Annotated in this window: 53 protein-coding genes, 1 riboswitch and 1 other annotated feature (1 of these 55 running past the window's edge); of the genes, 16 read left to right on the top strand and 37 right to left on the bottom strand. The window is 46.2% G+C overall.

From position 1 onward, the window contains the following. Positions 1 to 184 carry the start of a manganese-dependent inorganic pyrophosphatase gene (locus AKJ31_RS17190; RefSeq protein ID WP_053410307.1) on the bottom strand. 722 nt of this gene lie to the left of the window's left edge, so the window shows 184 of its 906 coding nt (coding positions 1-184); its start codon is at positions 182 to 184; its stop codon lies beyond the left edge, outside the window. 184 nt (positions 185 to 368) lie between these two features. On the opposite strand from AKJ31_RS17190, the gene AKJ31_RS17185 reads away from it, so the two are divergent. Next, entirely contained in the window at positions 369 to 1,571 is a 1,203-nt protein-coding gene (locus AKJ31_RS17185) for a putative manganese transporter (protein ID WP_053410306.1), read from the top strand. Between the two features lie 53 nt (positions 1,572 to 1,624). Here the strand turns inward: AKJ31_RS17185 and AKJ31_RS17180 are convergent, their stop codons facing one another. The 10 genes from AKJ31_RS17180 to tet(35) form a co-directional block, all read right to left on the bottom strand. Continuing rightward, on the bottom strand, positions 1,625 to 2,368 hold the full coding sequence (locus AKJ31_RS17180; protein WP_053410305.1) for a YebC/PmpR family DNA-binding transcriptional regulator: 744 nt from the start codon (positions 2,366 to 2,368) through the stop codon (positions 1,625 to 1,627). An 81-nt stretch (positions 2,369 to 2,449) separates the two neighbouring features. Beyond that, positions 2,450 to 3,085 carry a bifunctional phosphoribosyl-AMP cyclohydrolase/phosphoribosyl-ATP diphosphatase HisIE gene (gene hisIE, locus AKJ31_RS17175; protein ID WP_053410304.1) on the bottom strand — a complete coding sequence of 212 codons (636 nt, stop codon included), beginning with the start codon at positions 3,083 to 3,085 and terminating at the stop codon, positions 2,450 to 2,452. Continuing rightward, positions 3,082 to 3,855 (bottom strand): imidazole glycerol phosphate synthase subunit HisF, encoded by a 774-nt coding sequence (hisF, locus tag AKJ31_RS17170; RefSeq protein WP_053410303.1) that lies wholly within the window; start codon positions 3,853 to 3,855, stop codon positions 3,082 to 3,084. Before hisF ends, hisIE begins: the two co-directional genes overlap by 4 nt. After that, a complete protein-coding gene (gene hisA, locus AKJ31_RS17165; protein WP_053410302.1) occupies positions 3,837 to 4,574 on the bottom strand; it encodes a 1-(5-phosphoribosyl)-5-[(5-phosphoribosylamino)methylideneamino]imidazole-4-carboxamide isomerase in 738 nt (245 codons plus the stop codon). Before hisA ends, hisF begins: the two co-directional genes overlap by 19 nt. Positions 4,575 to 4,586: 12 nt before the next feature. Further along, positions 4,587 to 5,201, bottom strand: a complete 615-nt coding sequence (gene hisH / locus AKJ31_RS17160) for an imidazole glycerol phosphate synthase subunit HisH (protein WP_053410301.1) — start codon at positions 5,199 to 5,201, stop codon at positions 4,587 to 4,589. Between the two features lie 12 nt (positions 5,202 to 5,213). Further along, complete coding sequence (hisB, locus tag AKJ31_RS17155; protein ID WP_053410300.1) at positions 5,214 to 6,287, bottom strand: bifunctional histidinol-phosphatase/imidazoleglycerol-phosphate dehydratase HisB; 1,074 nt, start codon at positions 6,285 to 6,287, stop codon at positions 5,214 to 5,216. A 74-nt stretch (positions 6,288 to 6,361) separates the two neighbouring features. After that, positions 6,362 to 7,402 (bottom strand): histidinol-phosphate transaminase, encoded by a 1,041-nt coding sequence (gene hisC, locus AKJ31_RS17150; RefSeq protein ID WP_053410299.1) that lies wholly within the window; start codon positions 7,400 to 7,402, stop codon positions 6,362 to 6,364. An 11-nt stretch (positions 7,403 to 7,413) separates the two neighbouring features. Continuing rightward, complete coding sequence (gene hisD / locus AKJ31_RS17145) at positions 7,414 to 8,709, bottom strand: histidinol dehydrogenase (RefSeq protein ID WP_053410298.1); 1,296 nt, start codon at positions 8,707 to 8,709, stop codon at positions 7,414 to 7,416. Between the two features lie 6 nt (positions 8,710 to 8,715). Further along, positions 8,716 to 9,612, bottom strand: a complete 897-nt coding sequence (gene hisG, locus AKJ31_RS17140; RefSeq protein WP_053410297.1) for an ATP phosphoribosyltransferase — start codon at positions 9,610 to 9,612, stop codon at positions 8,716 to 8,718. Between the two features lie 53 nt (positions 9,613 to 9,665). After that, positions 9,666 to 9,801 (bottom strand) — a sequence feature (His leader region). A 349-nt stretch (positions 9,802 to 10,150) separates the two neighbouring features. Beyond that, a complete protein-coding gene (gene tet(35) / locus AKJ31_RS17135; RefSeq protein ID WP_053410296.1) occupies positions 10,151 to 11,752 on the bottom strand; it encodes a tetracycline efflux Na+/H+ antiporter family transporter Tet(35) in 1,602 nt (533 codons plus the stop codon). Between the two features lie 115 nt (positions 11,753 to 11,867). Beyond that, positions 11,868 to 12,050, bottom strand: a riboswitch (Lysine riboswitch). A gap of 550 nt (positions 12,051 to 12,600) precedes the next feature. On the opposite strand from tet(35), the gene AKJ31_RS17130 reads away from it, so the two are divergent. Beyond that, positions 12,601 to 13,014: an H-NS family histone-like protein gene (locus AKJ31_RS17130; protein WP_053410295.1), complete on the top strand. Its 414-nt coding sequence runs from the start codon at positions 12,601 to 12,603 to the stop codon at positions 13,012 to 13,014. 97 nt (positions 13,015 to 13,111) lie between these two features. On the opposite strand, the gene AKJ31_RS17125 is transcribed toward AKJ31_RS17130, so the two are convergent. Both AKJ31_RS17125 and AKJ31_RS17120 read right to left on the bottom strand, forming a co-directional pair. Continuing rightward, on the bottom strand, positions 13,112 to 14,416 hold the full coding sequence (locus AKJ31_RS17125) for an inosine/guanosine kinase (RefSeq protein ID WP_053410294.1): 1,305 nt from the start codon (positions 14,414 to 14,416) through the stop codon (positions 13,112 to 13,114). Between the two features lie 140 nt (positions 14,417 to 14,556). Further along, on the bottom strand, positions 14,557 to 14,826 hold the full coding sequence (locus AKJ31_RS17120) for a hypothetical protein (protein ID WP_053410293.1): 270 nt from the start codon (positions 14,824 to 14,826) through the stop codon (positions 14,557 to 14,559). A 194-nt stretch (positions 14,827 to 15,020) separates the two neighbouring features. Here AKJ31_RS17120 and mnmA point away from each other — a divergent pair, with 194 nt between their 5' ends. The 3 genes from mnmA to purB all read left to right on the top strand — a co-directional run bounded on the left by mnmA (position 15,021) and on the right by purB (position 18,309). After that, positions 15,021 to 16,142, top strand: coding sequence for a tRNA 2-thiouridine(34) synthase MnmA (mnmA, locus tag AKJ31_RS17115; RefSeq protein WP_053410292.1), 1,122 nt, complete (start codon positions 15,021 to 15,023; stop codon positions 16,140 to 16,142). A gap of 29 nt (positions 16,143 to 16,171) precedes the next feature. Next, positions 16,172 to 16,789, top strand: coding sequence for a high frequency lysogenization protein HflD (gene hflD / locus AKJ31_RS17110; RefSeq protein WP_053410291.1), 618 nt, complete (start codon positions 16,172 to 16,174; stop codon positions 16,787 to 16,789). 149 nt (positions 16,790 to 16,938) lie between these two features. Beyond that, positions 16,939 to 18,309 carry an adenylosuccinate lyase gene (gene purB, locus AKJ31_RS17105; RefSeq protein WP_053410290.1) on the top strand — a complete coding sequence of 457 codons (1,371 nt, stop codon included), beginning with the start codon at positions 16,939 to 16,941 and terminating at the stop codon, positions 18,307 to 18,309. A gap of 328 nt (positions 18,310 to 18,637) precedes the next feature. Here purB and AKJ31_RS17100 read toward each other — a convergent pair whose 3' ends face one another. The 9 genes from AKJ31_RS17100 to htpX form a co-directional block, all read right to left on the bottom strand. Further along, complete coding sequence (locus AKJ31_RS17100) at positions 18,638 to 19,168, bottom strand: DUF3833 domain-containing protein (RefSeq protein ID WP_053410289.1); 531 nt, start codon at positions 19,166 to 19,168, stop codon at positions 18,638 to 18,640. Next, on the bottom strand, positions 19,165 to 19,716 hold the full coding sequence (locus AKJ31_RS17095; protein ID WP_053410288.1) for a chalcone isomerase family protein: 552 nt from the start codon (positions 19,714 to 19,716) through the stop codon (positions 19,165 to 19,167). Before AKJ31_RS17095 ends, AKJ31_RS17100 begins: the two co-directional genes overlap by 4 nt. Next, positions 19,685 to 20,194 carry a DUF2878 domain-containing protein gene (locus AKJ31_RS17090; RefSeq protein ID WP_053410287.1) on the bottom strand — a complete coding sequence of 170 codons (510 nt, stop codon included), beginning with the start codon at positions 20,192 to 20,194 and terminating at the stop codon, positions 19,685 to 19,687. The genes AKJ31_RS17095 and AKJ31_RS17090 overlap by 32 nt, the downstream gene beginning before the upstream one ends. Before the next feature lie 4 nt (positions 20,195 to 20,198). Next, a complete protein-coding gene (locus AKJ31_RS17085; RefSeq protein ID WP_053410286.1) occupies positions 20,199 to 21,443 on the bottom strand; it encodes an SAM-dependent methyltransferase in 1,245 nt (414 codons plus the stop codon). Next, positions 21,440 to 22,210, bottom strand: a complete 771-nt coding sequence (locus AKJ31_RS17080) for a DUF1365 domain-containing protein (RefSeq protein ID WP_053410285.1) — start codon at positions 22,208 to 22,210, stop codon at positions 21,440 to 21,442. Before AKJ31_RS17080 ends, AKJ31_RS17085 begins: the two co-directional genes overlap by 4 nt. Then, positions 22,210 to 23,487: an NAD(P)/FAD-dependent oxidoreductase gene (locus AKJ31_RS17075; RefSeq protein WP_053410284.1), complete on the bottom strand. Its 1,278-nt coding sequence runs from the start codon at positions 23,485 to 23,487 to the stop codon at positions 22,210 to 22,212. The genes AKJ31_RS17080 and AKJ31_RS17075 overlap by 1 nt, the downstream gene beginning before the upstream one ends. 12 nt (positions 23,488 to 23,499) lie before the next feature. Next, positions 23,500 to 24,225 (bottom strand): SDR family oxidoreductase, encoded by a 726-nt coding sequence (locus AKJ31_RS17070; protein ID WP_053410283.1) that lies wholly within the window; start codon positions 24,223 to 24,225, stop codon positions 23,500 to 23,502. Continuing rightward, entirely contained in the window at positions 24,222 to 24,641 is a 420-nt protein-coding gene (locus AKJ31_RS17065; protein ID WP_053410282.1) for a nuclear transport factor 2 family protein, read from the bottom strand. Before AKJ31_RS17065 ends, AKJ31_RS17070 begins: the two co-directional genes overlap by 4 nt. A gap of 186 nt (positions 24,642 to 24,827) precedes the next feature. After that, positions 24,828 to 25,691 carry a protease HtpX gene (gene htpX / locus AKJ31_RS17060; RefSeq protein ID WP_053410281.1) on the bottom strand — a complete coding sequence of 288 codons (864 nt, stop codon included), beginning with the start codon at positions 25,689 to 25,691 and terminating at the stop codon, positions 24,828 to 24,830. Between the two features lie 327 nt (positions 25,692 to 26,018). Here htpX and AKJ31_RS23265 point away from each other — a divergent pair, with 327 nt between their 5' ends. Beyond that, positions 26,019 to 26,186 (top strand): hypothetical protein, encoded by a 168-nt coding sequence (locus tag AKJ31_RS23265; RefSeq protein WP_167421037.1) that lies wholly within the window; start codon positions 26,019 to 26,021, stop codon positions 26,184 to 26,186. Between the two features lie 68 nt (positions 26,187 to 26,254). Here AKJ31_RS23265 and bioD read toward each other — a convergent pair whose 3' ends face one another. The 4 genes from bioD to bioB are packed head-to-tail and all read right to left on the bottom strand — an operon-like array spanning position 26,255 to position 29,922. Beyond that, positions 26,255 to 26,938, bottom strand: a complete 684-nt coding sequence (gene bioD / locus AKJ31_RS17055) for a dethiobiotin synthase (protein ID WP_053410280.1) — start codon at positions 26,936 to 26,938, stop codon at positions 26,255 to 26,257. After that, positions 26,935 to 27,738: a malonyl-ACP O-methyltransferase BioC gene (gene bioC / locus AKJ31_RS17050; RefSeq protein WP_053410279.1), complete on the bottom strand. Its 804-nt coding sequence runs from the start codon at positions 27,736 to 27,738 to the stop codon at positions 26,935 to 26,937. The genes bioD and bioC overlap by 4 nt, the downstream gene beginning before the upstream one ends. Next, positions 27,738 to 28,883 carry an 8-amino-7-oxononanoate synthase gene (gene bioF / locus AKJ31_RS17045; protein WP_053410278.1) on the bottom strand — a complete coding sequence of 382 codons (1,146 nt, stop codon included), beginning with the start codon at positions 28,881 to 28,883 and terminating at the stop codon, positions 27,738 to 27,740. The genes bioC and bioF overlap by 1 nt, the downstream gene beginning before the upstream one ends. After that, positions 28,870 to 29,922 carry a biotin synthase BioB gene (gene bioB, locus AKJ31_RS17040; RefSeq protein WP_053410277.1) on the bottom strand — a complete coding sequence of 351 codons (1,053 nt, stop codon included), beginning with the start codon at positions 29,920 to 29,922 and terminating at the stop codon, positions 28,870 to 28,872. The genes bioF and bioB overlap by 14 nt, the downstream gene beginning before the upstream one ends. 136 nt (positions 29,923 to 30,058) lie before the next feature. Here bioB and bioA point away from each other — a divergent pair, with 136 nt between their 5' ends. Further along, positions 30,059 to 31,336, top strand: coding sequence for an adenosylmethionine--8-amino-7-oxononanoate transaminase (gene bioA, locus AKJ31_RS17035; protein WP_053410276.1), 1,278 nt, complete (start codon positions 30,059 to 30,061; stop codon positions 31,334 to 31,336). A 44-nt stretch (positions 31,337 to 31,380) separates the two neighbouring features. Here bioA and AKJ31_RS17030 read toward each other — a convergent pair whose 3' ends face one another. After that, positions 31,381 to 32,103: a YccT family protein gene (locus tag AKJ31_RS17030; RefSeq protein WP_245639064.1), complete on the bottom strand. Its 723-nt coding sequence runs from the start codon at positions 32,101 to 32,103 to the stop codon at positions 31,381 to 31,383. A 46-nt stretch (positions 32,104 to 32,149) separates the two neighbouring features. Then, complete coding sequence (locus AKJ31_RS17025; RefSeq protein WP_053410274.1) at positions 32,150 to 33,079, bottom strand: porin; 930 nt, start codon at positions 33,077 to 33,079, stop codon at positions 32,150 to 32,152. 515 nt (positions 33,080 to 33,594) lie between these two features. Between AKJ31_RS17025 and dinG the strand changes: the two genes are divergently transcribed. The 4 genes from dinG to AKJ31_RS17005 all read left to right on the top strand — a co-directional run bounded on the left by dinG (position 33,595) and on the right by AKJ31_RS17005 (position 37,584). Further along, positions 33,595 to 35,670 (top strand): ATP-dependent DNA helicase DinG, encoded by a 2,076-nt coding sequence (dinG, locus tag AKJ31_RS17020; protein ID WP_053410273.1) that lies wholly within the window; start codon positions 33,595 to 33,597, stop codon positions 35,668 to 35,670. A gap of 70 nt (positions 35,671 to 35,740) precedes the next feature. Continuing rightward, positions 35,741 to 36,289: a primosomal replication protein gene (locus AKJ31_RS17015; RefSeq protein ID WP_053410272.1), complete on the top strand. Its 549-nt coding sequence runs from the start codon at positions 35,741 to 35,743 to the stop codon at positions 36,287 to 36,289. Further along, a complete protein-coding gene (gene rsmS / locus AKJ31_RS17010) occupies positions 36,290 to 36,451 on the top strand; it encodes a pleiotropic regulatory protein RsmS (RefSeq protein ID WP_053410271.1) in 162 nt (53 codons plus the stop codon). Positions 36,452 to 36,453: 2 nt separating this feature from the next. Beyond that, the gene (locus tag AKJ31_RS17005; RefSeq protein WP_053410270.1) at positions 36,454 to 37,584 is read left to right on the top strand and encodes a ribosomal protein uL16 3-hydroxylase; all 1,131 of its coding nucleotides are present in this window, start codon (positions 36,454 to 36,456) and stop codon (positions 37,582 to 37,584) included. Positions 37,585 to 37,637: 53 nt separating this feature from the next. Here AKJ31_RS17005 and AKJ31_RS17000 read toward each other — a convergent pair whose 3' ends face one another. Next, complete coding sequence (locus AKJ31_RS17000) at positions 37,638 to 39,755, bottom strand: methyl-accepting chemotaxis protein (RefSeq protein WP_053410269.1); 2,118 nt, start codon at positions 39,753 to 39,755, stop codon at positions 37,638 to 37,640. A 203-nt stretch (positions 39,756 to 39,958) separates the two neighbouring features. On the opposite strand from AKJ31_RS17000, the gene xthA reads away from it, so the two are divergent. Then, positions 39,959 to 40,765, top strand: a complete 807-nt coding sequence (gene xthA, locus AKJ31_RS16995; RefSeq protein ID WP_053410268.1) for an exodeoxyribonuclease III — start codon at positions 39,959 to 39,961, stop codon at positions 40,763 to 40,765. A gap of 81 nt (positions 40,766 to 40,846) precedes the next feature. Here the strand turns inward: xthA and fabV are convergent, their stop codons facing one another. The 3 genes from fabV to psrA all read right to left on the bottom strand — a co-directional run bounded on the left by fabV (position 40,847) and on the right by psrA (position 45,218). Continuing rightward, positions 40,847 to 42,049, bottom strand: coding sequence for an enoyl-ACP reductase FabV (fabV, locus tag AKJ31_RS16990; RefSeq protein ID WP_053410267.1), 1,203 nt, complete (start codon positions 42,047 to 42,049; stop codon positions 40,847 to 40,849). Positions 42,050 to 42,240: 191 nt separating this feature from the next. Beyond that, positions 42,241 to 44,526 (bottom strand): acyl-CoA dehydrogenase, encoded by a 2,286-nt coding sequence (locus AKJ31_RS16985; protein ID WP_053410266.1) that lies wholly within the window; start codon positions 44,524 to 44,526, stop codon positions 42,241 to 42,243. Positions 44,527 to 44,591: 65 nt separating this feature from the next. Beyond that, positions 44,592 to 45,218 (bottom strand): TetR family transcriptional repressor PsrA, encoded by a 627-nt coding sequence (gene psrA / locus AKJ31_RS16980; RefSeq protein WP_053410265.1) that lies wholly within the window; start codon positions 45,216 to 45,218, stop codon positions 44,592 to 44,594. A gap of 418 nt (positions 45,219 to 45,636) precedes the next feature. On the opposite strand from psrA, the gene AKJ31_RS16975 reads away from it, so the two are divergent. Beyond that, positions 45,637 to 46,539, top strand: coding sequence for a 1-aminocyclopropane-1-carboxylate deaminase/D-cysteine desulfhydrase (locus AKJ31_RS16975; RefSeq protein ID WP_053410264.1), 903 nt, complete (start codon positions 45,637 to 45,639; stop codon positions 46,537 to 46,539). A gap of 9 nt (positions 46,540 to 46,548) precedes the next feature. Next, the gene (locus AKJ31_RS16970) at positions 46,549 to 46,860 is read left to right on the top strand and encodes a DUF1496 domain-containing protein (RefSeq protein WP_053410263.1); all 312 of its coding nucleotides are present in this window, start codon (positions 46,549 to 46,551) and stop codon (positions 46,858 to 46,860) included. 38 nt (positions 46,861 to 46,898) lie between these two features. Here the strand turns inward: AKJ31_RS16970 and lhgO are convergent, their stop codons facing one another. The 4 genes from lhgO to AKJ31_RS16950 form a co-directional block, all read right to left on the bottom strand. Beyond that, positions 46,899 to 48,113 (bottom strand): L-2-hydroxyglutarate oxidase, encoded by a 1,215-nt coding sequence (lhgO, locus tag AKJ31_RS16965; protein WP_053410262.1) that lies wholly within the window; start codon positions 48,111 to 48,113, stop codon positions 46,899 to 46,901. Between the two features lie 25 nt (positions 48,114 to 48,138). Then, on the bottom strand, positions 48,139 to 50,268 hold the full coding sequence (locus tag AKJ31_RS16960) for a TRAP transporter permease (protein ID WP_053410261.1): 2,130 nt from the start codon (positions 50,266 to 50,268) through the stop codon (positions 48,139 to 48,141). A gap of 102 nt (positions 50,269 to 50,370) precedes the next feature. Further along, complete coding sequence (locus AKJ31_RS16955; RefSeq protein WP_053410260.1) at positions 50,371 to 51,381, bottom strand: TAXI family TRAP transporter solute-binding subunit; 1,011 nt, start codon at positions 51,379 to 51,381, stop codon at positions 50,371 to 50,373. 314 nt (positions 51,382 to 51,695) lie between these two features. Next, a complete protein-coding gene (locus tag AKJ31_RS16950; RefSeq protein WP_053410259.1) occupies positions 51,696 to 53,051 on the bottom strand; it encodes a sigma-54-dependent transcriptional regulator in 1,356 nt (451 codons plus the stop codon). A gap of 189 nt (positions 53,052 to 53,240) precedes the next feature. Between AKJ31_RS16950 and AKJ31_RS16945 the strand changes: the two genes are divergently transcribed. Both AKJ31_RS16945 and AKJ31_RS16940 read left to right on the top strand, forming a co-directional pair. After that, a complete protein-coding gene (locus AKJ31_RS16945) occupies positions 53,241 to 55,304 on the top strand; it encodes a sensor histidine kinase (RefSeq protein WP_053410258.1) in 2,064 nt (687 codons plus the stop codon). Between the two features lie 192 nt (positions 55,305 to 55,496). Next, positions 55,497 to 55,781 (top strand): hypothetical protein, encoded by a 285-nt coding sequence (locus AKJ31_RS16940; RefSeq protein ID WP_053410257.1) that lies wholly within the window; start codon positions 55,497 to 55,499, stop codon positions 55,779 to 55,781. 134 nt (positions 55,782 to 55,915) lie between these two features. Here AKJ31_RS16940 and AKJ31_RS16935 read toward each other — a convergent pair whose 3' ends face one another. Continuing rightward, positions 55,916 to 57,355 carry a 6-phospho-beta-glucosidase gene (locus AKJ31_RS16935; protein ID WP_053410256.1) on the bottom strand — a complete coding sequence of 480 codons (1,440 nt, stop codon included), beginning with the start codon at positions 57,353 to 57,355 and terminating at the stop codon, positions 55,916 to 55,918. Positions 57,356 to 57,671: the final 316 nt, after the last annotated feature.

The following is a 57,671-nucleotide window of genomic DNA, read 5'->3' as shown; positions in this document are numbered from 1 at the left end:
CAGATGTGCGAAGTTCAGGAACTTCTGCACCAGCAACTTCGAGAATGTGCTGAGTTTCGCGGTTGATTTCACCTTGGCGAATCGGCATTGCTTGCTCGCCACGAGCTTTTAGTAGCTCAGTTGCAACTAGAGCACTACAGATACTATCACTATCAGGGTTCTTGTGACCTACAACTAGAATCATCTTATTTCCTATTCGACTAAAACAGGCCCAGCTTGGGCATTTACTCACGAAGCCCGTTACTTTACCTGATTTTTGAGATTTGTCATGGGTTAGCAAAAAGAAAAGCGCTTCTTTCTAATTATTGTTGCAAATAATTCTCATTAACATATATTGAGAATTATTCGTATTATCATTTGGGGACTTTATGCATTCAATGAGGCTTTCATCGTCACTGCCACAGTGGCTTTCTCTCGGCCAATTCCGTCCCGCATACAAGCGTCTTATTCTGCCAGTGATGCTACTCGCACTACTCACGAGTGAAACCACTCGCGAGCTCGCGGTGAACACGTTATCCGACGCGTTTTGGGCTGTATCCGCTTATGTCGCGTTTACATTGGCAATCTATCACTATGTCTCTCTATACGTCAGTAAAGAGAACAAACTCGTCAACTTGTTTCACCGCTCGCGACATTATCAAGTGATATTCGCTGCCCTGTTGGGCGCACTGCCTGGTTGCGGTGGCGCTATCATTGTCACTTCACAGTTTGTTAGTGGTCGTGTTGGCTTCGGCGCTATTGTCGCGGTGTTAACTTCGACCATGGGCGACGCCGCGTTTTTACTGCTCGCAAGCAAGCCAGAGATTGGCTTTATGGTTGTGGCTTTGGGTGTGGTTGTTGGGTGCGTCTCTGGCTGGGTAGTCAACCTACTCCATAATGATGATTTCTTGCGACCGGATGGGAATTCTACGAGCAATAGCAACGGTCCGACATCTGAATCCAGCAACATTGAACAAACCGCCATCAACCTACAAGGGGCATTTTGGAAATGGTGTTTGATTCCCGCAATCATGGTCGCATTGCTAGGGTCGTTTCAGGTTGATGTGAATGCTTTACTCTCATTACCGACGTTGGGCATTGAATGGCTTGGGGCAGGACTCATGGTCATTAGCATGTTGCTATGGTCGCTAACCAAAGAAATAAAGGACTACGAGTCAACAGTTGCCGAAGATAACAAAAGCCTTTCTTCTCACCCACTACAAAAGGCAGCGCAAGATACCAATTTTATTACTGCTTGGGTTGTGGTCGCTTTTCTCACGTTTGAACTGGCCAGCACATTTGCCGATGTTAACTTCGCCATCCTCTTCTCTCACTGGGGAATCTGGATGCCTTTGGCGGGGCTAGCGATTGGTTTACTGCCTGGATGTGGACCGCAAATACTGGTGACCAGCTTATACCTTAGCGGCGCTGCACCGCTATCAGCGCAAATTTCAAATGCGATTTCAAATGATGGCGACGCGCTATTTCCAATGATTGCCCTCGCTCCAAAGGCGGCGTTTATCGCAACTCTCTATTCAGCCATTCCCGCGTTTGTCATCGGCTACAGCTTCTACTTTCTGTTTGAAATCTAGCTCACTGCCAACGACTTCGGCTAGAGAAACGCCCTCAAACGAGGGCGTTACATTTATAGGCTCGCAGCAACTTCATCGGATATATCACCGTTGTGATACACCTCTTGTACGTCGTCGAGATCTTCTAAGGCATCGATAAGACGCAGTAGTTTCGGCGCGGTATCCGCGTCTAACTCCGCTTTCGTTGATGGCACTAGAGAAACTTCTGCGTTATCGGCTTCAAACCCAGCGGCATCCAGCGCATCTTTAACCACACCAAAATCGCTCGGCGCAGTAAACACATCAATTGCACCATCGTCTGCGGTTTCAATGTCATCCGCACCGCTTTCTAGCGCCACTTCCATGACATCGTCTTCATCTAATCCCGGCGCATAGGAGATCACCCCTTTCTTATCAAACAGATAATTCACGCTACCATCGGTACCTAGATTACCACCTGCTTTTGAAAACGCGTGGCGAACGCCTGATACGGTTCGGTTGCGATTGTCGGTCAAACACTCGACCATCACCGCGGTTCCACCTGGTCCATAACCTTCATAGATCACGGTCTCCATACCTTCGTCGCCTTCACCGCCCGCACCACGGGCAATCGCTCGGTTAACGGTATCACGCGTCATGTTGTTGGAAAGGGCTTTATCGATCGCCGCACGCAAACGTGGGTTGTTTTCCGGCTCACCGCCGCCCTCTTTTGCCGCAACGACAATCTCACGGATCAATTTAGTGAAAATTTTGCCACGCTTTGCATCTTGGGCTGCTTTGCGGTGGCGAATATTAGCCCATTTACTATGACCAGCCATTTGAGTCTCCCTTTAAAACAACAAAGCCGTAAGGGGTGCTTACGGCTTTAAATTTGAGGGCGATTCTATCACAAATCGAGGTTATTTATGACGCTCTTTGAGTTTGTTAATCACGTCGTTCATAGAAAGGCCTTGGTCTTGCAGTAAAACCAGCAAGTGATAGATCAAATCGGCAGACTCACACACTAACTCCGCCTTATCGCCCGACGTCGCCGCAAGCGCGACTTCAACGCCTTCTTCGCCCACCTTTTGCGAAATACGCTTGGTGCCACGAGCATAAAGGCTAGCGGTGTAAGACGAATCTGGGTCGGCACTCTTGCGGGCAGCCAGTAGCTGCTCAAGTTGATGAAGCCACACCATCTGCGACTCTTCTTGCGAATCGCCGTCCCAGCAAGTGGTTGTGCCAGTGTGGCAAGTTGGACCAATCGGGTCGACTTTCACAAGCAATGTGTCGTTATCACAATCTAAAGCGATGTTCTTAAGTTGCAGTACGTTACCCGAGGTTTCACCCTTGGTCCATAAGCGTTCTTTGGTGCGCGAGAAAAAAGTCACTTGACCCGTTTCACCGGTTTTTGCCAACGCATCTTTGTTCATGTAGCCCATCATCAATACTTGGCTCGACTGAAAATCTTGCACAATCGCTGGGACCAATCCATCCACTTTGTCCCAATCAATACGCTGCGCGAGGTTATTCACTTCTTCGGTGGCAAAACTCATAGACGCACCTCTATATCTTGTTGTTTTAAATACTGTTTTAACTCACCAATATTGATGACTTGCTTGTGAAATACAGACGCCGCCAACGCACCATCTACATTCGCTTTTTGGTAGGCTTCTGCGAAGTGCTCCATCGCACCCGCACCACCTGATGCTATCAACGGTACATTACACACCTCACGCACCATATTCAGTTGTTCAATGTCGTAGCCGTTACGCACGCCGTCTTGGTTCATCATGTTTAACACGATTTCGCCAGCGCCACGTTTTTGAACTTCTTGCACCCAATCACGCGTTTCCCATTGGGTTGCTTTAGTGCGAGCTTCGTCACCCGTAAACTGGTAAACCTGATACTTACCCGTGTCTTTGTCATAGTACGAGTCGATACCGACGACAATACACTGAACGCCAAAACGGTCTGCGAGATCTGTAATTAACTCTGGGTTTGCCAGTGCTGGTGAGTTGATTGACACTTTATCTGCACCAAACTCTAAGATGCGCGCCGCGTCTTCTGCTGATTTGATTCCGCCTGCGACACAAAAAGGAATATCAATCACTTCTGCCACACGTGAAACCCAGCTTTTATCGACCACACGACCATCACTGGAAGCGGTGATATCATAAAACACCAATTCATCGGCGCCTTCTTGCGCGTAACGCTGCGCCAGAGGAACGATATCACCAATGATTTCGTGGTTACGGAACTGAACGCCTTTTACAACTTGCCCGTCACGCACGTCGAGACAAGGGATTATTCGCTTTGCCAACATGCAAACGCCTCCTCTGCGGTAAATTTGCCATCCAATAACGCACGGCCAACGATCACGCCAGAAACACCAGTGCCTTTTAATGCTTCGATATCCGCCAGAGAGCCAATGCCACCTGATGACTGGAACTGAACTTGTGGGTATTGCTTGCACAGGTCAATGTATAGCTCCACGTTCGAACCCGCTAGCGTGCCGTCACGTGAAATGTCGGTACACAGCACGTGTTTAAGACCGACTGTTAGGTAATCGTCGATCAGCGCTTCAATCGTCACGCCGGAATCTTCCTGCCAGCCAGAAATCGCGACTTTGCGCGTGCCGTCTTGGTCGATATTGATATCGAGTGCAAGAACAATCTTCTCAGCGCCATATTTTTCCATCCAACCTTTAACCAGTTCGGGTTGTTTGACCGCGGTCGAACCGACGACAACGCGCTGTGCGCCCGCTTCAAGCAAATCGACAACATCTTGCTCGCTGCGCACACCACCACCGATTTGGATATTCGCTGGTGTACTCGCTAGCAACTTAGCGATTAAATCAAGCTGACGTGCTGAGGTATCTTTTGCGCCCGTCAGATCCACTAAGTGCAGCCAGTTGGCGCCTGCTTGGTGGTATAGGTTGAACTGCTCTGCCGGGTCGACTTTATATTCTGTTACTTGGCCATAATCACCTTGGTATAGGCGCACTACCTGACCTTCAATTAAATCTAATGCTGGAATAATCACGTAGTTATATCCTTATAATTCCAAGAAGTTTTGAATCAGTTTCGAGCCCGCTTTTGAAGAACGCTCTGGGTGGAACTGTACGCCGTAGTAGTTGCCCGTTTGAACCGCGGCACTAAACGGATTGCCGTAATCACATTGTGCAATCGTATAGTCACCAACAGGCATCGCAAAGCTATGTACGAAGTAAAAGTATTCACCTTCTTCGATGTCTTTAAACAACGGATGTCCCGGGTTTGCACTAACGGTGTTCCAGCCCATGTGCGGTAACGGTAGGTCACCCGTTTGCAGCAAACGGACTTCGCCGTCGCATAAGCCAAGGCATTCCACTATCTCATCGGCTTTTTGACCTTTCTCTTGTGATAATTTGCCGAGCAGTTGCATGCCTAAGCAGATACCCAACAGAGGTTTTTCGACCTTTTTGACCAGTTCGATAAGGTCGCGCTCTTCTAGGTTCTTCATCGCTTCACTGGCTGTTCCCACCCCTGGCAAAAACAATTTATCTGCGCCGAGCACTACCGCTGGATCTTTAGAGATAGTGACGTCGTACCCTAAACGCTCAATAGCAAACTTGACCGAAGAAACGTTGGCACAACCAGTATCGATAATAACGACTTTTTGTTCTGTCATGGTTTACCTTCCTTACAGCACGCCTTTGCTACTTGGCAGCTCGTTACCTTCGACCTTGATCGCCTGACGAAGCGTGCGACCGAACGACTTAAACAAACTTTCGATGATGTGGTGGTCGTTGTCGCCTGACGAAGATAAGTGCAGCGTACAAGCGAGCGTATCGGTCAATGAGCGGAAGAAGTGCACGACCATTTCGGTTGAAAGATCGCCAACCTGATCACGGCCAAATTTCGCATCAAACTTAAGGTATGGACGACCAGATAAATCCAACGCACATTGCGCCAGACATTCGTCCATTGGCAAGCTAAAACCAAAGCGGCCAATGCCTCGTTTATCGCCCAACGCTTCTTTTAGCGCTTGACCTAGCGCCAGCGCGGTATCTTCAACAGTGTGGTGATCATCGATGTGCAGATCGCCTTCCACCTGACAAATCATTTGGAAACCACCGTGTGTCGCGATTTGATCCAGCATGTGGTCGAAAAAGCCCAGACCCGTTGAGATTTGGTTGCCGCCTTGCTCGTCTAAGTTAACCTTCACTTTGATGTCGGTTTCTTTGGTCGTACGCACAACTTCAGCGATACGCGCTTTCACCGTCAGGTCTTTCAGGATCTGTTTCCAACCCATGGTTTCTGGGTGATATTGAATGCCGCGAATTGCCATGTTTTCTGCCAGTTGCAGGTCAGTTGCACGGTCACCAATCACAACCGAGTTCTTGAAGTCGACCTTGCCACCTTGAAGGTAGTCTTTGACCATGCCTAGCTTAGGCTTACGGCATGAGCAGTTATCTTCTTCAAAGTGCGGACAAATCAGGACGTCATCAAACTTAACGCCTTGAGATTCAAAAATCTCCATCATCATATCGTGCGGCGCATCGAAGTCTGCTTGTGGATAGCTGTCTGTACCTAGGCCATCTTGGTTAGTTACCATAACCAATCGGTAGCCCGCATCCTGTAACGACAACAGGCTTGGGATAACAAACGGTTCTAACTTTAGCTTGTCTAAGCGGTCGACTTGAAAATCAATCGGTGGCTCGACGATCAAAGTACCGTCGCGGTCAATAAAAAGGATTTTTTGTTGTGTGCTCACTTGAACTTCCTTATTTCTATTTTTTGCTGAGCTCCCGCAGTGGCCGAAGCTCATAAACTTTTTAATACGGCAATCTACGCGTAGTAGTTGCGAATAAAGCCAAGCGTTTTTTCACACTCATCTCGGCTGCCGACGCTAATACGCACACAGTCATCAATTGGCGAGTTACGCAAAATGATGCCGGTATCCCAAGCGGCTTTAAACAGTGCATCGCCATCAGGGAATTTAACTAGCAGGTAGTTGCCCCAACCTTCAAACACTTCCAATCCTGGGATCATCGATAACCCCACTTGCAGGTAAGCGCGGTTTGCATTCAAATCCAATACTTGAAATTTAGCACGAGCTAAACCCGCTTCAGACAACGCCTGAGTTGCAATCTCCGCGACTGGAATAGGCACTGGGTAGGGTGCGATCACCTTAAGCAGGACGTTGATCAGTTCTTCGTTTGCCAGAGTAAAGCCACAACGTAATCCCGCCAGCGCAAAAGCTTTTGACAGCGTGCGAAGAATGGCTAGGTTTGGATATTGCGCCAGTAGATCAACCGTCGACGCTTCCAGACAAAAGTCAATGTAGGCTTCATCCATTACTACGATCGCGCGGTCTTTGGTCATCTCAAGCAAAGAGACAATATCTTCGCGCTTAACGAGGTTACCGGTTGGGTTATTTGGGCTACAAACAAACACCAGTTTGACGTTATCAAGGTTCTGTTCAATACCTTTAAGGTCAAGCTGCCAGTCTGAGGTTAAAGGTACTGTCTTACGCTCAACGCCAATCGTTTCAGCGCTGATTGCGTACATGCCATAAGTTGGCGGACAGTAGAGAATCGCGTCTTCACCCGGCTCACAAAATGCACGGATTAATAGTTCGATACCTTCGTCGGCGCCGCGAGACGTCAGTGTTTGTTCAGGCTTCACCCCAGCGTAACTCGCGTACGCTTCGATCAGCTCTTTAGGCTGACATTCGCTGTAACGGTTAAGGCGAGCAAAGTCTGTTTTATACTCGTTGTTAAACGGAGATTCGTTGGCGTTGAGCCACACGTCGCCTGTACCGCCAATGCGGCGTGCCGACAGATAAGGCGTAAGTTTTTGTACTTGTTTTCTTGCTAGCTTTTCCATCTCAATCGCCCTTACGCTTTTGCTGCCAATTTTTCTACACGAATCGTCACTGCACGTTTGTGTGCATCTAAGCCTTCTGCTTCCGCCATCGTAACTACCGTTGGCGCTAAGTTTTGCAAGCCTTGTTCAGACAATTGCTGCACGGTCATGCGTTTAGAGAAATCCGCCAAACCCAAACTTGAGTAAGTGCGGGTGTATCCGTAAGTCGGCAACACGTGGTTAGTACCAGACGCGTAATCCCCTGCCGATTCTGGCGACCAATCACCTAAGAAAATCGAACCCGCGTTATCAAGCAAAGGAAGTAACTCACGAGGATTCTTCGTCTGCACGATTAAGTGTTCAGGACCGTAGTAGTTAGAAATCGAGATTGCTTGGGTAATCGATTCAGAGATAATGATCAGGCTTGATGCCAGTGCTTTCTCTGCAATTTCCGCACGTGATAGTTCTTTAAGTTGACGTTGGACCGCATCCGTTACTTGGTCGGCGATCACTGGTGATGGCGTAACCAGTACCACTTGAGAATCAGGTCCGTGCTCGGCTTGGCTCAGCAAGTCAGCGGCAATAAAGTCTGGGTCTGCGGTTTCATCGGCAATGACTAACACTTCAGATGGACCCGCTGGCATATCAATCGCCGCGCCACGAAAATCATTGCTGACCTGGCGCTTCGCTTCTGTCACATAGGCATTACCTGGGCCAAAGATCTTGTCCACTTTGCTAACGGTTTCGGTGCCATACGCCATGGCAGCTACCGCTTGACCGCCGCCAACGTTGTACACTTCGTCGATATCACACAACTTAGCAACGTAAAGAATTTCGTCCGCGATTGGTGGTGGTGAACACAGCACCACTTTGCGACAACCCGCAATTTTCGCTGGTACACCAAGCATCAATACAGTTGAAGGAAGTGGCGCGCTACCACCGGGAATATACAAACCCACTTTTTGGATTGCGCGAATCACTTGCTCACACACCACTCCCGGTTGAGTTTCAACTTTGATTGGCTGTGGCTTTTGCGCTTTGTGAAACTTCGCGATATTGCTGTAAGCCTGCTCTAGCGCTTGCTTCATTTCTGCCGATAAACGCGCTGAAGCAGCATCAATTTCTTGGCTAGAAACACGAATAGAATCTGGTCGAACTCGGTCAAATTTCTCTGTCAATTCCAGTAACGCAGCATCACCGTCGTTACGAACTTTTGCGATAACCTCTGAAACCGCCGCTGTGATGTTCGCGCCTTCTGCAATGGCTGGGCGCTCTAAAATTGAATCTTGCTGAGATTCACTCAATGATTGCCAAACTACCGTTCTCATCGCCCGTTACTCCATCATCTTTTCAATCGGTAGAACCAAAATCGAACTCGCACCCAACTCTTTCAAGCCTTCCATGGTTTCCCAGAATAGGTTTTCAGTGCTCACTAGGTGCACGGCAACTTTTTGCTTGTCAGCAGAAAGAGGCAGAACGGTTGGGTCTTCCGCGCCAGGTAACAGGTCTTTCACTTGCTCTAGTTTTTCAACTGGCGCGTGTAACATGATGTACTTTGATTCTTTTGCTTGTTGCACGCCTTGCATGCGAGTCAGCAGCTTTTCAATCAAAGCTTGTTTATCTTCAGCAAACTCACCAGCACGCTGAATCAAGGTCGCTTTCGATTGGAAGATAACTTCCGCTTCTTTTAGACCGTTTGCTTCCAAAGTAGCGCCAGTTGAAACTAAGTCAGCAATCGCGTCCGCCAAACCTGCACGTGGCGCAACTTCAACTGAGCCAGTCAGCATACAGGTTGAGAATGGAACACCTTGCTCGTCCATGTACGCTTTCAGTAGTTGAGGGTACGTAGTTGCAATACGCTTACCGGCGAGGTCTTGCGGACCGTTGTATTGCTCGTCTTTATCAATCGCGATAGATAAACGACAACCACCAAAGTCTAAGCGACGGAGTTGTACAAAGTCGTATGGTTCGCCTAATGCTTTACGGTCAAGGCGGACTTCTTCAAGTTCGTTTTCACCGATGAAACCTAAATCAACCACACCATCCATAATCAAACCTGGGATGTCGTCATCGCGAACTAGTAGTAGGTCAATAGGCATATTTAGTGAGTGAACAACTAAACGCTCACCCATAATGTTGAATTTCACGCCGCACTTTTTAAGTAGCTCTTGACACTCTTTACTCAGGCGACCTTTCTTTTGAATTGCGATTCTTAGGCGTTGTGTTTGCATTGCATTATCCCTGCATAAATTTCTGATATTTATAAAATTTTTAAAACGCTAAAACTGAAAAACCCTCGGGAGATGTTGGTCTCCCGAGGGTTTTAAATCTGAATTTAGCGATTTCACCTCCGGGAGCTTCCTGCCTCCCGGGTATGCGCACATCTCCCGAAAGACTAGATTGGGTGATGGTGATGATGAATGTTCATTACAAAATTGCGCATAACTATTTAAGCTCTAGGTGTTTCTAACTGTTGATAACCACACTAACTAAGGATTGTTTTTTTTTCAACACCTATTTTCACTTTCTAGTAAATTAATTGTTAACTGACTGATATTTGGTGTTTTTAGTTGATGCATCTTCGCCGATGTCGCGCACGACCCTTTACCAACGCATCAATAAGTACAACCTCGACATATAGAGCCGCCGACCTTTGTGGATTTACGTGATTGCATTGAGTTCCACGACCTCACGTTTCCTTCCCTAGTACAACAGGTATAAAAAAGCTCCGCTATTTAACGGAGCTTTTCTTTTATTCAATCGCTTGAATTAAGCGCTCTGGCAAGACGCAATCTTTGACTTAGACAACCAAGAAAGACCCACACAAACCAAGATGAACGCTACCATCGCCGCGATGAAAGAAAACGCGATAGACGCGGTCATGCCAAGCGCAATGAAGCCGATACAAGATACCAACGCAACAGACAGCGCGTATGGCAGCTGCGTTGACACGTGGTCGATATGGTTACAACGTGCACCTGTTGAAGACAAAATCGTGGTATCAGAGATCGGTGAACAGTGGTCACCAAACACAGAACCCGCTAACACCGCACTCAACATTGGCAGCATAAGAGCGATATCTGTCGCGCCTGCCATGTCACCAGCGATTGGCAACATGATACCGAACGTACCCCAAGAAGTACCCGTTGAGAATGCCATCAAACCAGACAGTAGGAACAGAATTACAGGTAACCAGTGCGGAGCAATATTGCCTTGCGCAAGCGTCGATAGGTACGAACCCGTCTTCATGTCACCGATCACTGAACCGATTGACCAAGCAAAGACTAGGATTAGAATCGCGCCAAACATAGATTTCGCGCCAATCCACAGTGTGCGGGCGATTTCTAGCATTGGCAGGCCTTGCTTTAACACTGTCACTAACGCCACAGCCAAACCAACTAGACCACCATAAATCAGCGATGTGCCCACATCGGTATTCTCGAATGCACCAAGTAGAGCAAACTGTTTACCATCCGCAGCCAGTGCCTGAGCGCCTGTAAACAGCATAGACGCAATTGTCGCTACTACTAACATCACGATCGGCAATACCAAGTCGGCAACTTTACCTTTCTCGCTCTCGCGAATATCTAGCTCTTCGTTAAGATCGTGTGCTTCTTGGGTATCGGTATCTTGGTCGTTATCAAAACCACGGCCTTGAGAAGCCGAAATTTCATGCTCACGCATCTTACCGATATCTAAACCAAACCACGCAACCGCAAACACCATTAACAAAGCGAATACCGCGTAGTAGTTCATCGGGATAAGACGAACATACGCACCTAGCGCTGAGTACTCTTCAACACCGTGCGACATCAAAATACCACCGATAATGGTAATAATGTACGCACCCCAGCTTGATGCTGGCATTAGCACACACATAGGTGCTGCGGTTGAGTCAAGAATGTACGCAAGCTTTGCACGTGATACGTAGAAACGGTCAGTCACAGGACGCGAGATTGCGCCAACTGCCAGACTGTTAAAGTAGTCGTCGACAAAAATGAATACGCCTAAAAAAGCCGCCAAAAGTTTTGAGCCGCGCTTACTCTTCACACGTGACTGCGCCCACTCTGCAAATGCGCGTGTGCCACCTGACAACGTCAATAGCGCTGTCATCATACCGAGTAGCAATAGGAAGCCGACAATACTCATGTTCCAAGTATTAAGACCGCCATCTTCGACGAAAACGCTTGAAACAGTCGAGCTAACGTAGCTCAGAGTATTACCAACAGAATAGTCATTGAGTAGGATGGCACCGAGAACAATACCAACACCTAAAGAAACAAGGACACGACGTGTAATGATCGCCAGACTTAAAGCCACCAGGGGAGGCAAAAGTGACAAAGGAGATGATGCAAAATCAATTAAATTCATGATCTTCAAAAACCAGTAATAAATGGTTAGAGATCTACTGCAGACTCATTGGTGGAAAATCTATTCCACACAATTGTGTTGAACTAAGCGAAAGGGAAGCGAACACTTCACCCAACCCTACAGTAGCGCTCCATAGTTTTACAAATTATAGACTATGGCAGTGTTAGCCCTATTCGAGCGTAACCCCAGCAAGCGCTTTTGATATAGACACTCACTTCGGCGAAATAACCTTTCTTACTTGCTCATTGGCATCACCCCAACAAGTAGTACTTATTTATTCCGCTCCTCTACCGCGATTGTTGAAATTTTAAACCATTCAAACACTAAATTAACAATGATTTAACCAACGTCTCGCATTAGGTGACGTTCATTGTACTTATCCCTATAGGCATTTCAATATTTCATCCTAAAATATTGTTAAAAAATGGAGCGTTTTTTAGCCGAGTAAGTTTTCACCTCTCTCGCATACTCATCCAGTATCCTATACCCAAATATTGAAGAGTAACTGAAAAAGATTATTTGTCGTCATCTGAAAATTTTATAAGTGTCGTAAGTGTTCAATATGATTAACATTGAATAAATCAAACGTAAGATAAATTGAACGAATCATTCCAAGATATGAAACACAGCACTCAGTAACAACACTTAATTTATGGACTTGCCTTATATTTTTTGTGTCATTAATATCTTTTTGCCACTAATTTTATTGAAGAAATATCTAGTTTTTAGACATTAATGAATTATGTAGAACGGAATTTACCTAATTTTACTTAGAATGGATTGTAATATATAAAATTCAGGATTATTATCTTATCTATTAGCTACTCCTTATTTAGTGAGATCAAAATATGTCGGAACTAACTAAAACACTATTAAATATTCGTAGCCTACGCGCTTTCGCCCGTGAGCTAACTCTGGAACAATTAGAAGAAGCACTAGATAAATTAAACACGGTAGTTGCTGAGCGCAAAGAAGCGGAAGAAGAAGAGCGCGCTGCTCGTGCTGAGCAAGAAGCTAAGCTTGCTGCTATTGCTGATCAAATTGCTAAAGATGGCATCGATGTTGATGCGCTTATTTCTGCTCTTGCTGGCGACGGTAAGGCGAAAACAAAATCTAAATCTAAACGTGCTCCTCGCCCTGCGAAATACAAATATGTAGACGCAAACGGCGACGAGAAAACTTGGACTGGTCAAGGTCGTACGCCTTCAGCAATCCAAGAGCAATTAGATGCGGGTAAATCTCTAGACGATTTCCTAATCTAAGCGAAATAATATAAAAAAGCGCCCAACTGGGCGCTTTTTTATAGCACGAAAGTAGTAGTTATAAAAAGGCCCCGCTAATGCAGGGCCTTTTTATTTATTATCGTTCCCAGTACGCCTCTTCTAAGCTATCTTCACGTTCTGGCAAGCCGCGTGACAAGCGTGGAGAGTGTTGAACAAGAACTTCGTAACTTGCTCGGTTTGAATATTTACATACTTGAGAGAACGAAGAATACGTTAAGAATGAATGCGCGTGTTTACTTGAATTAGGCACGTTTTCTTTATGGTATTTATTCGCAGCCATATCATGTAATAACGCCGATAACGCGGCATCACCGGCACCATTAGTATTCTTAATTTTCTCTGGACCACCCATATATGGCGAGATGTGAGAATAAACTTTAATTGGTTGCTCACAACCCGCTTTAAATGCCGGGCGGCTAAATTCGTAACGGTTAAACTCAGCAATACTACCTGGAAGCAGTGGTAAAGAAGTTTCGCGTTTTGCTGCGTCTTCTGTATATCCAGCCATAAATAGTCCTACAGGACCAGCGGTACATAATACAAGATCAACCCAGTCTAATGCTTTATCTGAAGCCGCCAAAGGATCGGTTTCACCCGTTAATGCTTCGGCTTCGTCTTCATTCATTGCGACAACTGTAACATGCTCGCGTAAGAATTCTTGCCAATATTCAGGATCGTCTTGAATAACGAATTTAGTCCCAAGCGTCAATACCACTGGTACATCGTACTTCTTAGCATATTCAATTGCTCGCATTGTTGCTTCAGGCATTGGATCGCCTTCTTTACAACGTACTAAATAAGCAGTGAGAACCAGCGCAGAGGCATTTTTAAAAATCTTCTCAGGAATACTTTCTGGAAGCAGTTGGTTCATCTGGCCTTCACTAATAGCAAACGTTCGTTCACCGTCTTCTGTAATAAGCGCAAAACAACGACCAATTGCGCCTTTCACACCTTGCAGGTAGTTCAGATCCATTCGGCTAGAGGTATTACATAAATAACGGTAGCCATAACTACCAATTTTAATGTCTTGGCTCATTACACCTAATAGTGTTGAACGGTCATCGGCTAGTACAGAATAGTTGTGAAGCGTATTACCGATCGTGCCACCAGCGTATTCATTGGTAATGAGGTCAAACTGTTTAAGCTCGGTATAAAGCGCTTCTGCCGTGTCATCATCAATAACCAGCGAGTGTCCCTTACTCAGTTTGTATTTCTCGATTAATTCCGAACTAACTTTCGCTTCAATATCCACCAACGTCTGGTCAATACCAATAATATGCGTGCGAGACATTCTCTTGCTTTCTTGTGACTGGCTGACTAGCGGGTCACGGGCATGCACTGGAAAGTAGTGCTTCGATTTACGTTGACCAGGAAATTTCATAACAATGATTCTGAATAAGGGCTGAAAGGATGCCGGATTCTACATCGCACTTCACAGTGCGGCAACATCTCGGATTATAGCAAACGTTTGCCATCAGTAAGAAAGTCCTTAGCTGATGGCATACGTAGAAATAAGAGGGCTTATTCGCCTTCCATAAAGCTCAAATCTGGTAGTTGGTCTAGGTTCTCTGAATAGCGTTTGAGGTTAAACTCGCCTTCATTTTTCATCACGTCAAAGATCTCAATTGCAACCGCGCACGCCATCATTGCAACCGCGTCTTCGCGACTGGTCCCTGTCATCATAAGACGCATTAATGTCTCTTTGACTTTAATCGGATTACCATCTTCTAGTTGGTTTTCCACCACCTCGATAAGCTGTGCTTCCTCAAAGATTTGGTTCTCTTCACTCATATATTGTTTCCGCTTTGACTTGAATTTTGTCGACTATGCCACATATAAACATTCGATAGTGATAAAAGCTAATATAGAGTGAGCAAGTGGGCAAAAGTTCAGCGTTTTCGAAGTGTGAGTCCGATCTCGGATCTGTCCCCTCGCTGGGCTTTCTGTTAGAATCTGCGTCCAGTTAATTTAAGTGGTGTTGAGTAATGTCTGATAACTGTACTGACAACAGTAAAAAGAAAGTAATCGTCGGCATGTCTGGCGGTGTTGATTCATCTGTTTCTGCATATCTTCTAAAACAGCAGGGCTACCAAGTGGAAGGCCTGTTCATGAAGAACTGGGAAGAAGATGACAACGAAGAATACTGTACAGCAGCGGAAGATCTAGCTGATGCGCAGGCAGTCTGTGACAAACTTGGCATCCATCTACATACCATCAACTTTGCTGCGGAATATTGGGACAACGTGTTTGAGTACTTCCTTGCGGAATACAAAGCAGGCCGTACGCCGAACCCAGATATTCTTTGCAACAAAGAAATCAAGTTTAAAGCCTTCTTGGAATTCGCGGATGAAGTGCTAGATGCAGACTACATCGCGATGGGTCACTACGTGCGCCGTACCTTCCCTGAAAATGGTGAAAAGCCACAAATGCTACGTGGCCTAGACGGTAACAAAGACCAAAGTTACTTCTTGTACACACTCAGCAGCGACCAAGTTGCGCGCAGCCTATTCCCTGTGGGCGAACTTGAGAAACCTGAGGTTCGTCGTATCGCTGAAGAACAAGATTTGATCACAGCGAAGAAGAAAGACTCAACCGGTATCTGCTTTATCGGTGAGCGTAAGTTTACGGACTTCTTGTCACGCTACTTGCCTGCTCAGCCGGGTAAAATTGAAACCCCAGAAGGAAAAGTGATTGGTGAACACCAAGGCTTGATGTACCACACTCTAGGTCAACGTAAAGGTCTACACATTGGTGGCCAGAAAGGCGGCGGCGGTAACGAAGACCCGTGGTACGTTGCAGACAAAGACCTTAAGCGTAATGTACTAATTGCGGTACAAGGCGCAGATCACCCGCTCCTTAAGTCGCAAGGCTTAATTGCATCTCAGTTGCACTGGGTTGACCGTACACCGATTAAAGAACCTGTGCAGTGCACGGTGAAAACACGTTACCGTCAAACCGATATTCCATGTACTATCATCCCTATCGATGATGAAAACATTAAAGTTATCTTTGACGAACCTCAAGTTGCTGTCACTCCAGGTCAATCGGCAGTATTCTACAGTGGTGACGTTTGCCTAGGTGGCGGCATCATCGAACAACGTATTTAGTTAATCGTCTGACTTAGGAGTATTACTACGTGGCTAACACACTCTACGACCGCACTATCGCTTTTGCAGGTATTTGCCAAGCTGTGGCATTGGTTCAACAAGTGGCGAAAAACGGTTACTGTGATTCTGACGCGTTCGAAACTTCTCTCAAGGCGATTTTGAATACCAACCCAAGCAATACCGTCAGTGTGTACGGTCGTGAATCCGACCTAAAACTCGGACTGGAGTGTTTGGTCAAAGGTATCGACAGCACGCCAACAGGTAGTGAAATCACTCGTTACATCATCAGCTTAATGGCGCTGGAGCGTAAATTAAGCTCACGTAATGATGCGATGTCACAACTTGGCGACCGCATCCAAATGTTAGAACGCCAATTGGAGCACTTCGAGCTCCTTGACGAGCAGATGATCAGCAATCTGGCGAGTGTTTACCTCGACGTCATCAGCCCTATCGGCCCAAGAATTCAAGTTACAGGTACTCCAGCAGTGCTTCAGCAAACCGGCAACCAGCACAAAGTTCGCGCCCTGTTGCTATCCGGTATCCGCAGTGCAGTACTGTGGCGCCAAGTTGGCGGTAAGCGTCGCCATTTGATTTTTGGACGTAAAAAGATGGTTGAGCAGGCGCAAATCCTCCTCGCCAGAATGTAGACATTTATTCCGTAGCTCGCGCCTTGTCGCGAGCTCATTTTTTTGATTCATATAACTTTGGCGCAAACGTTTGCGCAATATTCGTGACAATTGCCATTGTTATTGGTATAAAGCTCACGAAATTTAGAAACTCAATTCAGGAGAACACCATGGAACTGTCAGCATTGACTGCTGTTTCACCAGTAGACGGCCGTTACGGAAGTAAAACAATTGCATTACGCAGCATCTTTAGCGAGTTTGGCCTACTAAAGTACCGCTCTATCGTTGAAATCCGCTGGCTACAAAAATTAGCCGCAACAGACGCGATCAAGGAAGTACCAGCATTCAGTGCAGAAGCAAATCAGTTCCTAGACGATCTAGCAGCAAACTTCAGTGAAGAAGACGCGCTTCGCATCAAAGAGATCGAGCGCACGACTAACCACGACGTAAAAGCGGTTGAATACTTCCTGAAAGAGAAAGTTGCAGGCGTACCTGAGCTACACGCGGTTAACGAGTTCATCCACTTTGCGTGTACTTCTGAAGACATCAACAACACTTCTCACGCGCTAATGCTTAAAGAAGCACGTGAAACGGTAATCCTGCCTGAGATCCGCAACCTAATCGACGCGATCAAAGCATTGGCAGTTGAATACCGTGACATTCCACTTCTGTCTCGTACACACGGTCAGCCAGCATCTCCATCAACAATGGGTAAAGAGATGGCGAACGTGGCGTACCGCATGGAACGTCAATACAAGCAAATCGAAAACGTTGAAATCCTAGCAAAAATCAACGGCGCAGTAGGTAACTACAACGCTCACCTATCTGCTTACCCTGAGCTAGATTGGCACCAGTTCTCTGAAGAGTTCATCTCCGAATCTCTAGGCGTAACTTGGAACCCATACACCACGCAAATCGAGCCTCACGACTACATCGCTGAGCTGTTTGACGCGGTTGCACGTTTCAACACGATCCTAATCGACTTCGATCGTGACGTTTGGGGCTACATCGCTCTAGGTCACTTCAAGCAAAAAACCATTGCTGGCGAAATCGGCTCTTCAACAATGCCGCACAAAGTGAACCCAATCGACTTCGAAAACTCGGAAGGTAACCTTGGTCTAGCAAACGCAGTATTCGGCCACCTAGCGCAAAAACTGCCTATTTCTCGCTGGCAACGTGACCTGACTGACTCAACGGTTCTACGTAACCTAGGTGTTGGTGTTGGTTACGCGATCATCGCTTACACTTCAACGCTAAAAGGCATCAGCAAGCTAGAAGTAAACCGCGAAGCGCTACTGAAAGAACTAGACCAGAACTGGGAAGTACTTGCAGAGCCAGTACAAACGGTTATGCGTCGTTACGGTATCGAGAAACCTTACGAGAAGCTAAAAGAGCTAACACGTGGTAAGCGTGTAGACGGCGAAGCAATGCGTAACTTCATTGACGGTCTTGAGCTTCCTGAGCATGAGAAAGCACGCCTGAAAGAGATGACGCCTGCTAACTACATCGGTCAAGCAATCGAGCTGACTGACAAGCTGTAACAGCGACTCTCTAAATTGCAAAAGGCTGATGTGAACCATCAGCCTTTTTTAGGGCGTGTTGACCTTTCGTGGTTAAATTTTGTTCGAGATAAAAGCGTTTTAATCGCGGTGAGAGGTTTGCCGCCTAGTCATTCTAAGCAAATACCTCTCAACAATGAGTAAAACGCTTTTAGCCGAACCCGTTGGGCAGCGTTTGTGGATCCTTTCTACTGCGTTATCGGCTTATCAGGTAGAGTGACTACATTTCAAAGCCTCTGCCTTGTATAAAGAACCCACAAACTGCTGCAAAAATCATCTCGAAAGGTCAACACGCCCTAATTCTTTTGCCCTATTTCTTCTGAAAAAATAGAGTTATCTTACCGACTTCAACGCCAAACTTGTTAATACTGGTGACGTTGAATACATGCTTGTCATCTTGACGATAGAGCCAATCATCAAAACTCACCACCACCGAAGAGTCTTCCAACTGCAGCTCAAAGTCATACTGCCACTGCAGCGCATTGCCAACTTCTCTACCCTTAGCGACACCGATAATGTCATCGGCTACGCCTTGATATTCGCTATCACTTAGACGAGTGATTTTCCATATTCGCTGGTCTGTTTCTCCATCATCGAAGACGAAATCTTCGGTCAGAGTCAGCGTATCCCCTTCAACAGTGCCGACGATCGAGACTTCAAATCGGCGGGTTTGTTTGTCCGTATAGTCTTGCACCATCCCCCAAGCGGTCAACTCACCGTCAAAGTACTCAAACACATTAAAAGCCGGCATACTCGATTGGTAATCCTTAATATCACTCGAACAACCGCCAAGCAGCAGCGCGATACAAATGCCGCACATTTGTAAAAACCTATTCATCATTTAACTCCAATTAATTGCTTACGTAACTTTGGATATTGAGTGTTGGGAGATAACCAAATCGCGAGAAACGCATCATTGAGCGTTTCATCACTGATGGTACCGATGGCGTCAACCTGCCCTTTATGTTGGTAATAGAATTGACCAGTCTGACCATCTGTCACATAAGCGAGTTGTTGTCCTTTTTTGATATCAGGAAAAATAGATTTTAGCTGCACAAGCCACTGTTTTCGCATCGGGGTTTGATAACCCAGTTTTTCCCATTGCTCATCCGTAGCTTCAAGCAACTGTCGGCTAGAAATGTCTCGTTGATAGTCGATGGCAAGAGCCAAAGGATGCGGAGAAATATCATCGCTTGATTGATAAACACCGTTTGGCGTGAGTAACCTAGATTGGTAGACATCGAAAAACAGCACGCTCAACTGCGCTTGTCCCACCATCGACCAGTTTTTCCACTCTAGACTGGCTTGCGCTGCAGACGCATAACTTGTCTGCGTGTACAGCATAAGTAGCAGTGAACTAAGCGCGTTGATTATGGTTTTCACTCTCATAGCCATATACCTTTTGAATCAACCAGAACATTGCGAGCCATTCACTAAAAAGAATTGCCATTGTTACTTCAATACCAAATCCGAACTCTACAGCGCCAAGCTTTTCACCAGCGATATAACTCAGTGCACCGCCAATGCCGCCCAGCAGCGATATGCTCCAAACAGAGAAGCGATTTAGTTTCTGCAACAGAAAGTACGCATACCAAACAAACAGCAGCCATAAAGATACTAACCACACAGGCAGAAAAGTTGTCTCGAAGATCAAAAGACCTAGCTGTGCGTTACCAAAATCAAGACCAATACCCGCGACGACAAGTAACGCGACACGCTGCAACTTAATCTCATGTTGTAAATAGCTGCCTAACAGGGTGCAAGCCGCCAACAACGCACTCAGCCATTGCCACTGTTGATTGCCTAGTACGGCGAGAAACCAAAAGCTTTGAAACCACACCGAATAGGCTACAAAACGCCAGTCCATCGCGCTACGGCCTTTGGAACGTCATGTGCACGGTGCTGATGCTTTTTGCTCTAAAGCCGCCTTCGCAATAGCAGAAATAATAATTCCACATGCGGATAAAGCGCGTATCAAAGCCTAGTGCGCGCACACGTGACTCCGCTAAGTTAAAGCGAGTTTTCCAATCGCTGAGCGTCTTGGCGTAATCCTCTCCAATATCAAACAAATCCCTCAACACCAGATCACTGTACTGCGTTGTCGCTTGAGTAAGCGCGGTAACCGAAGGCAAGAAGCCACCAGGGAAGATATACTTTTGGATAAAATCAACGTTGTTGCTGTAGTAATCGTATCTTTGGTCGGCGATGGTAATCGCCTGAATTGCCATCAAACCTTTTGGTTTCAGCAACGACTGGCACTTTTTAATGTACGATTTTAGATACTCTTTACCGACCGCTTCGATCATCTCGATAGAAACAAGCTTGTCGTACTGCCCACTCAGATTACGGTAATCCTCTTTAAGCAGGGTAATCTGATCTTGTAAGCCTAACTTTTCGATCAGATGTTGGGCGTACTGGTACTGTTGCTCAGAAATCGTCGTCGTCGTCACTCGGCAACCGTAATGCTGTGCCATGTAAATCGCCATTGCCCCCCAACCAGTGCCAATCTCGATCACGTGATCGCGCTCGCTAAGGTTAAGTTGCTGACACAAACGCTCCATTTTGTTTTCTTGCGCCTGCTCTAGAGAATCCGTTTCATTGCAATATAGAGCGGAAGAGTAAAGCATTCGTTTATCGAGAAATGTCTGATATAAATCGTTGCTCAAGTCGTAATGTGCTTCGATATTTTTCGCTGAGTTCTCCACCGTATTGCGGTTAAACCAATGGCCAACCCGATAAGCAAGTTTCGAAAGTAAACTGACCCGGCTCTCAATAGAATCCAATGTGGAGATGTTCGCCGCCATCAACTCCATCACTAATGTCAGGTCAGGGCTGTCCCACCAACCATCCATATATGCTTCAGCGGCAGCAATGCTCCCACCGGATAATACGCGTGAATAAAACGCAGGGTTCTTCACCTCAATCATCGCTTGCGGCGTGCCATTTTTTGGACAACCGAATAACGTTCGCTGTTTCGCATGCTCTTCATCGAAAGATTCGAGAATGGTCAACGAACCAACTTCCAACTTTTGAAGCAGTGTAAATACAAGATTTCTCGCGGTTTTCTGACCACTGGAAAGCTGTCTTGGGTAAGGAATCACTTGCGAGTTGATCATGTTCTATGCTCCTTAGCTTTATTTTTCTGATGAGCGTCTTTTTCCTGATGGTATTTAGGATGGGAATAAAATGGTGCGCCTTTGCACCACAATTTCAAGGCATGCCAATAAATACCGCTTACTACTTTTACTGCCATTATTGGCGTCGAGATCAGTCGCTTGAGTAAAGATACCGAACTTAATGGCTGTTTTTGCATGCTGAGCGTTGCATCAAAGGCTTTGCCGTCTCGATGACACTCAAGATGTACAGATAAGCGCTTGTCCAGCGGTTTAATCCGCCAAACATACTTTTGATCGATAGGATTAAACGGTGAAACGTGAAACGCTTTGTCATGCGTCCATGCCGCTTGAGACGTCGCTGAAATGGCATAGTAGTGACGTTCATTCCATGGTGTATTGCTCACTTCTGCCAAAAGGTAACGCCAACTTCCAGCTTGGTCGTAGACATAATAGAAATTGACGGGGCTGAAATAGATCCCCAAATAACGCAAGTGCACTACCGCCTCAACACGCCCTTCAACGCGCTCACCAGTCAATTCAAGCACCTTATCAAACACCGCTTGTTTCAAGTCCCCGCAGCCAAGATAGTCTTCACGTCTAAACCTTGCCCAATGCCACCAACGCGTACCGAAAGCCCATACCTTATCCTGCAACATCTCTATCTCATCAAGGTCGATACAGGGCATAAACAAAGGATAGTTGATCTGGTGTTTGATGGGAGTAAAACGTCGATGCCTGACGTTACCAACCAAAAGCGCGCTTTGCATTACGCCGCACCTTTTTGCTGGGTATGCTGCGCAACTCTTTGCACTCCAGAAACCACATCTAGCGCACTTCTCACGCCGTCTTCATGGAATCCGTTGTACCAATACGCTCCACAGAACCAAGTCTGATTGACACCATTGATTTCTCCGCGACGTTGTTGCGATTCCATCGACTGTTTGGTGAATACTGGATGATGGTAAGTAAAGCTACGCAAAATCTTGTCACGCTGAATGTGTTCTGAGCTATTCAAAGACACACAAAACGTTACCGGTGCTTCGATGTGTTGCAAAATGTTCATGTTGTAGGTCAGCATCGGTGGCTGGCCGTCAATATCGCCTTTCCCTAATCGGTAGTTCCACGATGCCCAAGCTGCTTTGCGCGTTGGTAACAAAGACTCGTCAGTGTGCAGTACCACTTCATTAGCTTGATATTCCAGTCCAGACAAGACGTCTTTTTCAACCGTATCGGCGTCTTTCAACAACGCTAACGCTTGGTCGCTGTGGCAAGCGAAAATCACTTGGTCAAAGCGTTCAATTGCACCGTTTACTTTGATTTTGACACCCGCAAAATCGCGCGCAACCTCTTCCACTGGCGTCGATAAACGAATTCGGTCTGCGAAACCGTGGATCAACGGCTCGATATATGCCCTAGAACCACCTTCAATCACATACCACTGCGGGCGATTGGTCACATCAAGTAGTCCGTGGTTTAAAAAGAATCGAGCAAAAAAGTCGAGTGGAAACGAACGCATATCAGCCAACGTGGAGGACCAAATTGCAGCTCCCATTGGCAGTACGTAATTTCGGCAGAAATAATCACTAAAACGCTCTTGCGCGAGAAAAGAACCGAGAGTTTGTGACTGCCCCTCTCCATCTTCAACTAGCTGTTTAACACGCTTATTGAAGCGCAGGATTTCGAAAATGAATCGATAGAAGCGTGGATTCCACCAGTTGCGGCGCTGAGCAAATAAGGTCGTGAGCGTATGGCCGTTATACTCCAGCCCATTTGCTTCGTTGTGGACGCTAAAGCTCATTTGTGTCGGACGGCCTTCCACGCCTATCTCATCCATCATCTGCATAAAACGTGGATACGTGCGGTCGTTATAGACAATAAATCCGGTGTCGACAGAATAAGGCTTACCTTCGACATGAACGTCTACAGTCGCGGTATGTCCGCCAATGTAATCGTTGGCCTCAAACACCGTAATATCGTGTGATGGGTGCAAGTGATACGCGCACGTCAGCCCAGAGATACCACTACCAATAATTGCGACTCTCATTGAAAACTCCTTTTAATTCGAAATCAATTTCGACGTGACTGCGTTTTGCCACCGATACGGCAGCAACCCGATAAGTCGTAAAATGGTTGTAAAGCGTTTGGGAAAGTAGATGTGCTCTTTCCCTTTGGCCAAGCCTTGACGGATGGCATGTGATGCTTGCTCTGTGTCAATCAACATCGGCATCGGGAAGGTGTTTTTGTCAGTCAGTGGCGTTTTCACAAACCCTGGATAGATGACTGAAACTTTGACCCCTTTCGCTTTTAAGTCGAGCTGTAGCGCTCTGGCAAAATAGCTCACAGCGGCTTTCGAAGCGCCATACGCTTCTGCCCTAGGTAGCGCAACCTCACTCGCGATAGACCCGACGAGAGCAACGTGGTGACCAGGCTTAAAGTGCTGCTGACAGGCTTCAAAGGCGTTAGCCAAACCAATCACATTGACTGAGAAGACGCGTTCAATCAGTTTTGAGTCGATAACACCATCATCGATGTACTCGCAGTCTCCAGCATTTAACAACCAGAGCTCAGGAATTGTTTCTAGTGAACTAAGCGCTGAGTGAGTTTGAACGCGGTCAGTCAAGTCAAACGCTAATCCGGTAATCAAAGTAGAGTGAGCTTGCAGGTGCTCCAATGCCTGTTGATTACGACCGCAAGCTATCACTCTCCAGCCCTGCGCGGCGTAGTCTTTCGCCAGTTGGTGCCCAATGCCAGAAGTTGCCCCAGTGATCAGTACACTTTTCATGAGCCTAACCTCTGCTTGATCGCTTTAATCACCGAACCCAATAAAGGCAGGTTTTCATACAGCATCTCACCAAGATCAAAATAATCACGGTGGTAAATCACTTGACCGTCTCTGAACTTGAGGTGGCTAACACCATTCACACAGATGGTTTTGCCTTTCTGCAACTTGGGATGCTCTAGCGTCATGGTCCAAGTCAAAAAGCCATTGTCGTTCACCTGCTGCTGCTCTTTGATATCGAAATCACAGCGGTTTACGTTGGAGTACAGTGAGTCAAAGTAACGCTGTAACTCCGTCCAACCTTCTAAGCGATGGGCGGCATCTTCAAACACCACTTCTTTGTGATAAACCGGCTCTAAGGTGTGAAGGTTTGATTTTGATAGCTGTTGATAAATTTCACCGACTGAGGCGATGTCCATTCCACTCTCCAAATATTGTACAGATTAAATTTATGTACAATAAAACTAAGATAGAACATCATAGAAACTTGTACAACTTTTAAGTTTGTAAAACTTTGTGAACTTTTATACGTAGGTTGAGATAAAGGGATCAAAAAAAGGCTTGGTATTTCTACCAAGCCTTTCGAGCATTTAAACTGTTGTAACTTATGAGTTACGCAGCGCTGCAATACGTTTGTCTAGCGGTGGATGGCTCATCAGTAGCTCTGTCATTGAACGCTTTCCATTGATACCAAATGCCATCATTGAGCCTTCTAGCTGAGATTCATGGCTGACTTTTAAACGCTCTAGTGCAGCGATCATTTTATGTTTACCCACAAGTTGCGCTGCGCCTGCATCTGCGTGGAACTCTCGGTGACGGCTGTACCACATAGTGATGAAGCTTGCTAAGAAGCCAAACACCAACTCAAGTACGATAGAGACACCGAAGTACACCATCATGTTGCTGCCACCTTCCTCTTCATCGCTATTTGAAGAGACCAAGTTAGCGATAAAGCGTGATAGGAAGATCACGAAGGTGTTCACAACGCCTTGCATTAACGTCATGGTGACCATATCGCCATTGGCAATATGGCTCACTTCATGCGCAAGTACCGCTTCAGCTTCATCACGCGTCATGTTGTGTAGCAAGCCAGTCGATACTGCGACCAATGAATCATCGCGCTTAGCACCCGTAGCAAACGCGTTGATATCCGCCGAGTCATAGATCGCAACCGTTGGCATACCGATGCCAACTTGCTCAGACTGACGGCGCACGGTTTCCAAAAGCCAATGTTCTGTTTCGTTACGCGGGCTCTCGATAACCATACCGCCAACTGAACGTAGCGCCATGCCTTTCGACATTAATAGTGAGATAAACGCGCCACCAAAACCAAACACCGCAGCCATGATTAACAACCCAGACAGGCTGCCAGGCTGCATCCCCGTTACAGCGTAAACAATATTGAGCACAACGCTCAAAACCAGCACGACGGCTAGGTTGGTTGCCAAAAACAACATTACTCGCTTCATTTAATTTTCTCCAAAAACGGAAGCTTATTATTATTCGCCCGTAGCCTGACGACCAAGCTACGTGCTAAGGGGCTTACACCCTTTTTATTTATTACCTAGATATAGTCTATCTCTTTTATTTACAAGGTTAAGTCGCAAATTGAAACATTTGATTTCGTAAATTTCATACTTTAGGTTGTGTAAATGAAGGCAAATAAATTCAAACATAATTTCAATCAGTTATAAAACAGCATACCGAGACTTAGACTTTGGTCTTATTGTGTAGCCGTTGAATCATGCTAGATTTATCGCAGACAACCACTTCCATGTGAATAAAGGAAAAGCATCATGGTCGAAACTAGCAACTATCAAATGGCTATTGATTTACTATGCTGTCATCTAGGTCTTTCAGAGGAAGAAGCAATGAAGCAGCTAGGCATCTCTTGTGACGAAAGTGTACAAAAGCACATCGTCGAAACCCAACAAGCTTTTGTTGGACTCGCTTCAGAGATGTAAGCCGTTACTTACGCACATTAAAAAGGGCAGCCAACTAGCTGCCCTTTTGCATTTTCAGAGGAACATATCTAAGCCGATAATAAAGGCTCAACGTTGATGTACTTACCCAATTCTTTGCGTTTAACGCTTGGTACGTAAGGGATCTCACCCAGCTTAGGCGCATCAATTTTCTGCTCTAGCATATCGATGATTTCCGCGTAATGCTCTGTACCTGGATTCACTCGATTCGCTACCCAACCCACGACTTGAAGACCGTCTGCTTTAATCGCGTCAAACGTTAGCATCGCGTGGCTCAAACAGCCTAATTTGATTCCTACCACCAAAACGACAGGTAGCTTTTCTTGCTGCACCCAACTTGATAAGCAATCTGAATCAGAAACAGGAACACGCCAACCGCCTGCGCCTTCAACCAAGACGATATCGGCATTTCGCTTATGTTGAGCAAGTTTCTCGCTAAGCACTGAGTATTCAATCTCTACCTGCTCATTTTTAGCCGCGATGTGCGGAGAAGCTGGCAGCTCTAAGGCGTATGGATTGACGTCTTGATACACGACATCCACCGTTGCAACATTTTGTAGATGAAGCGCGTCAGAATTTCGAAACCCTTCCGCTGTTTTTTCGCTTCCTGCGGCAACTGGTTTATAACCAATTGTAGATAATCCTTTGTTTGCTAGCGCGTTTAAAATCGCTTTCGACGCAACTGTTTTTCCAACATCGGTATCCGTACCAGCAATAAAAAAAGCATCAATCATAGATGAATAACCCCTAAACAAACCTGATATGTGGCAGGAAGAAGACCCTGATGGTTTTTAAATTTCTGGTACGATTGCTCAACTTGCAGCAATGACTTGCGGCTTGTTAAGCCTTGAGAGCGCCCGCTAACATGGTTAGCGCCGATGCCTTTCAAGTCTTTCATCAAGGAAAATGCACTTTCGTACCAGAGTGTAATGGTGGGCAAGTCTAGACGATGGTTCACGCAACCAGATTGCGCTAACGCAACTTTTACCTGATTGGTGGCGATAAAGTCATTGACGTGTTGATATCCATCAATTTCTAGCCACGCTTGTTTAAGCTCACACAGAGAGCCATCTAGCAGCGTAGAAAAACAAATCTTTCCACTAGGCTTCACTACCCGACGCATTTCTCGCAAAGGTACCGATAAGTCTTCACACCACTGTAGGGCTAAGCTGGAAAACACGAAATCCACCGAATCTGATTCAAATGGCAGACATTCGGCGTCTCCTTGTTGGTAAGTGACATTGTGCTCACCACAGCGCGTTTTTGCCGCGGCCAACATTTGTTCGGACAGGTCAAAGCAAATAACCTCGGCTCCTCTTTGGCGTAACTGCTGAGAGAAGTACCCCGTACCACAGCCTACGTCCAATACTGTTTTACCACTCAAATCTTCCGGTAAGAACCCCAACAATCGATGTCCAACGTCTCTTTGAAACTGGGCATGCGCATCATAAGTGCTCGCCGCTTTACCAAATGCTTCTGCGATCGCAGCTTTATCCAATGCTGCATCTGAGTTCAATGCGAATGCATGTTCCATCAACTCAACTTCTCCATCGCTTGGTTTAAACTCTCTGCCAGCGCTCTCACTTGCTTTGTCGTGTGATTCGCTGTCAATGTGATGCGTATCCGAGCAGTATTTTTAGGCACGGTTGGTGGTCGGATCGCCGTCAACCAATGACCTTGCTGTTTGACGTGTTCAGCGAGTGAGAGTGCTATCTCAGACTCCCCTACCAATAGCGGTTTGATTGGGGTAATTGTTTCGGTATAACCGGGGAAATGAGAAAACTGCTCGGCATAGCACTGCTGGAGTTCGGATAGTTTTTCTCGGCGCCATTCTTGGCGCTGAATCATACCGACAGCATGCATTAGCGCATACGCTTGAGACGGAGGCATAGCTGTTGAGTAGACGTGGTGGCGAGCAAATTGAGTCAAATAATTACCGACTTCTTCACTGCACAATATCGCGGCACCAGACAAACCAAACGCTTTACCAAAAGTGACTACCAACAAGTCAGGTCTAACCTTAGCGTGCGAGCAGCTGCCGCGACCTTGCTCACCTAAAACGCCGATTCCATGCGCATCATCAACGGCTAGCCAAGCTTGGCCCTCGCACAAAGCATGCAAATCAGCCAATGGAGCTAAATCTCCATCCATGCTAAACACGCCTTCAGTGACGACTAACGCCTCTTCCGTCAGCAACTTGCTTAGCGACTGAGGGTCATTGTGCAAAAAACGCTTCATTGTCGCTGGCGATAATGCCCCAGCTTCCATTAAAGAGGCGTGATTAAGTTTGTCTTGTAACAGCAGATCACCCTTTTCTAGCAAACTGAACAGCATGGCTTGGTTAGCTGAAAAGCCAGAATTAAATAGCACCGCACGTGGATACCCCAACCAATCGCATAGCGCTGATTCCAAATTCTGATGAGCCGGACTAAAACCTGTTACTAGCGGCGACGCACCACTGCCATTTCCGTATAACTCGATACCTCTCTGCCAAGCAAGAGACAGTTCCTTATCGCTGGCTAAACCGAGATAGTCGTTGCTCGAAAAGTTGGTAAACAGCGAATCATTGAAGAGAAGTTGCGCCTGGTTACCACCGTCAATTGAACGCAAGCACCTTGATAGCCCTTGCTGCTTACGCGTTGCAAGGGCTTTAGCGATACGCTGATTAAACGCTGGCATCGTAGAACAAGTCGTCCTTTGTTGGTCGCGCGGCAACACGTTCCACAACGCGGTCTAGCAAGTCGTTTTCTTCAATTTCGTCTGGCTTTTGCGAAACTTGTTGGCTATTGATACCCAGTTTATCGAACAACTGCATATCTTTGTCTTCTGAAGGATTTGGCGTGGTGAGAAGCTTACATCCGTAGAATACAGAGTTTGCGCCTGCCATAAAGCACAGTGCCTGCATCTGTTCGTTCATGTTCTCACGCCCTGCAGACAAGCGTACTGCTGATTGTGGCATCATAATACGAGCGATCGCGATCAAACGGATGAAATCAAATGGGTCGACGTCATCAACTTCTTCCAACGGTGTGCCTTTCACTTTGACCAACATGTTAATTGGTACGCTTTCCGGATGGGTTGGTAGGTTAGCTAACTCAACAAACAAACCCGCTCGGTCGTTTGCGCTTTCACCCATACCAATAATGCCGCCAGAACAAATTTTCATCCCCGCGTCACGCACGTGAGAAAGCGTATCTAAACGGTCTTGATAAGTACGGGTTGTAATAATGTTGCCGTAGAACTCAGGCGATGTATCTAGGTTGTGGTTGTAGTAATCCAAACCTGCATGAGCTAACTCTTGCGCTTGCTCGGGCGTCAACATGCCCAGCGTCATACAAGTTTCTAGCCCCATATCTTTCACGCCTTTGATCATCTGAGTTAGATGCGGCATATCGCGCTCTTTAGGGTTTTTCCACGCCGCTCCCATGCAGAAACGTGTCGAACCGGCATTCTTTGCTTTCTGCGCGGCATCAAGAACGCGCTCAACTTCCATTAAACGCTCTTTCTCTACATCGGTTTGATAACGTGCGCTTTGAGGGCAATATTTACAATCTTCAGGACAGGCGCCCGTTTTAATAGAAAGTAATGTGCTGACTTGCACATGGTTATGCTGCTGGTATTGGCGGTGGATCGTTTGTGCTTCAAAAAGAAGATCCATAAACGGCTTGTCCATAAGCTCACGAACTTGTGCAACAGTCCAGTTGTGACGTACTTCCACGTGCTTTCCTTTTACTAGTCATTATTAGATTGATTTATGGCTAGTCTACTGACAACATAAACACTGTCAACAAGATAAAAACACAAAAGTTTACATTTGATTATTTTTTAATCACCACTATTTGAGCACTTAAAACATGGATCTTACCTTTGACCGCGACCATATCTGGCATCCGTACACTTCCACTCTCGCACCTCTGACCTGTTATCCAGTGACATCTGCAAACGGCGTATACCTTGAGCTAAAAGACGGAACTCAACTTATCGACGGTATGTCTTCTTGGTGGTCAGCGATTCATGGATACAACCACCCTCATCTAAACAACGCCGCACATAGCCAAATTGATAAAATGTCGCATGTGATGTTTGGTGGTATTACACATGATCCTGCGATTAACCTGTGTAAAAAACTGCTCAACTTCGCTCCAGACAACTTAGAACACGTGTTTCTCGCAGACTCTGGTTCAGTCGCAGTAGAAGTCAGCCTTAAGATGGCACTGCAATATTGGCATGCTAGAGGTGAAACAAGGCCGAAGTTTTTAACCTTGCGCGACGGCTACCACGGCGATACATTCGCGGCAATGTCGGTGACGGACCCGAATAACTCTATGCACTCGTTGTACAAAGGGTTTCTACCGGAGCATATCTTTGCGCCGTCTCCTAACATAGGTTTCTGGCAAGAGTGGCATGAGAGTGATTTAGATGATTTTAAACGCACTATTGACGCTCACCATCACGAGGTCGCCGCTGTGATTTTAGAGCCGATCGTACAAGGCGCAGGTGGGATGCGTATTTATCACCCAAACTTTCTAAAAGGAGTGCGTGAGCTTTGCGACCAGTATGGCGTGCTATTGATTCTCGATGAAATCGCAACCGGTTTCGGACGCACAGGTAAAATGTTTGCCTGCGAGCACGCAGATGTACAGCCCGATATTTTGTGTGTCGGTAAAGCGCTTACTGGCGGTTACATGACTTTGTCAGCTACATTAGCGTCTAAACACGTAGCAGATACTGTGTGCGGCGGTGAAGCAGGTTGCTTTATGCATGGACCAACCTTTATGGGAAATCCATTAGCATGCTCGGTCGCAACGGCAAGTATGGAGCTATTAGAAACAGGTGATTGGAAACATCAAACAGAGCAGATTGAGCAAATATTTGCCAAGTTATTACCAGCACTGAAACAACATGAGTTAGTAGCGGATGTTCGTTGGCTTGGCGCCATTGGAGTGGTAGAAACCACCAAACCCGTCAACATGGAGGCGATTCAGGCTCATTTTGTCGAGCAAGGCGTATGGATCAGGCCATTTGGCAAACTTATCTATATGATGCCGCCGTTTATTAGTAATCAAGAAAATATCGAACAACTTATAGCGGCAATCCAAAACGCACTTCAATCATCAGATTGCTTTTCCTAACGACAGAAGGCTTCTTACTAGAAGCCTCTTGACAACCAATACCATTAATCTTGCTCGATTATCCAACGTCGAAATGTTTTGCGTTCTTCTGCAGAGGACTTTAAGTACCATGCTTTAAGCTGTTCCACATTATTGATCGGTGCGGACTTTGACGTAGAATCTGTCTTTCCAGCAGTAGCAGCAATTGCAATTTCAGGTTTATCGACTAAGTCACCGTTCTCGAAATAAATTCCACGTTTTTTGTTGTGCTCCGTAACCAGCTCTTCCATGTTCAAAAACGGAAATAAACCAGACTTTCCTTCTAGCACTTCTTGTTCATAAGGCAATGCGCTGCCATCTTGGGTGACTTTCCATTTAGGGTCATCCCCTTTAAAAGCACGTTCTGCCTCTTGAAGACTTCTCGCACTAGGATGCTCTATTAAAATCTCACTACCTGATACTTGTAAATCTATGACAAAAGGTTTTGAGGTAAATACTTCTTCACTTCCTCCACGACCAATTGTTTTATCCATACGGATGACAACTTGATTAAAGCCTTCGCCAATTTCATTCACACCCAATTTAGACTCAGCCTGCTGACCATTAATGTACAGTACGGATATACCATTCTCAGCATTTAACTCTGCCGCATGTATTGACAAGGAAGTTAAGGCTGCAAGTGTAGCTAAAACTCTTTTCACGTATTTTCTCTCTCTGTGTAAACCCCAAATCTCTTTGGAGTGACTAGGTCTTTTTGCAATACTAACATTAGAAATAAAAGAAGCCACCCGAGGGTGGCTTCTTTGATAAATCGTTATCAGTTGATATCACTGATTAGAAAGATGCTTTAACACCAAAGCCGTATGCAACGTCAGTGTCGTCTTCATCACTGCCGCCTACTTCAGCATATAGAGTAGTGTTTGGCGCGATACCGTAACCAGCGTTAACAAACCAGTTTGTAACTTCATCACCTTCGTCAGGGTCAACGAAGTCTACACCTGCAGCATAAGTCCATGCTTCCATTGTGTAGTCAGCAGCAATAGCAAATGTATCCGCTTCAACAGTACCAAAATCAGTGTAGTAGTAAGCAGCTTCAAGGTTTACATTCTCGATACCTGCAAAACGCGCTTCAAGAGCAACTAGGCTTAGATCATCATCAGAGTTGTCAACGTGAGCTGAGCCGTAGAATACTGTGAAGTCGAAATCTGCAACGCGTGCACCAACTTTAGCATCAACGTAGCTATCACGGTTGTAAATGTGGTTTTCGTAAGCGTCTTGGTTGTAACCTACAGAGAAGTAGTAAGAACCGCTGTCGTAGTCGTAACGGATTGCTTCTTCACCACCGAAGTCTAGATCATCACCGAAGAAAGAAGATAGACCAAACATGTAGTCGCTACCGATACCTGCGTCATCTAGTACAGTATCTAGTTTACCAACGATTAGGCTACCGTAAGTTTGAGAGTAGAAACCTACGTAAGTGTTACCGTTTGCAACATTACCTTGAGCACGGTCACTTGAGTCACCAGAGTACTCAATGTAACCACCGATTTGGAAGTCATCGTTTACTGCGTAACGAGTGTCAAAACCGATGTCAGCATCGTCGATCTCTTGTTTTAAGTTGTCGTCTTCAGAAGTTGTCTTCTTGTAACGAACTTCGATGTCACCTTTAAGATTAACTGTTACGCCATCTTGGTTGTATAGTTCGATGCTAGCTTGTGATGAAGCTGCAAGTAAAACTGAAAGAGCTACTAGAGTCTTTTTCATAATAATCCACTGCCTTTTCTTAAGATGGGAATTCCTTGTCCGGTTCCCTTTATGTTTTTTGATGATGACTCTTACCTCTTATTGGGCGGGATGTCATCGCCAGTAAATGCGAGTCTTAGATTGCAAAAGATTATCCTACCTGTCAAATGATCAAAAAAAATTTAATAAAAAAACCTAAAACAAATAAAAATCAGATAGTTACATATAAAACAGCTCATTTTGCGAGCAAAACCTACAACCTTACAAACCGTACGTTCAACCATGCCAACTTTTAATGATTAGATTAATTATCTTTATGGGCGCATTAATAAAACAAATTACAGGATAATATTTCATTGGAGCACCTCATTTAGAGTTATATATTTTTTACATTTAGAAATTAATCTAAGTTCCTGATGGTTCAGTTTTTTTTTGTGAAGGAGATCCACATTTGGCGATCAAGAATTCTATTTCGTGAACTAAGTAGCCTTTAGCAAACTGTGCTATCATCGCCTCCCCGTAATCGAGATCACAGAATGACAGCCAGTAAAATACAAAATGCCGTTCGCACTAGTTATCAAAATTTGCAATCTCAGCTAGATAACTTTGTCCCTCGCCGAGCGCAGAACTACCTCGTTGCAGAAATTGTTAAAACGCTGTGTGGCGAGTATCACAAATCGACACGAATGATTGTTGCGGAAGCAGGAACTGGCATCGGCAAATCTCTCTCTTATTTAATGGCAGCGATCCCTGTGGCGCTGTTTAGCAATCGCAAAGTTGTTATCTCAACAGCAACGGTTGCGCTGCAAGAACAGCTCGTAAACAAAGATTTGCCTCTATATAGACGCATCACCGATCGAGAATTCTCTTTTATCTTGGCGAAAGGTCGACAACGTTACTGCTGTGCAGAGAAGCTTGCCTCCGCTTCGGGTGTGGATGGCGGCCAACTGGCCATGTTTGAACAAAAACCAAAAAAGAAAGACATCGAACAATTAGAGCTGATGTATAAAAAGCTGGCCCAGAACAAGTGGGACGGCGACCGCGATTCCTGGCCAAAGCCGATTAAAGATGAGATTTGGCAACTGATCGTCAGTGATAAACACAGCTGTAACAGCAGTATGCCTGCCCACCGAGACTGCCCATTTCAGAAAGCGCGCTCAGAACTTGATAAAGCAGACGTGGTTATCGCTAACCATAGCTTAGTAATGGCAGACGCTGATTTGGGGGGCGGAGTTATTCTTCCTGAACCGGAAAATACCATCTATGTCTTTGATGAAGCTCATCACCTACCTCATGTTGCGCGCGATCACTCCTCAGCTGCAGCGAGCTTAAAAGGTGCGGCCAGTTGGCTTGAAAGACTCAATCAATCTGTCACTAAGTTTGCGGGCATGGCAGACGAAAAGCGCGTGAGCCGTTTTCGCAATGAGCTTCAAGATTCGGTTCAGCAGTTGATCCCTTCCCTATCCCAGTTAGCCACCCGCTTTGACCCAGCTCATTTTGAAGAAAACATTTACCGCTTCGAAAACGGGGAGTTGCCTAGCTGGTTAGAAGAAGAAGCAAAAGAACTCAAGAAGCTATCGCAAAAAGGCGCACAAGCCGTCGCGAAAATTGCAGACCTAATATCAGAGCGAGTCAAAGACGGTGAGCTGTCAAATCGACTGGCCGAACCTGCATTAGCCGAGTTGGGCTTTTATATCCAACGTATGGATAACCTCGCCCAAGTTTGGCATCTCATGGCAGAGCCAACCCGCGAAAAAGGCGCTCCGCTGGCGAGATGGCTCGAAGTAAGCAAAGAGCGCGAAGGAGACTTCGTAGTCAACGTCTCTCCGCTTGAAGTCGGTTGGCAATTAGACCAACAATTGTGGAGCCGCTGTGTAGGCGCAGTACTAGTGTCCGCCACGATGCGAGCGCTGAACTCATTTAGCTTCTTCTGTCGACAAGCAGGTATCAGCGAAAAAGCCGAAGACGGTGTGCGCTACCTTGCGCTCGCATCGCCTTTTGACTACCAGAATCAAGCCGAGCTTTTTGTCCCTAAAATGAAGTACGAACCTCAGGCTCCGCAGTACACCGATTATCTAATCGATATCCTGCCAAACCTGATTGAAGAGAACAAAGCCAACCTTGTGCTGTTTTCTTCTTACTGGCAAATGAATCAAGTATCGGAAGCTTTATCAACATATTTCCTTAAAAGAGGCTGGGCATTGCAAGTTCAAGGACAAGAGTCGCGCTCAGAAATACTAAAAAAACATAAAACCCTCGTCCAATGCCAGAAAACAAGCGTCTTGTTTGGTACGGGTAGTTTCTCTGAGGGACTCGACTTGCCGGGTGAACTTTTAGAGAACCTAATCATCACCAAAATACCGTTTGCGGTACCAACTTCGCCAGTTGAGCAAGCTCATGCTGAATACATCGAGAACCGAGGCGGCAATCCGTTTATGCAAATTACCGTGCCCGAAGCGAGTAAAAAGATGATTCAGTCTGTTGGGCGTCTGCTGCGAAAAGAGCGGGATTCTGGTAGAGTTATGATACTTGACCGACGTATTGTGACTAAGCGATACGGCAAAGCACTTCTTGACTCGCTACCTCCATTCAAACGAGTTATCGAGTACTAAACTTTCAATGAGTGCGATAGGTTTTAAAGCAACCGAACAATCTGGCGCATAAAATGAGTCGTATAAAGTAATGAGTCGTATTAAAGAGTTAGCCAACACATTAGAGCAACTAGCAAATCAAGCGGCCGCTCTCGATAGACAGCGTGGTGAACATCACTTGCCGCTTTTTGATGAGCGCCTGTTCAGATGCAAAGCAAAGTTGCTTGTTCCTTGTGTGACTGAAACTCAAAGCACGCTCAACAGCTTAGTAAAAGAAGAGGAAGCGGGTAAATTAACGGCGCTTCGAGCTGAGTACCTCACCGAGCGATTGTATTCGCAGATCAGTGCCATTCAACGTGAATTAGCGACAACCACTATTCGCAAACAAGAGCCCAAGCATAAAAGCTACTACCAAAAGCCGATCAACGAGCTCTATCAAAACCTCGCCCAACACCAAGAATGGGAAAGACGGTTAATGGAGATGGTGCGCGAGAAAGAGCTTGCAATGCAGTACGCACCACCATTCCAGCAACAGGCAGCTCAGCAAGCTTTACTCGCTACCGAGCAGCGACTTAAACGCTGTCAGGAATCCAAGCTCAAAATTGAAAACCAAATTACCTACCGAGAGAGAAATCAGTAAATGTCATCAGCTCAATCAGAACTGGAACAAGCACCAGATGAAGTGAAACTCGCGGTTGATCTTATCTATCTACTAGAAAGCAATGAAGTCGACCCTCTTGTAGCGCTCAAAGCACTCAATATTGTTAAGACCGATTTAGAACGTAAGCTGGAGAGCAATTAAGCATGTATCAGCTTAACTTTGATATGGCACAATTTCTTGCAGAGTATTGGCACAAGAAACCAACGGTCATCAAACAAGGATTTGTCGACTTTGTTGACCCAATCACCCCCGATGAACTTGCTGGGTTGGCAATGGAAGAAGAGATCGACTCTCGATTTGTCTCCAACAAAGGAGGCCAATGGAAAGCGAAGCACGGTCCTCTCCCAGAATCACTGTTTGAAACGCTGGATGAAAGCCACTGGCAGCTTATCGTTCAGGCGTGTAATCACTGGCACCTCGGTGCAGCGGAACTAGTTGAACCTTTTAAGCAACTTCCCCAGTGGTTGTTTGATGATCTCATGGTGTGTTTCTCTGCTCCGGAAGGCGGAGTTGGACCTCACATTGACCAATATGACGTCTTCATCATCCAAGGTAGTGGTAAGCGCCGTTGGCGTGTCGGTGATATGGATAAAGGCCAATACAAAGAATCGATACAAGGTGGCGCGTTAAGACAAATCGAGGGTTTTGATGCGATTATCGATGAAGTGCTGCAACCTGGTGACATACTTTACATTCCGCCAGGTTTTCCTCACGAAGGAAATACGCTTGAACCGAGTATGAGCTACTCGATGGGCTTCCGCTCACCGAAAGAACAAGAGCTACTGAGCAATTTTGCTGACTACGTCTTAGCCTACGATAAAGGCGATATTCATCTGCACAACCCAGATCTACAGGCTCAAACCAATAATGGTGAAATCCAAAGCCAAGACTTAGCCAAGTTAACCGATATGTTGATGTCTGCTCTTCGCTCAGAAGAGGACATCGCGGATTTTATGGGTAGCATGCTAAGTCAGTCTCGTCACCAGCTGGATATTGTCGAGCCTGAAGAGCCATATACAAGTGAAGAACTGCTCGAACATTTGCACCAAGGTGGCGCTTTGAGAAAAGTCTCGGGTGTTCGAGCGCTTTACCATCAGCAAAAACCAACCAGTGCCTACATCAACGGTGAGCGTTTCACCGCGTCAAAAGAGCTCTGCCACCTGCTGTGTGATCATGAGACGATTACCGCGACTAATTTGCCGCAGTTACACAAAGATGGAAACACAGATCTACTTTGTACATTGCTCAATAAAGGCTATTGGTACTTGGATTAAGCTCCAAGCTAAACCGAAAACACACAAAAAAGGCGACTCTAGGTCGCCTTTTCTTATACTTTGAACTGATTAACCAATTGTTGCTGCTTCTGCGAAAGTTCGCCAATTTGGCTGCTAACCGATTCTGACTCTTCTGCTTGGGTGAGTATCTGCGCACTAAGGTCACGAATGTTGGCCACGCTTTGGTTGACTTCCGCACTCACCGATTGTTGTTCTTCGGCCGCTTTTACTATCTGCGAGTTCATATCACTGATCGACTCAACCGCAGTGAAAATGCGTCGGATCTCTTCAACCGCTTTTTCCACCTGCTGCGCTGAATCATTCGCAAGATCATTCCCATCTTGGATCGCCGCCACCACATCCTGAGTGCCTTTTTGGACACTTTCGATCACTTGGCGAATCTCACCAACCGAGTCTTGAGTGCCACTTGCCAAGCTACGAACTTCATCGGCAACCACCGCAAAGCCTCTACCCTGTTCACCCGCGCGAGCAGCCTCAATCGCAGCGTTCAACGCGAGCAAGTTGGTTTGCTCAGAAATACCCTCGATAACCGAGAGAATCTCAGTAATATTGGCATTGTTCTTCGCCAGCTCTTCTACCACTGGAACGGCAGCGGTCATACGCTCAACTAAGTGCTGCATTTCCTGTTGTGATTGTTCAATTACTTGTTGACCAGAAAGCGCCGCATCATTCGCCTTTTGCGCTTCTTGCACTGCCGTTTCCGCATTTTGCACCACCAAGCTTGCGGTCTGTGTCATTTCCTCGGAAGCGGTCGCAACTAGATCAACTTCTTTAAACTGCGAGTCACTGCTATTCCGTGTCTGCTGCGCGGCAACAGTGGATTGCTGGGTGGTAGTACCGATTTGGAACGTCGTATCCACTACATCAGTGATGATTGACTGTAACTTATCGAGGAACTGGTTAAAGCCACCAGCCAGTTGACCGATTTCATCTTGTGATTTGACGTCTAGACGCTGAGTTAGGTCACCTTCTCCCGACGCGATGTCATCTAATCTTGCCACGACTTCACGAATTGGTTTCACCAAACGAGACGCCATTAATGCGATGGTTGCAAGACCAAGTAGTACCAAAGCTGACCCCGCAATCAGCTCGGTTGTGACACTTTCTTCCACTTGTTGACTGATGATCGCGTCCAGCTTGTTGGCGTCAGTCAATACGCTTGCACGAGGCATATCAAACAGTACACCCCAGGTTTGGTTTGCGACAATAATTGGCGCAAATACACTTAGCCACTGACTATTTTCAGTCCACTGAGTTTTAACGCCCTGGCCAAATAACAGGTCGGTAATCTGATTGTTTGACAAGGTATCGCTGACATAAGGCTGGCCCAGTGGGCGAGTCGCATCATCACTAGCAATCAACGAGCCATCTAAACTGATGATGTTGATGTTGCCACTGCCAGAAAACAGCTGTTTGTCCGAATCAATCACAACATCTTTCAATACGTCCAAACGTAAATCGATACCAAAGAAACCTACCGCGACACCTTGAGAAAATACTGGCACGGAAATCGAAGTAGCAAGGAACTGAGTGTCACCTTGTTTAAGCATGCGAGGCGTTGTCACACAAGATGTGCCTGACGCGATTGGACAGAAAAAGCGCTCACTGTTTGCTTCCGCACTAATGTCTTTTTCCGACAGTACATTAGCAACCACATTTTCGCCGTTTTCAGCGATAATCCAGTAAGGCGCAAAACGACCGATATCATTAGAGCCTACGTATCGAGCGCCAACATAGTTACTGTCTTCCCCGTCGAGTAAATCTGGCTCAAACACCAGATACGCGCCCTGAATCGAATCAAAGTTCAGTACTGCTTTACGCACCATTTCATCCAATGCTGTGCGCAGCTCTTCGCTGTCACCGAAGTTTTCTTCCGTGTTGCTCTTTTGAAACTCGGCACTCGAAGCAAGCATTTCAGCACGATAAAGTGCTTCATTTAAATACTCTGCGACCTCTGTTGCGTTGAGCAATGCTCGTGTTTCTAGCAGTTGTTCGGATTTGGTGATGACCGATTCACTGCTTTGCGCTTTGATCTGTTTTTGATTGGTCACCGCGTTGTAGACCGAAAAACCAATGAGCGAGATAGAAGTGATAAGCAGGCAGCAACCAGCTAAGAGTGTGATTTTCCACTGAACTGAAAGGGTTCGCATATTACATCCTTTTAAGCAAACTCGATAAGGCCTATGGCGCTATATTAGCCTTTTATTACAACACAACACGGCCATTTATCAATCGAAAGTTTAAGGGAATGTTAACAAATATAGTTAATGATGTTTGCTTTAGTGTGTTGTGGCAGAAGATGATAAGATCGGCGACTATGCCAATTAGAATGATGAATAATTAAGGATTTAGGATGAAAGTCATCTCGTTCAACATCAACGGTCTGCGCGCTCGTTTGCACCAGTTACAAGCGGTGATTGATAAACATCAACCAGATGTCATCGGCCTTCAAGAGATCAAAGTTCACGATGAAGCTTTTCCAATCGAAGACGTTGAAGCGATGGGCTACAAAGTGTACTTCCACGGACAAAAAGCACACTACGGTGTTGCCATGCTGTGCAAGAAAGAGCCAATCTCTATCCAGAAAGGTTTCCCTACCGACAACGAAGAACATCAAAAACGCATGATCATGGCGACGTTTGAAGATGACAACGGCGAAAAAGTCACAGTACTCAATGGCTACTTCCCGCAGGGTGATAACATCAGTCACGAAACTAAATTCCCATACAAACGCCAGTTCTACAAAGACCTAATGGGCTACTTGACCGAGAACCACACCAATGATGAACAGTTGATCGTGATGGGTGACATCAACATCAGTCCGATCGATTCAGACATCGGTATCGGAGAGCCAAACCGTAAACGTTGGTTGAAGACAGGTAAATGTTCATTCCAGCCAGAAGAGCGTGAATGGTTAAAAACGTTAATGGATTGGGGCTTTGTCGATACTTTCCGCCAGATTCATCCAGAAGTCAGCGACCGTTTCTCGTGGTTTGATTACCGCTCACGCGGCTTTGATGACAACCGTGGCCTGCGTATCGACGTGATCCTTGCGACACCAAAACTCGCGGCAAAATGTATTGAGTCAGACATCGACTACGAATTACGTGGTATTGAAAAACCGTCTGACCACGCACCTATTTGGTCAACGTTTCAGTAAGCTAAGCTAGCCAGCTAGATTCTAGATACAAAAAATCCGGTGCATGCGCACCGGATTTTTTATCATTGGAGTCAAAGCAAGTTAGATAGCGATGAAATCTGCTTCTACCGCTGGGTTCACGTCAGCTTCGTAATCCACACCGTCAACACCGAAGCCAAATAGCTTCAAGAACTCTTCTTTGTACTCAACGTAGTCAGTCAGCTCTTTTAGGTTTTCAGTTGTGATTTGTGGCCATAGGTCACGACAGTGTTGCTGGATATCTTCGCGTAGTTCCCAGTCATCCAGACGTAGACGGTTTTTCTCGTCCACTTCTGCTGCGCTGCCGTCTTCTTTGTATAGACGTTGGCTGAACATGCGGTAGATTTGTTCCATACAACCTTCGTGTACGCCTTCTTCACGCATCTTCTTGAATACCATCGCGATGTACAGTGGCATTACTGGAATCGCAGAGCTCGCCTGAGTCACTACCGACTTAAGAACCGCTACGTTTGCGCTGCCGCCAGTCGCTGCAAGTTTCTCGTTAAGTGCCGTTGCTGCACGGTCTAGGTCCATTTTCGCTTTACCTAGCGCGCCGTCCCAGTAGATTGGCCAAGTCAGCTCAGTACCGATGTAGCTGTACGCTACTGTCTTACAACCTTCTGCAAGAACGCCAGCTTCAGACAATGCGTTGATCCAAAGTTCCCAATCTTCACCGCCCATTACGGTTACTGTGTCTTTGATCTCTTCTTCTGTTGCTGGTTCAACACTTGCTTCGATGATCACGTCTTTATTGGTATCAACCGCTGTTGACGTGTAAGTTTCACCGATTGGTTTTAGCGCTGAACGAACCAATTCACCTGTCTCCGGCATTTTACGTACTGGAGAAGCCAGTGAGTAAACCACCATATCAACCTGACCTAAGTCTTCTTTGATCAGCTCGATTGTTTTCTGTTTCGCTTCGTTTGAGAAAGCGTCGCCATTTAGGCTCTTAGCGTATAGACCTTCTTCACGGGCTAGCTTTTCAAATGCCGCAGCGTTGTAGAAACCTGCCGTACCTGGTTTCTTTTCAGTGCCTTCTTTTTCGAAGAACACACCGATAGTTGAAGCACCGCCACCAAATGCCGCAGCGATACGAGAAGATAGACCGTAGCCACTTGATGCACCAACAACAAGAACGCGCTTAGGAGCGTTTTTGATAGGGCCTTGTGCTTTTGTGTAAGCAATTTGTTCTTTTACGTTAGCTTCACAACCCACTGGGTGCGTTGTAGTACAGATAAATCCACGAATTCTAGGTTTGATGATCATATTCAACTTCCTTTACAAAACCCCGCTAGGATAAAAGGTTCACCGCCAGTTCGCATCTAATTTCTGTAAAAATGTCACTAAAATGCAAGTGGTTGGATGACTTTGGTTCAATTATTCAAGCAAAACAAAGAAAGGCATCATAATCGATGCCTTTCTGTTGTTTAAGATAGCAAAGCTTATCAATTAAGCGACTAAGCCACGCTATCAAGCTTGTGCTTTACTTCTTGGTCATGCGTCCTTACTTCGCTGAAATCATGGCTAAAGTGGTCAACTTGAATTGCTTTGTAGCGCAGTTCATCGGCTGCCAGCACTTTATCTACTTCTTCCTGCGTCAATACATTTGCTTCCAACGCCTGAGCAAGTCGGTCTTTTAGCAGCCCTTTACGCGCCACTTTACCTTCTTTCGCTGCATTCATCAGTTTGCGTTCAATACTCTTCACGCCATACATTGCGAGGAAAGCATTTTCCATCAGCCCTACGTTGTCGTTTTCTTCTTTACCGATGTAACAAAGGTGAGTTAGACGGTCACGGTGTGCACCCGGGGTCATCAAACTTTCAGCAATCTTCACCGTTAGGTTATCGCTCGGTTTTTGGTAATGGTTACCAAGCGGGAAGATCAGCACTTTAAGCAAGCGGCCGACTGATTTTTGCGGGTAGTTGCTAAACGCTTCTTGCAGTGACTTCGCCGCGCTATACAAACAGTGCTGCACTGCGTAGTGAACGTAATCTAGGTCTTGCTGTTGACGGCCTTCGTCTTCGTATTTCTTCAACGCCGCCGACGCCATGTAAAGATACGCAAGCACATCACCCAATCTTGCCGAGATCATCTCTTTACGCTTTAGATCACCGCCCAGTGTTGCCATTGCGATATCCGCACTGACTGCCAGCGCGCGACTTAGACGCGTCATTTCTTTGTAGTAAGGCTGCGTTGGACCACTCATGTCTGCTTTGATAAAGCGAGAGCCCGTCAGCGCCGCACCAAATGCACCAAAGGTGTTCTTCGTTGCGTGACCAATGTGTTTGAACAACAGCTTATCAAACTCTTTCGCGCCTTGTTTCTCATCTGGATTTGCCGCCGCTTCCATCTCTTTCAAAACGTAAGGGTGACAACGTGTCGCGCCTTGTCCGAAGATCATCAGGTTACGCGTTAGGATGTTGGCACCTTCTACAGTGATAGCAACCGGAATACCAAGATAAGGCGACGCTAAATAGTTCATCGGCCCATCTTGAATCGCGCGGCCAGAGTGGATGTCCATCGAATCATTGAGAATAGTACGCGCCATTTCGGTCATGTGGTATTTAGCAATCGCCGTCACAATGCCCGGTTTCTCTTTAAGATCGAGAGAAGTGGTCGTTAATGTACGAGTCGCTTCAAGCAGATAAGTGAGACCGCCGATGCGACCCAACGCTTCTGCAACGCCTTCAAACTTACCAATCGACATACCGAACTGCTTACGCACGTACGAATAAGCACCCGTGGTACGAGAAGTTAAATGACCAATCGCAGCGCCAAGTGCTGGTAGAGAAATACCACGACCTGCTGAAAGACATTCCACCAGCATACGCCAGCCTTTACCAGCATAGTCTTGGCCACCGATCAGCCAATCCATCGGGATAAAGACGTCTTTACCGCGCGTTGGACCGTTCATAAACGCAAGACCAATTGGGTCGTGACGTTCGCCAATCTCCACACCTTTATGGTTAGCAGGGATAAGCGCACACGTAATACCAATGTCTTTCTTATCACCCATCAAACCGTCTGGGTCGTACATCTTGAATGCCAAGCCCAGTACCGTCGCGACAGGCGCCAGCGTAATGTAGCGCTTGTTCCAGCTTACTCGCACACCAAGAACTTCTTTCCCTTCGTGCTCGCCGTAACAAACAATACCTTCATCTGGGATACCGCCAGCGTCAGAGCCCGCTTCTGGTCCAGTTAACGCAAAACAAGGAATATCGGTACCGTCCGCTAAACGAGGTAGCCAGTAGTCGCGCTGCTCTTGCGTGCCGTAGTGTGAAAGTAGCTCACCCGGACCAAGCGAGTTAGGCACCATCACAGACACTGCGGTACTGATACTGCGAGTCGCAATACGTGAAACGATGGTTGAGTTCGCTAACGACGAAAACTCACGACCGCCGTACTCTTTAGAGATGATCAATGAGAAGAAACGCTCTTTACGCAGGTAATCCCACACTTCTTTAGGTAAATCGCGGTCTTCTTTGACGATCTTATGGTCATCCAGCATGGCCAACAGGGTTTCGAGCTCGTTATCCATAAACGCTTGCTCTTCCGCTGTTAGTGCTGGTTTAGGGTAATGGTGTAGCTTAGTAAAATCAGGACGACCAGAGAAAAGCTCTCCATCCCACCACACACTGCCCGCTTCCATTGCTTCTTTCTCGGTGCTTGATAGCGGTGGCAACACCTTCTTAAACAGTTTGAAAGCTGGGTCGCTTACCCATTTTCTTCTTAGAGAGCTCATAGTCAGATCCTTTTGTTCACAGTTGTGGTCCAATTTATTTTTGTTTTAAGTCTTATATATAAAATTTAGTCTGCAGCGACGCCTGCTGCCAAAAACGGTATCAGCTGGTCAACGACAGATTTCGCGTCCATTTGCTTACCGTAGTTGCTTTCTGCTATTTCAAGCAGAGCTTGGCTTGATGCCATGGTGAAAACACAGGTGCCCAGCGTAAAGTGCAAACGCCAGAACAACTCTTCTTCCGATAATTTAGGATTCGCTTTCATCACTGATTGGGTAAAGAGTGACAACGTCTCTTGATAGCGCGTCGTAATAAACCAGCGTAAGTGACCTTGCACGTCGGTATATCCACGGCCGATCAACAACATAAAGCGACTCGTACCATTAGGGTGTACTTCGTTTAATGAACGCAGTGGAGAACGCAAAGATTCAAACACATCTTCCATTTTGTAGCTGTCATTTAGGTTAAGATTGATCAATGAATCTTGCACCGCGGGCATAAACGCTTCTAGGTAACGGTTGAGCACGGCACGCACCAACGTCTTCTTGTCACCAAAGTGGTAGTTAACCGACGCAAGGTTGACCCCTGCTTTACTGGTAATCGTGCGTAGTGACGTGTCCTTAAAGCCTTGCTCTGCGAAGAGTGCCTCGGCGACATCTAAAATTTTATCTTTGGTACTGTTTCTGCCAGCCATTTTAATCACTCGTATTAAACATCTGTTTGAAAATATACACTCGATACATTTAAGCAACAAGCCATTAACATCACATTTTTGCAGATTGGTCTGACCAGGATAAGAAGTCAGCAGTACGGAGAGCGAACAAAAAAATTTGAATTTTTTTCGCGATTGAGGGAACTGAATGGAAAAGTGCCAGTCTGATTAATTGTAGTTAGCAGAGCATTCGAAGTTTACAGGCCGTCAAACTTGTCATCTTAACTAGCGCTACTAATTTACGCTGCTTTTTCTTATTAACTCCTATGTTTGTATCCGCCCAGAGCCAGATTGCTCTGGGCTTTTTTTCTTCCCGCTTTTCACGTTGCAATCTTGATTGAGCTTTACCTACATTATTCGCTAGAATGCGCTTCCTAATTTCCTTATTGCTTCTGCGGTTATGAAACTTGCCGATACGCCCATTACCCAACACCAGTTCAATGACATCCCATTCTATCTAAAGCGGGATGACCAACTGCACAGCCATTTTAGTGGCAACAAAGCGCGCAAGTTTATGGCGTTACTCGAGCAGCCCCTTGAACATATCGACATTCTGATCAGTTATGGCAGTGTACAATCCAACGCGATGTACTCCCTCTCTGCTTTGGCTGCGATTAAAGGCTGGGCGTTTGAGTTTTATGTCGACCACATCCCGCAGTGGTTGGCCGAATCACCCAAAGGAAATTACCGCGCGGCATTAGACATGGGCGCCGATATCACCGCGGTAAGTGAATTAGGTCTGCATCCACGAGAGTTTATTGAGCAAGTTCGTCAGCCAGATCAACATTGCCTAGTCGTACCTGAAGGCGGGCGTTTTCAGCACGCAGAAGCGGGAATCAAGCAATTAGCGACGGAGATTTTATCTTGGACGCGATTCGAGAACGCCAGTCAGTTTACCGTGGCTCTCCCATCCGGCACGGGAACCACAGCGCTTTATTTACATAAACACCTGAGCCCACATGGTATTGAGGTCATCACCTGCCCTTGTGTTGGCGGAAAAGCATATCTCGAACAGCAGTTTTCGGAGCTGGGTGAAACCCATTTTCCGACCATCCTCGAACTTGCGACCAAACACCATTTCGGTCACCTATATCGACAAGATTATTTGACGTGGTACGAGTTACAGCAGCAAACAAACATAGAATTTGATCTGCTCTACGATCCGATGATGTGGCAGTGTCTACAATCTTGGTATCCTGAAAACCAACATAAGACTCTGATTTACCTTCATCAGGGTGGATTATTGGGCAACGAGAGCATGCTGCCTCGTTATGAAAGAAAGTTTGGCTTGTCACCCGAATAAGGAGTGTGAATGCGTGTATTCACTTTGTTACTGCTGCTCGCCAGCACCAATGTTGCTGCGTCAAACCACGTGATATCGACGCCTGGTAAAGCGATCATCGGCGTTAACGCATCTGAGGTCGGCAAACGCGTCTGCTTTTACCAAGATATGGCCTACTCAGAAGGCGCAATCCTGCAAGTCGGTGATCATTACTTAACCTGCGAGAGCGCGAATGATTTTGAGACCAACGGTCAGTTAAAGTGGTTTCAGTTAGACTCGGAGCAAAGCGCGACGCAACAAAAGCCAAAGACAAACAAAAAAATAAGCCAGCTCCCCAATTAACAGCAGTGGAACTGGCTTATCGTTATACGATGACCGTGTCAGGCGTTCTTGGCGATGACCTTTTCACAAATGTACTCACCAATTGGCATCGCTGAGGTCGCTGCGGGTGATGGTGCATTACACACATGCAAACTACGCGGACTTTCAGCGAACAAAAAGTCATGCACTAGCGTGCCATCTTTCATTACCGCCTGAGCGCGAATACCTGCCGGATACGGTTTGAGATCGTTAACGGTTATACTCGGGCAGTATTTGTTGACCAGCTTAAGATAGCCCGGCTTCCACCACGAATTTTTAAACTCTACCAGGCCGGTTTTCAAATGTTTGGCGGTCACTTTCCAAAAGCCAGCAAAGTTAAGCATCTGCCAGGTATCTTTAATGCTGAAGTTAATCGCGCCGTACCCTTCTCGCTTCCAACCTTGTACCGCATTTGGCCCGACAGTAACGGTACCGTCAATCATACGCGTCAGGTGAACACCGAGAAATGGCAGCTCGGGATCTGGGATTGGATAAATCAGGTGATTCACCACTTGGTTATGCTTTTCGTCCAGCAAGTAATATTCACCGCGATATGGGACGATTTGGAAGTCTGTCTCAATACCCAGCATCTTAGTCATGCGGTCTGCCATTAGACCCGAGCAGGTGATCATAAAGCGGCCATTGAGCTGCATAGTCTGACCGTCTACCTTGCAGGTCAGTTGTACTTCTTCAGGCAATTCTTTCGCGGCGATCACTTCAGTGCCTAAGCACACTTGACCACCCAGCTCGCTGAACTCTTTCGCCATCATTTCCGTGACTCTGGTGTAGTTCACAATGCTGGTGGTTTTGACCAATATCGCGCCTAAGCCGGTGATGTTGGGTTCGGCGAGTTTAAGTTGTACAGCATCCAACAATTCCACCTCGATGCCGTTTTCGTGGCAGCGTTGATAAAGCGCGTTCATGCGCTCCATTTCTGCATCATCAGTCGCCACCAGCAACTTACCGCAGTTCTCGACCGGAATGTCGTGCTTGGCGCAAAACTCAATCGTTCGCTCTACGCCACGCTTACAGAAATCCGCTTTCAGGCTGCCGGGCGCATAGTACACACCCGCGTGAATGACACCGCTATTATGCCCAGTCTGATGCTTGGCAAAGCCCGATTCTTTTTCAAGCAGCAGAATCGACTTATTTGGATACGCTTGCTGCAACTGCCACGCAGTTGAAACACCCACAATACCACCACCGACAATAATATAATCGTACATTGCGTTCATAACGTTTCTACATCCATTCCTTTCATCAAACAGGTTTAGCGATAGAGCCAGCGGCTTTCGTATTGGTATTACGACCGCTGTAGACAAAGATTGCAATAAATGCCGCGCTGCAAGCTAGACGAATCACCACAGAGACTTCAGGCCAAACCAGAGCAAGACCGATAGCGACAAGCACCGCTCGAATCAGCCAATTGATCTCACCTTCCAAGTAACCCTCAATCGCTGCGATAAATGCGTAAGTGCCGATAATGGCAAATGCCCCCGTCACCAATACCGACGTCACATCCCAACTGACCAAGTTAGTGTACGCAATCAGTAGCGGAACTAAATAGAGCCCCTTAGCAATTTTCCATGCCATTAAACCAGTACGCATTGGCGGAGTTTTGGCAATGGTTGCCGCGGCGAACGCCGTCAAACACACAGGTGGGGTCACATTGCTGTCTTGTGATAGCCAGAAGATGATCAAGTGTGCCGATAGCAAAGCAAGACTCACCGCTTCCAGACCCAAGCTTTGGTTAAGCAGCGTATCCATAAAATCAGCTGGCACTTTGGATAGCATTTCTTTCGCGGTTTCCAGTGCCATTGGTGCATTCAGCAAGTCCAACTGATCCGGCGCCGCCAGCATAAAGATCGCTTTCGCTTGTTCTGGCAGTTGGCCTGCCATCAGCATGTCCAACAATTGGCTTTCAGCCAGCAGTTTGTATAACGCAGGTGCAGACAAAGTCCCCAACACGATGTACGCCGCCGTCACCGGTAAACCCATGCCCAACACCAATGAAGCGAGAGCAATCAAAACAATCATGGTTAGCAAGTCGCCATTTGCCCAGCCGTCAATCATCAACGAGAAGGTATTACCAATACCTGTGGTGCTGATAACGTTAATTACTAAGCCGATACCCACCAACAATACCGCAGTGGTCGCCATATTTTTTGCGCCTTGAGAGAGCGCTTCAATGATCGCCTTTGGACCCATTTTGTGATTTTTCGAAAACCAAGACGCGACCACCACAGAAATGATCGAAAGCCCCGCGGCATACGTTGGCGTGAAGCCTTTTACCAATAAGGTCACTAACACCGCAAGAGGGATCAAATTGTGCCAGCCTGAAATCAGAACTTTTAGCAGTGACTCGCTGCTGGTCGTGACTTTTTGCACGCCGCTACGTTTGGCTTCGATACGCACAAAAAATGCAACAGAAAGGAAATACACCAACGCAGGAACAAACGACACAGCAATAATGTCGACGTAAGGAATCTGCGTGTAAGACGCCATGATAAACGCGCCCGCGCCCATGACTGGTGGCATTAGCTGACCACCTGTAGAGGCCGCTGCTTCAACACCCGCCGCAAAGCGCGATGGAAAGCCCGCTTTTTGCATCAACGGAATACTGATCACCCCTGTCGATACAGTGTTTGCAACGCTCGAGCCTGATACTGAGCCCATCAAACCAGAGCCGATCACGGCGATAAAACCCGGACCACCGATAATTTTACCCGCGGCAGCACGCGCGACATCGATGATGTAGTCACCGACCCCAGAACGCACCAAGAAGGCGCCAAACAGGATAAACATGAAGACGAATGTCCAACTGATGCGAGAGATCGAGCCAAACATCCCGTCTGACGAATAAAAACTACGATAAAGCAGCGTTTCGAAGCTCAGCCCCGGGAAGTGAAAAATCCCCGTCGCCCATTGCCCCCAAATCACCACGTAGCTCAAACAGATCAAAATCAGCACTGGAATAAACCAACCCATAGTGCGACGGATCAATTCAATCACGATGGCGATTGCAAGGATCGCAAAGAACCAGTCACTGGCGATAAACTTAACGCCGCGCTCATACAGCGCGTCTTCGGCAAAAGGGATATAAATAAGACAAGCCAAAGCGCCAATAGCGATCAGCACATCAAAGGCGAGCGCGATTTTGCTTTTCTTTAATGAAATATGGGCTGGGTACCACAACGCACAGATCACTGCAAAACCCGCAAAGTGGGTCGCTGAAATCCACAGCTCAGGCAGTGTCGAAAGTGTATTAAACCAGATATGCAGTAACGAGATCACCACACCGAACACGGTGATCATCTTACCCACCCAAGGGAAATCTGTACGGGTTGGCAGTTCGAACTTCTGCAATTCCTGCTGCAACGAATCGCTCATAACATGCTCCAATGCCCCGTCACGAAAACGCTACGGAGAAAAAACGAATATGAAAAAGGAAAACTACGCCCTCTCATTGCGAGGGCGTAAATGGTCGACTGATTAGTTGACGATCAATGATGCTGGGACTTCGATGCCCACTTCTTTGTAGTAACGAGCCGCGCCTGGGTGCAAAGGTAACGGCAGACCAGACAAGGCTTTCTCGATTGCCATTGCTTTGGTCGCTTTATGAATACCTTGCAAGAACGGCAAGTTTTCGTAGATGGTCTTAGTTAGTTGGTAAACGTCTTCGTCTGAAATATCGTCACGAACCGCTAGGAAGTTCGGCTGCGCGATAGTCGTGATTGGTTTATCGACACCTGGGTAAGTGTTAGCTGGAATCTCGTACTTAGTCCACAAGTCAAATTCGCCATTCGCCTGTTTAATTTGCTCATCAGTAAACGATAGGATTTGAATGTCATTGCCAAGTGCCGCAAACGCTTGTGTGACCGCACCCACTGGAACACCTGCAGGTGTATTCATACCATCAATCGTGCCGTTTTGTAGCGCACTCGCACTGCCGCCATAGCCCATAAATGCCAAGTTAAATTTGTCTGGGTCAACCGATAGACCTTTCATGATCTGACGGCCTGAGTTTTCAGTGCCCGAGTTCTTCTTACCAATCGAGAACTTTTTACCGTAAAGGTTGTTCAAGTCACTCACTGTGCCTGTTTTTGTTAGGTCTGAGCGAACAATGAAGTGCTCAACGTTTTGCCACAACATAGAGACTGAGCGCAGTTTTTCTTGCTTGCCCGACTTCGCGTATGGGCCTTGACCACTCCACGCCCATGCTCCGTACAAACCTTGCAGAATGGCGAATTGCGCTTCGTTCTCGTTAAGCATTTTTACGTTTTCACCTGACCCTGCAGAGCTAATGGCAGATAGAGAAAAATGGTGCTGCGGGGCGACTTTCACTTTACTTAATGTCGCAAGCGCAACGCCGACTGGGTAATACGTACCACCCGTTGAAGCGGTCGCCAGAATGTAGCTGCGGTCTTCAGCGGCAGCATTAGCAGCAAGACCAAAAGAAGCGATAGCGACGGCTAACGTTTTCACTAACTTGTTGTATTTCATTGTTACTCTCCATGTAGAGTTATTCACGTTATGTTTTTGTTAACAACAATCGCTATACAGCAAAACCAATGCCAATTTTTAAATATTTGATTTAATTGAATTTTATAATTTCAAAGCGAAGAAATGAGCCATTTTTTGCTTATACCTATGTTAGAGAGTAAGCAAAAAACAGCCGATAGTTCGGAGGAATTCACAATCGGATTTAAATAGATGTGTCACATAAATGAATTTATTGTGATCAATGTTAATAAAAAGGTCATTTTTGCGATGAGCCATTTTTTGCTCATCGCAATTTTCACACATGGCTGTGTCGACTAAGAGTTAACGTAATCGCTACGATTAAGCGCATAACGTACCATCTTCTGATTGAGTGTACGCCTTGGCAAATCCAGCTCTTGCATAACTTCATTAATACGACCTTGATGGCGCACCAAAGACTCGTGAATCACTTTACGCTCAAAACTTTGTACCTGTACCGCCAGTGGGACCCCTGCGGCGGCAGATTCAGAAATAGCATTAGGACGACAAGAAAGGATCTCCCCCACCGTGAGCATCTCATCAAGAGCGAAACGAATCGCGACATTGCGCAGCTCGCGGACGTTACCCGGCCACGCATACGAAAGTAACGCATGTCTGTCGGCTTCGCTCGCTTGTCGAGTCTCTGGATTGGCTTCTTGGGTAAAGTGCTCAAACAACAGCAAAGCGTCGTCTTCGCGCTCATTTAAAGGCGGCAGATGAATTTGCGCTACGTTGAGGCGGTAGAACAAGTCTTGCCTGAAATCCGGATGATTTAGTAGATCGTGTTTGGCTGCGGAGATCACTCTTAGGTCGACCGATACTTGTTGATTTCCGCCCACCCGCTCAACCACGTTGTCTTGCAACGTACGCAGAACTTTCACCTGCATCGACAGCGGCATGCTCTCGATCTCGTCTAGGAACACGGTGCCTTTGTCTGCAAACTCTAGCTTACCAATACGTCTTTTCGCCGCCCCCGTAAACGCACCGGCTTCGTGGCCAAACAACTCACTTTCAAACAGGTTTTCAGGAATGGCGCCACAGTTCAACGGTACGAATGGATGCTTATTGCGTTGGCTGAACTCGTGCAAACAATTGGCGACCAGTTCTTTGCCGCAACCCGTTTCACCGTAGATAATCACATTGGTGTCGATTGAGGCGACTTTAAGGATCTGCTCACGTAAATCACACATCACTTTACTGCGGCCAATCAGGACTTGTTCGATGCCAGTGATGTTATCAAGGTAAGACAAGCGGCTTTCACGCTCTCGGCCTTGGTGATATTTCTCTGTAGCTTCAGACACCGTTTGAGACAAACGTTCAGGGTCAAACGGTTTCTCGATAAAGTCGTATGCCCCTTGCTGCAAAGCTTTCACTGCCATATCGACATCGCCATGTCCGGTGATAAGGATAACGGGCACATCGGGCAACCGCTGCTTGATCTGGTTGAGTAAGTCGATGCCGTCGATATCAGGCAGTCTGACGTCTGTAATGATCGTATCGAAATCGCTCGTGAACACTTGATCCAGTGCGCCCTGCCCCGTTTCAAATGTTGTAACGTCAAACCCTGCGAGTTGTAACCATTGGCTCGTTGCTTGACGGACGATTTCATCATCTTCAATCAAAGCAATACTGCGAGTCATATGTAATTCCATTTTATAGACACCTATATTTTAGTGTCTTCAAATTAAGGAAAAATAGAGAATTCGAAAAGGAGCTAGCTCTCACTTCTCAACAACGCTTCCTTAACAACTAATTATTTATTTGTTAGCTTCAGCGACACACCTCTTCGCGCGCTTTTGCCAACTATTGGGTTGAAACCCAAAGAAAAAGGACGTTTAACCTTGGTTAGTAATCACCGTTACTGGTTTATTATTGTCACCGTGTTTGTTATCGCGGTTGTAAAACTATCGAGCCAAGAAGTTGCGACACAATGGCAAATGGAACAAGCGCAAAGACATGCGGAACAACGCTTTCTCAACTATATCGCCGAGGCACGACGCTCTTTACAGCGCTTTTATCACCTTCCTTATTTGGTGACTAACGACGCGATCAGTTTGCGGTATTTTAAAGGCGAAGCGTCACTCGAACCGGAAATTAAAAAGCAGCTAATCCAGCTAGATAAAGCCGCCAACACGAAAGGATGGTACGTTCTTTCCTCCAGCGGCGATGTGCTCTCATCCAGTGTCGAATCATCAAACTTACGTGAGCGAGCTATAGAAGCCATCGTCAGTCGCATCCACCAGCAGCGCGAGGCAATCTCGGTCGTCACTAAGAATATCGGTACGACGCCAGACTATTACTTAGCGGCGCCAATCTATCTGGCGTTTGATATTGTAGGTATCGCGGTGGTCAAAATCGACCTCAGCCTGCTAAACGACCAATGGCTGGCAAACGACGAAATCATTTTGCTGCAAAACCCACAACAGCAGTTTTTCTTATCCAGTGATCGCGAGCTCAACGCCGATTGGTTCAATCAACATTTCGATGTTGAGCAAGTCGAAAGCAGCCAACAGCTGTATGATCAATCTCAAATCAAAGTGTGGCGCCTGAACGATAAACGCTATTTGGTTCAGTCCATCCAACTTGATGACCTAAATTGGCGGCTGACCTATCTAACTCCCCTCCAGTCCCTATATCAAACGGTAAGCTGGTTGAGCTGGAGTGTCGCGGTGGCGTGCTTGTTTATCTTAATGTTGTTGGTGATTAGCTTTCAGCGCTATCAGAAGCAACTGAGTAATCAGCGCATTCAAAGGCTAATCAAAGAGTCGGAAAAACGTCTCAGCGGTATGATCAACAAAACTCACGTTGGTCTTTTGTTATTGGATAAGAACGGCGCTATTCACGACATCAACTTAATGGCAAAACGTTACTTTAGCCTGTCAGATTCGATGATAAAAAGTATTCAAGCATGGCAACTGTTTGATGCGGGTAACCCTAACTCGACCACATTACAACTGCTGAAGAACTTAGCTCAGCACCAAGAGCTGGCCGAAATCAGTAGCGTCGAAACTATGGCAAGGCGCAGCGACGGTAGCTGTTTTCCGGTGCTCTTCTCGATCAGTCAGTTTCCGTGGGATTCAACCAACTATTACCTTTGCACCATCATTGACATCAGCAAGCGTAAAAAGGCAGAGATAGCCCTGCAATCGGCCAATAAACACTTGCAGCAACGCGTTCAAGAGCGCACTCAAGAGTTAGAAAACGCGCAGCAAGAACTGATCGAAACCAGCAAACTGGCGGCATTAGGGCGTATGTCGAGTGCAATTACCCACGAGCTCAACCAACCCCTGACAGGTTTGAGAACATTGCTGTCGAGTAACGAGTTACTGATGGAACGCGGTGAAACCAAACTATTGAAAGCCAACATGACGTTAGTACATACGCTGATAGACCGTATGGCAAGCATGACCTCACAGCTAAAGTCATTTGCGTTCAACCGATTAGAAAAACCGAAGCCAGTCTCACTAACAGATGCATTACAAGAAGTCTTACGCATTCACCAAGAGGCGTTAGAGCATGTTGATATCCGAGTCAGGATCGCTTCAGACGTATCCCAAGTTATGGGGGAAGAAGCGCGGCTGAGACAAGTGTTAGGTAACCTAATTAGCAACGCAATTGACGCCACTAAACATCAAGCGACAGCAAAAATTATTGTGAGTGCGCACCAAGATGGCGACAAACTGACGATTCAAGTTACCGATAACGGCTGCGGTGCCGAAGAAGACAAACTGGCAACAATCTTTGAACCTTTCCACACCAACAAAAAGATTGGTGAAGGACTCGGGCTAGGCTTAGCAATCACCGCCAATAACATGCGTGATATGCAAGGTACTATCGTAGCGAGAAACAATGCGGATCAAGGAATGACTTTTACCCTAACAATGCAAGTTCCTAGCAATAAATAGCATTTAGAACGATAAATATTAAATTTTAATTAAATATTTATGACAAATTAATCGACTTTCGTACTGAAATAGATTCTTAAAAATAAGATCCATTTATCCACCCACTAATTTCACTCCAAAGTTTATATAGAGTGATATCTAACTTCATTACCATCCACCCAATAAAAATATAAGTATCAACAGGAACAATTAATGCACACCATCTTGTTTATCATTAGTGGTTTATTGGGTTATGCCGTTATTTTGGGTTTATGTTTTATGCTCGATGGTAAGAAGAACTTCATCTCTTATGGATCCAAACTCTTCATCCCTCTATGGCTTGTTGCGTCACTGATCAACATGTATGTCGGTGTTGTCAGTGCTGGTTACAGCATATTTGAAGAGTTACCTATATTTCTGGTGACTTTTTGCTTCCCAACGTTTATTGTCGCGCTTACTTGGAAGACCGCCTCTACACATAACTTTCCGAAGTTTTAACGAACGCATTATTACAACGGCTGACATCAATTAAATTTATCTTAATATGATTAAATTAAAGTAGTAATAGTCGATATTTGTATATCCGTAACTTTGAAAATAAAAATACCAGCGCTGGACTGGCATTTTTACTACTATAATTTTTCACCGTTTGAAGCAATCACGTCCTTGTACCAGAAGAAGGATTTTTTCTTCGAGCGCTGAAGCGTGCCAGAACCATCATTTTCGCGGTCAACGTAAATGAAGCCGTAGCGCTTTTTCATCTCACCAGTCGTGAAAGAGACTAAGTCGATGCATCCCCAAGGGGTGTATCCCATCAACTCCACACCATCGATATTGATGGCTTTTTCCATCTCTTGAATATGAGAGCGTAAGTAGTCGATACGGTAATCGTCATTGATTGAGCCATCGGCTTCGACCGTATCAACCGCACCAAAGCCATTTTCAACAATAAATAACGGCAGTTCGTAATGCTCATACAGCTTGGTGAGGCAATATCTCAGCCCAACGGGATCGACCGTCCATCCCCAATCACTCGCTTGCAAATAAGGATTTGCCACCGAATATTGATTACTGCCATCCAGACTGTTTTTGGTACTCTGCTCAGCCTGTGAACTAACCGTATTGGACATGTAGTAACTGAAGCCGATGTAGTCCACTTTACCTTGAGCTAGGATCTCTTCGTCCTCTTTTGCCATGACAATCTCATAACCTTTACGGCTCCAGATTTTCTTCGCGTAATTTGGGTAGTAACCTTTTGCCATCACGTCTGCGAAATAGAAACGATCGCGCATCGATACTTCTGCCAGCATGACATCGTCTGGGTGCGACGAATATGGATAGTAAGGAATCATTGCGACCATGCAGCCAATTTTAAGCTCAGGATTCAGGTCATGGGCCTGTTTTACCACCAGAGCACTTGCAACAAACTGGTGGTGTGCCGCCTGATACATCGCCTGCTCTGGCTTTTCCTTACTGGTGTATTTAACGCCCGAACAAGTCCAGCCAAAGATATCATTTGAAACATTCGCCTGATTGTTGATTTCGTTAAACGTCATCCAGTACTTAACTTTGTGTTGATAGCGTTGGATGACGGTCATAGAGAACTTAACAAACAAGTCGATCACTTCTCGACTCATCCAGCCATCGTATTCTTTCGCTAAGTGATAAGGCATTTCGAAGTGGCTCAGTGTAATCACGGGTTCGATGCCATATTTGAGTAATTCATCAAACATATCATCATAGAACTGCAGCCCCGCTTCACAGGGCTCATCTTCAGTTCCTTTTGGAAAGATTCGCGTCCAGGCGATGCTGGTTCGAAAACATTTAAAACCCATTTCAGCAAACAGTTTGATGTCTTGCTTATAACGGCCATGGAAATCAATCGCTTCGTGGTTGGGATAGAACTCTCCGTCAATCACCCCATCAGTAATTTTACGAGGCTGACCATGTGACCCTGCAGTTACCACATCGATAATACTCGGGCCTTTGCCACCTTTGTCCCAACCGCCTTCAAGTTGATGAGCCGCAACCGCGCCACCCCATAAAAAGTTATCTGGAAATTTTTGCCCCATCTTACCCACCTTCATTTAACTAACGAACGTCTCGCCACGACGCAACTGCAATTCGTATAGAGCTCGTTTATTCAAAGACTCAGTCGTCAATATACTATTCTAGTGATAGGTAAACTTGGCTGGATATCAATTCAGCAGAAGTTGTTACGTGGAAGATGATGAGATAAAAGAGTAGCAATAAACCTAGTTGCACAGGTTAATGAATGGGTTAAACATGCTTTCAAATGCACCATTTATGGAAGCAAGTTCAATTAATTAGAAAAATTTGAATTGCGTCGAAAATTAAATATCCCCCTATACTATTTTGCATTTAATC

Origin of the sequence: Vibrio hepatarius (assembly GCF_001274785.1) — a bacterium.
GTDB classification, from domain to species: Bacteria; Pseudomonadota; Gammaproteobacteria; order Enterobacterales; family Vibrionaceae; genus Vibrio; species Vibrio hepatarius.
This window is presented reverse-complemented; position numbering and strand designations above follow the sequence as displayed.

What these genes read in the sequence shown, in the direction of transcription:
- lhgO (WP_053410262.1), bottom strand. Translation starts at nt 48,113, where the DNA reads ATGAACGCAATGTACGATTATATTATTGTCGGTGGTGGTATTGTGGGT.
- AKJ31_RS17000 (WP_053410269.1), bottom strand. Translation starts at nt 39,755, where the DNA reads ATGCGAACCCTTTCAGTTCAGTGGAAAATCACACTCTTAGCTGGTTGC.
- AKJ31_RS17130 (WP_053410295.1), top strand. Translation starts at nt 12,601, where the DNA reads ATGTCGGAACTAACTAAAACACTATTAAATATTCGTAGCCTACGCGCT.
- hisIE (WP_053410304.1), bottom strand. Translation starts at nt 3,085, where the DNA reads ATGAGTTTTGCCACCGAAGAAGTGAATAACCTCGCGCAGCGTATTGAT.
- mnmA (WP_053410292.1), top strand. Translation starts at nt 15,021, where the DNA reads ATGTCTGATAACTGTACTGACAACAGTAAAAAGAAAGTAATCGTCGGC.
- AKJ31_RS16950 (WP_053410259.1), bottom strand. Translation starts at nt 53,051, where the DNA reads ATGGAATTACATATGACTCGCAGTATTGCTTTGATTGAAGATGATGAA.
- AKJ31_RS17080 (WP_053410285.1), bottom strand. Translation starts at nt 22,210, where the DNA reads ATGCAAAGCGCGCTTTTGGTTGGTAACGTCAGGCATCGACGTTTTACT.
- bioC (WP_053410279.1), bottom strand. Translation starts at nt 27,738, where the DNA reads ATGGAACATGCATTCGCATTGAACTCAGATGCAGCATTGGATAAAGCT.
- AKJ31_RS23265 (WP_167421037.1), top strand. Translation starts at nt 26,019, where the DNA reads ATGGTCGAAACTAGCAACTATCAAATGGCTATTGATTTACTATGCTGT.
- AKJ31_RS17075 (WP_053410284.1), bottom strand. Translation starts at nt 23,487, where the DNA reads ATGAGAGTCGCAATTATTGGTAGTGGTATCTCTGGGCTGACGTGCGCG.
- AKJ31_RS16960 (WP_053410261.1), bottom strand. Translation starts at nt 50,268, where the DNA reads ATGAGCGATTCGTTGCAGCAGGAATTGCAGAAGTTCGAACTGCCAACC.
- hisD (WP_053410298.1), bottom strand. Translation starts at nt 8,709, where the DNA reads ATGAGAACGGTAGTTTGGCAATCATTGAGTGAATCTCAGCAAGATTCA.
- AKJ31_RS16975 (WP_053410264.1), top strand. Translation starts at nt 45,637, where the DNA reads ATGAAACTTGCCGATACGCCCATTACCCAACACCAGTTCAATGACATC.
- purB (WP_053410290.1), top strand. Translation starts at nt 16,939, where the DNA reads ATGGAACTGTCAGCATTGACTGCTGTTTCACCAGTAGACGGCCGTTAC.
- rsmS (WP_053410271.1), top strand. Translation starts at nt 36,290, where the DNA reads ATGTCATCAGCTCAATCAGAACTGGAACAAGCACCAGATGAAGTGAAA.
- psrA (WP_053410265.1), bottom strand. Translation starts at nt 45,218, where the DNA reads ATGGCTGGCAGAAACAGTACCAAAGATAAAATTTTAGATGTCGCCGAG.
- bioD (WP_053410280.1), bottom strand. Translation starts at nt 26,938, where the DNA reads ATGATTGATGCTTTTTTTATTGCTGGTACGGATACCGATGTTGGAAAA.
- AKJ31_RS17070 (WP_053410283.1), bottom strand. Translation starts at nt 24,225, where the DNA reads ATGAAAAGTGTACTGATCACTGGGGCAACTTCTGGCATTGGGCACCAA.
- AKJ31_RS17095 (WP_053410288.1), bottom strand. Translation starts at nt 19,716, where the DNA reads ATGAGAGTGAAAACCATAATCAACGCGCTTAGTTCACTGCTACTTATG.
- hisF (WP_053410303.1), bottom strand. Translation starts at nt 3,855, where the DNA reads ATGTTGGCAAAGCGAATAATCCCTTGTCTCGACGTGCGTGACGGGCAA.
- AKJ31_RS16970 (WP_053410263.1), top strand. Translation starts at nt 46,549, where the DNA reads ATGCGTGTATTCACTTTGTTACTGCTGCTCGCCAGCACCAATGTTGCT.
- AKJ31_RS17125 (WP_053410294.1), bottom strand. Translation starts at nt 14,416, where the DNA reads ATGAAATTTCCTGGTCAACGTAAATCGAAGCACTACTTTCCAGTGCAT.
- hisG (WP_053410297.1), bottom strand. Translation starts at nt 9,612, where the DNA reads ATGCAAACACAACGCCTAAGAATCGCAATTCAAAAGAAAGGTCGCCTG.
- bioF (WP_053410278.1), bottom strand. Translation starts at nt 28,883, where the DNA reads ATGCCAGCGTTTAATCAGCGTATCGCTAAAGCCCTTGCAACGCGTAAG.
- hisC (WP_053410299.1), bottom strand. Translation starts at nt 7,402, where the DNA reads ATGGAAAAGCTAGCAAGAAAACAAGTACAAAAACTTACGCCTTATCTG.
- AKJ31_RS16985 (WP_053410266.1), bottom strand. Translation starts at nt 44,526, where the DNA reads ATGAGCTCTCTAAGAAGAAAATGGGTAAGCGACCCAGCTTTCAAACTG.
- AKJ31_RS16935 (WP_053410256.1), bottom strand. Translation starts at nt 57,355, where the DNA reads ATGGGGCAAAAATTTCCAGATAACTTTTTATGGGGTGGCGCGGTTGCG.
- htpX (WP_053410281.1), bottom strand. Translation starts at nt 25,691, where the DNA reads ATGAAGCGAGTAATGTTGTTTTTGGCAACCAACCTAGCCGTCGTGCTG.
- AKJ31_RS17085 (WP_053410286.1), bottom strand. Translation starts at nt 21,443, where the DNA reads ATGATCAACTCGCAAGTGATTCCTTACCCAAGACAGCTTTCCAGTGGT.
- AKJ31_RS17005 (WP_053410270.1), top strand. Translation starts at nt 36,454, where the DNA reads ATGTATCAGCTTAACTTTGATATGGCACAATTTCTTGCAGAGTATTGG.
- dinG (WP_053410273.1), top strand. Translation starts at nt 33,595, where the DNA reads ATGACAGCCAGTAAAATACAAAATGCCGTTCGCACTAGTTATCAAAAT.
- AKJ31_RS17185 (WP_053410306.1), top strand. Translation starts at nt 369, where the DNA reads ATGCATTCAATGAGGCTTTCATCGTCACTGCCACAGTGGCTTTCTCTC.
- AKJ31_RS16940 (WP_053410257.1), top strand. Translation starts at nt 55,497, where the DNA reads ATGCACACCATCTTGTTTATCATTAGTGGTTTATTGGGTTATGCCGTT.
- xthA (WP_053410268.1), top strand. Translation starts at nt 39,959, where the DNA reads ATGAAAGTCATCTCGTTCAACATCAACGGTCTGCGCGCTCGTTTGCAC.
- AKJ31_RS17065 (WP_053410282.1), bottom strand. Translation starts at nt 24,641, where the DNA reads ATGGACATCGCCTCAGTCGGTGAAATTTATCAACAGCTATCAAAATCA.
- fabV (WP_053410267.1), bottom strand. Translation starts at nt 42,049, where the DNA reads ATGATCATCAAACCTAGAATTCGTGGATTTATCTGTACTACAACGCAC.
- AKJ31_RS17090 (WP_053410287.1), bottom strand. Translation starts at nt 20,194, where the DNA reads ATGGACTGGCGTTTTGTAGCCTATTCGGTGTGGTTTCAAAGCTTTTGG.
- AKJ31_RS17180 (WP_053410305.1), bottom strand. Translation starts at nt 2,368, where the DNA reads ATGGCTGGTCATAGTAAATGGGCTAATATTCGCCACCGCAAAGCAGCC.
- AKJ31_RS17120 (WP_053410293.1), bottom strand. Translation starts at nt 14,826, where the DNA reads ATGAGTGAAGAGAACCAAATCTTTGAGGAAGCACAGCTTATCGAGGTG.
- AKJ31_RS17100 (WP_053410289.1), bottom strand. Translation starts at nt 19,168, where the DNA reads ATGATGAATAGGTTTTTACAAATGTGCGGCATTTGTATCGCGCTGCTG.
- hisH (WP_053410301.1), bottom strand. Translation starts at nt 5,201, where the DNA reads ATGACAGAACAAAAAGTCGTTATTATCGATACTGGTTGTGCCAACGTT.
- AKJ31_RS16955 (WP_053410260.1), bottom strand. Translation starts at nt 51,381, where the DNA reads ATGAAATACAACAAGTTAGTGAAAACGTTAGCCGTCGCTATCGCTTCT.
- bioA (WP_053410276.1), top strand. Translation starts at nt 30,059, where the DNA reads ATGGATCTTACCTTTGACCGCGACCATATCTGGCATCCGTACACTTCC.
- AKJ31_RS17015 (WP_053410272.1), top strand. Translation starts at nt 35,741, where the DNA reads ATGAGTCGTATTAAAGAGTTAGCCAACACATTAGAGCAACTAGCAAAT.
- AKJ31_RS17025 (WP_053410274.1), bottom strand. Translation starts at nt 33,079, where the DNA reads ATGAAAAAGACTCTAGTAGCTCTTTCAGTTTTACTTGCAGCTTCATCA.